Source organism: Pontibacter cellulosilyticus, assembly GCF_014306105.1.
Taxonomy (GTDB): Bacteria; Bacteroidota; Bacteroidia; order Cytophagales; family Hymenobacteraceae; genus Pontibacter; species Pontibacter cellulosilyticus.
In genome coordinates, this window is the sequence record NZ_JACRVF010000001.1 from 986,770 (window position 1) to 1,044,440 (window position 57,671).

53 protein-coding genes and 1 tRNA gene (2 of these 54 only partly in view) are annotated in these 57,671 nt (G+C 43.2%); 37 read left to right on the top strand and 17 right to left on the bottom strand.

Features of this window, described 5'->3' with window-relative positions:
* The 8 genes from H8S84_RS04320 to H8S84_RS04355 form a co-directional block, all read left to right on the top strand.
* On the top strand, positions 1-1,582 hold the 3' portion of the coding sequence (locus tag H8S84_RS04320; RefSeq protein WP_187066021.1) for a CTP synthase. The gene continues 32 nt to the left of window position 1, outside the view; 1,582 of the gene's 1,614 nt are visible here — the last part of the coding sequence; its start codon lies beyond the left edge, outside the window; it ends in the stop codon at positions 1,580-1,582.
* A 36-nt stretch (positions 1,583-1,618) separates the two neighbouring features.
* Complete coding sequence (gene yidC / locus H8S84_RS04325) at positions 1,619-3,451, top strand: membrane protein insertase YidC (RefSeq protein ID WP_187066022.1); 1,833 nt, start codon at positions 1,619-1,621, stop codon at positions 3,449-3,451.
* 78 nt (positions 3,452-3,529) lie between these two features.
* Positions 3,530-4,141 carry a hypothetical protein gene (locus H8S84_RS04330; protein ID WP_187066023.1) on the top strand — a complete coding sequence of 204 codons (612 nt, stop codon included), beginning with the start codon at positions 3,530-3,532 and terminating at the stop codon, positions 4,139-4,141.
* Between the two features lie 80 nt (positions 4,142-4,221).
* Positions 4,222-4,671, top strand: coding sequence for a DUF6438 domain-containing protein (locus tag H8S84_RS04335; protein ID WP_187066024.1), 450 nt, complete (start codon positions 4,222-4,224; stop codon positions 4,669-4,671).
* 82 nt (positions 4,672-4,753) lie between these two features.
* A complete protein-coding gene (locus tag H8S84_RS04340; RefSeq protein WP_187066025.1) occupies positions 4,754-7,231 on the top strand; it encodes an NDR1/HIN1-like protein in 2,478 nt (825 codons plus the stop codon).
* A 101-nt stretch (positions 7,232-7,332) separates the two neighbouring features.
* Positions 7,333-7,887 (top strand): GNAT family N-acetyltransferase, encoded by a 555-nt coding sequence (locus H8S84_RS04345; protein WP_187066026.1) that lies wholly within the window; start codon positions 7,333-7,335, stop codon positions 7,885-7,887.
* Positions 7,888-8,246: 359 nt separating this feature from the next.
* Positions 8,247-8,714 (top strand): YsnF/AvaK domain-containing protein, encoded by a 468-nt coding sequence (locus H8S84_RS04350; RefSeq protein ID WP_187066027.1) that lies wholly within the window; start codon positions 8,247-8,249, stop codon positions 8,712-8,714.
* Positions 8,715-8,762: 48 nt separating this feature from the next.
* On the top strand, positions 8,763-9,614 hold the full coding sequence (locus H8S84_RS04355; RefSeq protein ID WP_187066028.1) for a YsnF/AvaK domain-containing protein: 852 nt from the start codon (positions 8,763-8,765) through the stop codon (positions 9,612-9,614).
* Positions 9,615-9,694: 80 nt separating this feature from the next.
* Here the strand turns inward: H8S84_RS04355 and H8S84_RS04360 are convergent, their stop codons facing one another.
* Entirely contained in the window at positions 9,695-10,543 is an 849-nt protein-coding gene (locus H8S84_RS04360) for a hypothetical protein (RefSeq protein WP_230407039.1), read from the bottom strand.
* Between the two features lie 210 nt (positions 10,544-10,753).
* Here H8S84_RS04360 and H8S84_RS04365 point away from each other — a divergent pair, with 210 nt between their 5' ends.
* From H8S84_RS04365 to H8S84_RS04410, 10 genes are all read left to right on the top strand, one after another.
* Positions 10,754-12,406: a beta-N-acetylhexosaminidase gene (locus tag H8S84_RS04365; RefSeq protein ID WP_187066029.1), complete on the top strand. Its 1,653-nt coding sequence runs from the start codon at positions 10,754-10,756 to the stop codon at positions 12,404-12,406.
* A 506-nt stretch (positions 12,407-12,912) separates the two neighbouring features.
* Complete coding sequence (locus H8S84_RS04370) at positions 12,913-13,593, top strand: metal-dependent hydrolase (RefSeq protein WP_187066030.1); 681 nt, start codon at positions 12,913-12,915, stop codon at positions 13,591-13,593.
* 7 nt (positions 13,594-13,600) lie between these two features.
* Positions 13,601-14,383 (top strand): ParA family protein, encoded by a 783-nt coding sequence (locus H8S84_RS04375; protein ID WP_187066031.1) that lies wholly within the window; start codon positions 13,601-13,603, stop codon positions 14,381-14,383.
* Positions 14,384-14,397: 14 nt separating this feature from the next.
* On the top strand, positions 14,398-15,315 hold the full coding sequence (locus H8S84_RS04380) for a ParB/RepB/Spo0J family partition protein (protein WP_187066032.1): 918 nt from the start codon (positions 14,398-14,400) through the stop codon (positions 15,313-15,315).
* Positions 15,316-15,322: 7 nt separating this feature from the next.
* Positions 15,323-15,982 carry a DUF5683 domain-containing protein gene (locus H8S84_RS04385; RefSeq protein WP_222621569.1) on the top strand — a complete coding sequence of 220 codons (660 nt, stop codon included), beginning with the start codon at positions 15,323-15,325 and terminating at the stop codon, positions 15,980-15,982.
* Positions 15,979-16,695, top strand: a complete 717-nt coding sequence (gene dapB / locus H8S84_RS04390; RefSeq protein ID WP_187066033.1) for a 4-hydroxy-tetrahydrodipicolinate reductase — start codon at positions 15,979-15,981, stop codon at positions 16,693-16,695. Before H8S84_RS04385 ends, dapB begins: the two co-directional genes overlap by 4 nt.
* Positions 16,696-16,710: 15 nt before the next feature.
* The gene (gene lepB / locus H8S84_RS04395; RefSeq protein ID WP_187066034.1) at positions 16,711-17,811 is read left to right on the top strand and encodes a signal peptidase I; all 1,101 of its coding nucleotides are present in this window, start codon (positions 16,711-16,713) and stop codon (positions 17,809-17,811) included.
* Between the two features lie 224 nt (positions 17,812-18,035).
* Positions 18,036-18,437 (top strand): DUF1622 domain-containing protein, encoded by a 402-nt coding sequence (locus H8S84_RS04400; protein ID WP_187066035.1) that lies wholly within the window; start codon positions 18,036-18,038, stop codon positions 18,435-18,437.
* Between the two features lie 307 nt (positions 18,438-18,744).
* Positions 18,745-19,086 (top strand): hypothetical protein, encoded by a 342-nt coding sequence (locus H8S84_RS04405; RefSeq protein WP_187066036.1) that lies wholly within the window; start codon positions 18,745-18,747, stop codon positions 19,084-19,086.
* Between the two features lie 53 nt (positions 19,087-19,139).
* Positions 19,140-19,586: a GNAT family N-acetyltransferase gene (locus tag H8S84_RS04410; RefSeq protein ID WP_187066037.1), complete on the top strand. Its 447-nt coding sequence runs from the start codon at positions 19,140-19,142 to the stop codon at positions 19,584-19,586.
* Positions 19,587-19,649: 63 nt separating this feature from the next.
* On the opposite strand, the gene arsC is transcribed toward H8S84_RS04410, so the two are convergent.
* Positions 19,650-19,991 carry an arsenate reductase (glutaredoxin) gene (arsC, locus tag H8S84_RS04415; RefSeq protein WP_187066038.1) on the bottom strand — a complete coding sequence of 114 codons (342 nt, stop codon included), beginning with the start codon at positions 19,989-19,991 and terminating at the stop codon, positions 19,650-19,652.
* Between the two features lie 112 nt (positions 19,992-20,103).
* Here arsC and H8S84_RS04420 point away from each other — a divergent pair, with 112 nt between their 5' ends.
* On the top strand, positions 20,104-20,874 hold the full coding sequence (locus H8S84_RS04420; protein ID WP_187066039.1) for a LolA-like protein: 771 nt from the start codon (positions 20,104-20,106) through the stop codon (positions 20,872-20,874).
* A 214-nt stretch (positions 20,875-21,088) separates the two neighbouring features.
* Here the strand turns inward: H8S84_RS04420 and ung are convergent, their stop codons facing one another.
* On the bottom strand, positions 21,089-21,751 hold the full coding sequence (gene ung / locus H8S84_RS04425) for a uracil-DNA glycosylase (protein WP_187066040.1): 663 nt from the start codon (positions 21,749-21,751) through the stop codon (positions 21,089-21,091).
* 84 nt (positions 21,752-21,835) lie between these two features.
* On the opposite strand from ung, the gene apaG reads away from it, so the two are divergent.
* Positions 21,836-22,222 carry a Co2+/Mg2+ efflux protein ApaG gene (gene apaG, locus H8S84_RS04430; RefSeq protein ID WP_187066041.1) on the top strand — a complete coding sequence of 129 codons (387 nt, stop codon included), beginning with the start codon at positions 21,836-21,838 and terminating at the stop codon, positions 22,220-22,222.
* Positions 22,223-22,408: 186 nt separating this feature from the next.
* Positions 22,409-23,194, top strand: coding sequence for an O-methyltransferase (locus H8S84_RS04435; protein ID WP_187066042.1), 786 nt, complete (start codon positions 22,409-22,411; stop codon positions 23,192-23,194).
* Here H8S84_RS04435 and H8S84_RS04440 read toward each other — a convergent pair.
* From H8S84_RS04440 to H8S84_RS04450, 3 genes are all read right to left on the bottom strand, one after another.
* Entirely contained in the window at positions 23,191-23,967 is a 777-nt protein-coding gene (locus tag H8S84_RS04440) for a DUF695 domain-containing protein (RefSeq protein ID WP_187066043.1), read from the bottom strand. The two genes, H8S84_RS04435 and H8S84_RS04440, sit on opposite strands and share 4 nt — an antisense overlap.
* A gap of 15 nt (positions 23,968-23,982) precedes the next feature.
* On the bottom strand, positions 23,983-24,792 hold the full coding sequence (gene kdsA, locus H8S84_RS04445; protein WP_187066044.1) for a 3-deoxy-8-phosphooctulonate synthase: 810 nt from the start codon (positions 24,790-24,792) through the stop codon (positions 23,983-23,985).
* 143 nt (positions 24,793-24,935) lie between these two features.
* Positions 24,936-25,526: a methyltransferase gene (locus H8S84_RS04450; protein WP_187066045.1), complete on the bottom strand. Its 591-nt coding sequence runs from the start codon at positions 25,524-25,526 to the stop codon at positions 24,936-24,938.
* Positions 25,527-25,634: 108 nt separating this feature from the next.
* On the opposite strand from H8S84_RS04450, the gene H8S84_RS04455 reads away from it, so the two are divergent.
* Positions 25,635-26,576: a hypothetical protein gene (locus tag H8S84_RS04455; RefSeq protein WP_187066046.1), complete on the top strand. Its 942-nt coding sequence runs from the start codon at positions 25,635-25,637 to the stop codon at positions 26,574-26,576.
* A gap of 202 nt (positions 26,577-26,778) precedes the next feature.
* Here the strand turns inward: H8S84_RS04455 and cphA are convergent, their stop codons facing one another.
* The 10 genes from cphA to tsaD form a co-directional block, all read right to left on the bottom strand.
* Positions 26,779-29,406 carry a cyanophycin synthetase gene (gene cphA, locus H8S84_RS04460; protein WP_187066047.1) on the bottom strand — a complete coding sequence of 876 codons (2,628 nt, stop codon included), beginning with the start codon at positions 29,404-29,406 and terminating at the stop codon, positions 26,779-26,781.
* Between the two features lie 364 nt (positions 29,407-29,770).
* Positions 29,771-29,841, bottom strand: a tRNA-Cys gene (locus tag H8S84_RS04465).
* A gap of 73 nt (positions 29,842-29,914) precedes the next feature.
* On the bottom strand, positions 29,915-31,600 hold the full coding sequence (locus H8S84_RS04470) for a M61 family metallopeptidase (protein ID WP_187066048.1): 1,686 nt from the start codon (positions 31,598-31,600) through the stop codon (positions 29,915-29,917).
* A 255-nt stretch (positions 31,601-31,855) separates the two neighbouring features.
* Complete coding sequence (locus H8S84_RS04475) at positions 31,856-32,437, bottom strand: flavodoxin family protein (protein ID WP_187066049.1); 582 nt, start codon at positions 32,435-32,437, stop codon at positions 31,856-31,858.
* Positions 32,438-32,658: 221 nt separating this feature from the next.
* A complete protein-coding gene (rpsA, locus tag H8S84_RS04480) occupies positions 32,659-34,548 on the bottom strand; it encodes a 30S ribosomal protein S1 (RefSeq protein ID WP_187066050.1) in 1,890 nt (629 codons plus the stop codon).
* A gap of 716 nt (positions 34,549-35,264) precedes the next feature.
* Complete coding sequence (locus tag H8S84_RS04485; protein WP_187066051.1) at positions 35,265-35,777, bottom strand: HNH endonuclease; 513 nt, start codon at positions 35,775-35,777, stop codon at positions 35,265-35,267.
* 81 nt (positions 35,778-35,858) lie between these two features.
* Positions 35,859-36,635, bottom strand: coding sequence for a C40 family peptidase (locus tag H8S84_RS04490; RefSeq protein WP_317175424.1), 777 nt, complete (start codon positions 36,633-36,635; stop codon positions 35,859-35,861).
* 172 nt (positions 36,636-36,807) lie between these two features.
* Positions 36,808-37,275, bottom strand: coding sequence for an SsrA-binding protein SmpB (smpB, locus tag H8S84_RS04495; protein WP_187066052.1), 468 nt, complete (start codon positions 37,273-37,275; stop codon positions 36,808-36,810).
* The gene (locus H8S84_RS04500; RefSeq protein ID WP_187066053.1) at positions 37,275-37,694 is read right to left on the bottom strand and encodes a thioesterase family protein; all 420 of its coding nucleotides are present in this window, start codon (positions 37,692-37,694) and stop codon (positions 37,275-37,277) included. The genes smpB and H8S84_RS04500 overlap by 1 nt, the downstream gene beginning before the upstream one ends.
* 94 nt (positions 37,695-37,788) lie before the next feature.
* Positions 37,789-38,796 (bottom strand): tRNA (adenosine(37)-N6)-threonylcarbamoyltransferase complex transferase subunit TsaD, encoded by a 1,008-nt coding sequence (gene tsaD, locus H8S84_RS04505; protein ID WP_187066054.1) that lies wholly within the window; start codon positions 38,794-38,796, stop codon positions 37,789-37,791.
* A 3-nt stretch (positions 38,797-38,799) separates the two neighbouring features.
* On the opposite strand from tsaD, the gene H8S84_RS04510 reads away from it, so the two are divergent.
* The 9 genes from H8S84_RS04510 to H8S84_RS04550 all read left to right on the top strand — a co-directional run bounded on the left by H8S84_RS04510 (position 38,800) and on the right by H8S84_RS04550 (position 50,312).
* Positions 38,800-43,341: a translocation/assembly module TamB domain-containing protein gene (locus tag H8S84_RS04510; protein ID WP_449579226.1), complete on the top strand. Its 4,542-nt coding sequence runs from the start codon at positions 38,800-38,802 to the stop codon at positions 43,339-43,341.
* 104 nt (positions 43,342-43,445) lie between these two features.
* Positions 43,446-44,342, top strand: coding sequence for a cell division protein FtsX (locus H8S84_RS04515; RefSeq protein WP_187066056.1), 897 nt, complete (start codon positions 43,446-43,448; stop codon positions 44,340-44,342).
* A 2-nt stretch (positions 44,343-44,344) separates the two neighbouring features.
* A complete protein-coding gene (locus tag H8S84_RS04520) occupies positions 44,345-44,563 on the top strand; it encodes a DUF3098 domain-containing protein (protein ID WP_187066057.1) in 219 nt (72 codons plus the stop codon).
* Positions 44,564-45,400 carry an undecaprenyl-diphosphate phosphatase gene (locus H8S84_RS04525; protein WP_187066058.1) on the top strand — a complete coding sequence of 279 codons (837 nt, stop codon included), beginning with the start codon at positions 44,564-44,566 and terminating at the stop codon, positions 45,398-45,400.
* A gap of 1 nt (position 45,401) precedes the next feature.
* The gene (gene truB, locus H8S84_RS04530; RefSeq protein WP_187066059.1) at positions 45,402-46,097 is read left to right on the top strand and encodes a tRNA pseudouridine(55) synthase TruB; all 696 of its coding nucleotides are present in this window, start codon (positions 45,402-45,404) and stop codon (positions 46,095-46,097) included.
* Positions 46,081-47,010, top strand: a complete 930-nt coding sequence (locus tag H8S84_RS04535) for a bifunctional riboflavin kinase/FAD synthetase (protein ID WP_187066060.1) — start codon at positions 46,081-46,083, stop codon at positions 47,008-47,010. The genes truB and H8S84_RS04535 overlap by 17 nt, the downstream gene beginning before the upstream one ends.
* Positions 47,011-47,244: 234 nt before the next feature.
* Entirely contained in the window at positions 47,245-47,943 is a 699-nt protein-coding gene (locus H8S84_RS04540) for a CoA transferase subunit A (RefSeq protein WP_187066061.1), read from the top strand.
* A gap of 11 nt (positions 47,944-47,954) precedes the next feature.
* Positions 47,955-48,611, top strand: coding sequence for a CoA transferase subunit B (locus tag H8S84_RS04545; protein ID WP_187066062.1), 657 nt, complete (start codon positions 47,955-47,957; stop codon positions 48,609-48,611).
* Positions 48,612-48,761: 150 nt separating this feature from the next.
* On the top strand, positions 48,762-50,312 hold the full coding sequence (locus H8S84_RS04550) for a bifunctional GNAT family N-acetyltransferase/carbon-nitrogen hydrolase family protein (RefSeq protein WP_187066063.1): 1,551 nt from the start codon (positions 48,762-48,764) through the stop codon (positions 50,310-50,312).
* Between the two features lie 71 nt (positions 50,313-50,383).
* On the opposite strand, the gene H8S84_RS04555 is transcribed toward H8S84_RS04550, so the two are convergent.
* Positions 50,384-51,298, bottom strand: a complete 915-nt coding sequence (locus H8S84_RS04555) for a chain length determinant protein (RefSeq protein WP_187066064.1) — start codon at positions 51,296-51,298, stop codon at positions 50,384-50,386.
* Between the two features lie 359 nt (positions 51,299-51,657).
* Between H8S84_RS04555 and H8S84_RS04560 the strand changes: the two genes are divergently transcribed.
* The 6 genes in view from H8S84_RS04560 to H8S84_RS04585 are tightly spaced (at most 22 nt apart) and all read left to right on the top strand, a layout consistent with a single transcriptional unit that may run on beyond the window.
* Complete coding sequence (locus H8S84_RS04560; protein ID WP_187066065.1) at positions 51,658-52,947, top strand: flippase; 1,290 nt, start codon at positions 51,658-51,660, stop codon at positions 52,945-52,947.
* Between the two features lie 22 nt (positions 52,948-52,969).
* Positions 52,970-54,070, top strand: coding sequence for a UDP-galactopyranose mutase (glf, locus tag H8S84_RS04565; RefSeq protein WP_187066066.1), 1,101 nt, complete (start codon positions 52,970-52,972; stop codon positions 54,068-54,070).
* Between the two features lies 1 nt (position 54,071).
* The gene (locus tag H8S84_RS04570) at positions 54,072-55,049 is read left to right on the top strand and encodes a hypothetical protein (protein WP_187066067.1); all 978 of its coding nucleotides are present in this window, start codon (positions 54,072-54,074) and stop codon (positions 55,047-55,049) included.
* A gap of 4 nt (positions 55,050-55,053) precedes the next feature.
* Positions 55,054-55,899, top strand: coding sequence for a glycosyltransferase family 2 protein (locus tag H8S84_RS04575; protein ID WP_187066068.1), 846 nt, complete (start codon positions 55,054-55,056; stop codon positions 55,897-55,899).
* On the top strand, positions 55,886-56,869 hold the full coding sequence (locus tag H8S84_RS04580) for a glycosyltransferase family 2 protein (RefSeq protein ID WP_187066069.1): 984 nt from the start codon (positions 55,886-55,888) through the stop codon (positions 56,867-56,869). The genes H8S84_RS04575 and H8S84_RS04580 overlap by 14 nt, the downstream gene beginning before the upstream one ends.
* A protein-coding gene (locus tag H8S84_RS04585; protein ID WP_187066070.1) for an O-antigen ligase family protein crosses the window boundary here: on the top strand, positions 56,866-57,671 show its 5' portion. It continues 496 nt past the right edge of the window; the window shows 806 of its 1,302 coding nt (coding positions 1-806); it begins with the start codon at positions 56,866-56,868; the stop codon falls past the right edge of the window. Before H8S84_RS04580 ends, H8S84_RS04585 begins: the two co-directional genes overlap by 4 nt.

Consider the following 57,671-nt stretch of genomic DNA (forward strand, 5'->3'; position numbering starts at 1 on the left):
TGTAACGTCCTCCCTCGGAAAAGGTATCATTTCCGCATCTCTTGCTAAGTTGCTGCAGGCAAGAGGTTTCTCTGTAACCATCCAAAAATTCGACCCTTACATCAACATCGATCCAGGCACGCTTAACCCGTATGAGCACGGCGAATGCTACGTGACTGAAGACGGTGCTGAAACTGACCTAGACTTGGGACATTATGAGCGTTTCTTGAACGTGCCTACCTCCCAGGCAAACAATGTAACTACAGGCCGCATTTATTACAATGTGATCATGCAGGAGCGTGAGGGTGCTTATTTGGGTAAAACCGTACAGGTAGTGCCGCACATTACAGATGAAATTAAGCGCCGTATGCTGCTTTTGGGGCAGTCCGGAGAGTACGATATTGTGATAACGGAGATTGGTGGCTGTGTGGGTGACATAGAGTCATTGCCTTTTATTGAGGCGGTGCGCCAGTTGCGCTGGGAGCTGGGAGTGAACGAGACTTGCGTTATTCACTTAACGTTAGTGCCATACTTAAAGGCTGCCGGTGAGCTAAAAACCAAACCGACACAACACTCAGTGCGCGACCTTTCGGAAGCCGGTGTGCAACCAGATATCCTGGTTTGCCGCTCAGAGCACCATATTCCGTCTGATCTGCGCAAGAAAATCGCCTTGTTCTGTAACGTTAAGCAGAATTCTGTAATTGAGTCGCTGGATGCCGAGACGATTTACGATGTACCTTTGCTAATGCGCAAGGAAAAGCTGGATGAGCGTGTAATCAGTAAACTAAAGCTGCCGCACAAAGCAGATCCAAACCTGGACAGTTGGAAGGAATTTTTAGGCAGATTAAAAAATCCGCTTTCAGAGGTGAACATTGCCCTGGTAGGTAAATATGTAGAGCTTCCGGATGCTTATAAATCTATAGTAGAGGCTTTTATACATGCCGGTGCAGCCAATGAGTGTAAGGTTAACATTAAGTGGTTCCAGTCTGAGAATATTAACGATGAGAACGTAGCTGGTTTGTTGAAAGATATGGATGGTGTGCTGGTGGCCCCAGGCTTTGGCGAGCGCGGCTTTAAAGGTAAGCTGGAGGCTATCCGCTTTGTACGGGAGAACAACATACCCTTTATGGGCATCTGTTTGGGCATGCAATGCGCAGCCGTAGAGTTTGCCCGCAACGTGCTAGGTTTAGAAGGTGCCGCCTCTACTGAGATGGATCCGGAAACACCGCATCCGGTTATCGATATGATGGAGGATCAAAAACAAATTACCCAAAAGGGTGGAACTATGCGATTAGGTGCCTATACTTGTGAACTAAAAAAGGGTTCTAAGGCTTATTCTATTTACGGGAAGTCTAAGATTTCGGAGCGCCACAGACATCGTTATGAGTTCAACAACAAGTACTTACCTGCTTTTGAAGAGGCTGGTATGATGGCTACTGGCTTTAACCCTGACACAGGACTGGTAGAGGTAATCGAACTTCAGAACCACCCATGGTTTGTGGCAGCACAGTATCACCCGGAATTAAAGAGCACAGTGTTAAACCCTCACCCGCTTTTTGTTAAATTTGTAAAAGCGGCTAATAATTACGCTAAAACCAAATAGTACAACACACAACAACACAATTTTTAATTTTAGTAAATGGATAGAAATCAAGCGATTGGCTTTGGATTGATTGCCGTGTTGCTGCTGGCATACTCCTTCTTCTTTTCAGGAACGGATAAGCAGGCAGAAAAACAGGCAGTTCAGGAAAAAGCCAAGGTAGAGCAAGTGCAAACTGTAGCAGTTGCTGAAGATGACTCACTGGCTCAGGCTCGCAGAGCAACAGCTCTGGGTGCTTTTGGCGCTGCCGCAACCGGTGAGGCAAGCACAGTTACCCTGGAAAACCAGAACATGGTGGTTAATTTCTCTACGAAAGGTGGCCAGGTAAAAGAGGTTTTACTTAAGAACTATAAGACGTACAACGGTCAGCCGCTTTACTTATTTGATAAGGAAAGCAGTGAGACAGATGTTGCCTTCACAACAAAAGACGGCAAAACTGTAAAACTTTCTGACTTATACTTTGCTCCTTCTGAGGTACGTGATGTGACTGTTAATGACGTTCCGGGCAAAGCAATAGCTTTCAGAGCCGATATTGGCAATGGTCAATACATTGAGCAGGTATATACACTGCACGATGAGAGTTTTACGATGGCTTATGGTCTTGATTTCAAAGGGCTTGATAATGTACTGGGCGGCAACAATGTTACGTTTACCTGGAACGACAAAGTAAAACAGTTGGAGCGCGACCTGAAGCAGAACCGTGCTAAAACTACTATCAATTATGCTACTGTAGAGGATGGATATGATTATCTATCTATTTCTGAAGAGAAAGAAACACTAATTGTAGAAGAGCCGCTGAAGTGGATTTCGAACAAGCAGAACTTCTTTACAGCTGGTATCATTGCCGAGAATCAGTTTGCAGGTGCCAAGCTTACCTCAGAGGTAGACCAAGCTGATACAACTGTTGTAAAAGCTCTGTCTTCGGAGGTACTTATACCTACTAAAGATGTGGTTTCTGGTGGTGCAGATTTTATGTACTATTTCGGCCCGAACGATTACAAAATTCTGAAGCACCTTGGAGATGATTTCGATAAGAACCTTGATTTAGGCTGGGGAATCTTCTCTTACGTGAACAAGTGGATAATTATTCCTGCGTTTGACTTCCTGGAGAACTTCATCGGCAACTACGGTATCATTATTATCTTGCTGGTGCTTTACATTAAAACCATCCTGTTGCCGCTTACTTACAAGTCGTATACTTCGATGGCGAAGATGAAAGTGCTGAAGCCTGAGATTGATGCCATTAAGGAGCGTAACGACGGCGACATGCAGAAAACGCAGATGGAAACCATGAAGCTGTACCAGGAAATGGGCGTAAACCCGCTGAGCGGCTGTATCCCGATGCTGTTGCAGATCCCGATCCTGTTTGCGATGTTCAACTTCTTCCCGAACTCGATCGAGCTGCGCCAAGAGGCATTCTTGTGGGCAAACGACCTTTCTACCTACGATGTATTTGCAAGACTGCCGTTCGAGATTCCATTCTATGGTAGCCACGTAAGTATGTTCACGCTGTTAATGACGGCCTCTACCATACTTTATACCTGGTCTAACAACCAGATCAACTCGCAGATGCAGGGCCCGATGAAGTTCTACAGCTACTTAATGCCGGTGATCTTCATGTTTGTACTGAACTCCTTCCCTGCCGGTCTGTCGTTCTATTACTTTGTGTCTAACATGGTAACTTTCGGTCAGCAGGCGATCATCCGTAAGTTTGTGGATGAGGGCAAGGTAAGATCTAAACTGGAGGCTAACAAAGACAGAATTAAAGAGAAGAAGAAGTCTGGAGGCCCATCGTTTACAGAGCGTATGCAGGAAGCTATGCGCCAGGCAGCTGAGAAAGAGCAGCAAAAGCGTAACAAAGCAAAGAAATAAGCTTTAACATAGAAGTATAAAAAAGCCTTTCCTACACAGGAGAGGCTTTTTTTATAGCTATACTTGCCGCACTACCGTATGAGGAAGTATAAACAAACAACCATGAAACTGAGCAAAGTATACTTATTGGCTGTAGCCCTTGCCTTTGCAGCCTGCCAGCAGGACACTGAACGCAATGAAGAAGGCAGCCTTGCCGAAACCCACCCTAAACTTGAAAAGCAGCTGGATAACAAATCTGTGTCTGAGCCCATTACTGAGGGCAGAAACCCGGAACTGTACCAACGCTACCGCATTACGATGGAAGAATACCAAAGCAGCGGCAATTACGTTGTGGGCGACATATACCGTGGGCGCCTTGCCCCTCTTGATGCAAAGAGCCAGAGCGAAATCAGCACCCAAAGCAATGCATTGAACGAGGGCTTAAAACAAGGGGTAAATTTTGCCGGCAAGTATACGGTGGTAACAGTAAACTGCGGCACCAACTGCCGGATGCATTATGTGATAGACAGGGAAAACGGCAAAATCGCAGACAAACTGCAAAGCAGTCATGGTGCAAAGTATAGCCCCGATAGCCGCCTTTTCATTATCAATCCCCCCGACCCTAACATTAACTACCAGGATTGTGATAACTGCGCACCGGAGGCATATATATTTGAGAACGGCAACTTCAAGCAAGCTCCTAAAAACTGATGGCTAAAACAGCAAATCAGCACAATCTATTTAACATAAATAGACAACCGTGCACTTTTATACTTGTACTGCTACTAAGTATGGGATTAAGCAGTTGTGCCAGTAAAGGAGTTTGCCAGGCATCAGGTAAAAGCCAGCCTGCTTTACCGCTTCTCCAGTTCCAGAAAGCCCCCTGTTATGGTGCTTGCCCTGCTTACGAAGCCAACATCATGCAAGATGGAAGTATAACGTTGATTTCGTGGGGAAATATTGGCATCCCGGAAAATGACACCGTACAGCTTTGCCTGCCCAAACAGGAACTACAGCAGCTTAAAACTGACTTGGCCGCGTTAAATTATACTTCGCTAGTAGATGCCTACCTAACCCAATGGACCGACAGGCCCAGCACCTATCTTACTTTTTACGAAAACGGGAAAGTCGCTAAGCGAGTAAAGCACCAGGAAGGCGGACCGGCATCCCTTGTCACATTTCAGCAACAACTACACGAAAAATTGTTGAAGCTGGTGAAGCAAAAAACGGAGCAGCCATAACCACATGATCTGTGCATAGCGGAGCTTCTAAAACAGCTGCATCAAAAAATGCGTTTACGCTAATATATAAAGCACCATACTTGTGAAGAAAACTGGTTGGATAATTCTTGTTGTGTTACTGCTGGCACTTATAGGCGGCATTGTATATTTTGTAGTTAAGAAGAAATACTATCCTAAAGTCAAAGGCGTAGAGTACATTAATCTGGAAATGGCTAAAGACACTGCCTTTATAAAAACAGGTATTAACGTCCAGAACAGGATTCCGCTACCCATTGCTATCGACAGCATCCGTTATGTGTTCAAAGATCAAAATGATACAATTGGCCGCGGAAGGATGACAACAGATCATACCCTCCCTGCTTTAGGAGATAAGGTTGTGGATTTTAAGATGCAGCTGGACTTTGAAAAGTATAGAGAGCATATAAAAGAGCAGCAGGGTAAAGACAGTATCAAAATAGATGTGGCCATGGAAGCTTATTTCGACCTGCCTTTCATCAGCCCGCAAAGTATAGCCATGGACCGGCAAATCACTGTGCCCGTTGCCAAATCACCGGAAATGCAGGTAAGTGAACTCAAGGTGAGAAGCTTTAGCGTTGAGGAAGGTTACTCGCTGCTGCTCAGAATAAATGCCACAAACAAAAACCTGCCCGGGCTTAAAATTGATAACTTCCAGTACAACATCAGGCTTGGCGATACCCTCAGGATTGAAGGCCAGATAGACTCTACTTTTGCCGTTGACAAAGGCAGCAGATTGTTAGAGATTCCCCTGGAGTTATCTACCGCTGATGCTATTGCCCTCCTAAAGAAAAAGTTGTCAGGCGGCAAGAGTTGGGAGTATGATGCCGTTGTAGAAGCCCAGATCCAAAGTCAGCACCCATTGTTTGACTCTTTTAACTTAACCGTAGAAAAATCAGGTGTATTGGATGCAGGCGGAATGGGCGCAGGAAGTAAATTCCTCCCCTCTATCAGCAAAATCAAGCGCCTAGAAGTAGATTCTGATGAGGAAACTACCAGAATTCAAGCGGATATTATAGTGCACAACCCTTCCCCCTTCCCTTTCTACATCGATAGTGCAGCTTACTACATCAGGCACAAAGGCACAGTGATCGCGCGCGGAAAAAGAAACTATGAAAAGATCCTGCCCAAATCCGGGGATCAGTCTTTCCGACTGGATTTACTGGTGGATGAAAGTGCCTACCAAAACTTTATGAAGCAGGTGCAGGGGCAGGAAAAAGTGTCCTTGGAAGTAGAATTAAACCTTATTTACAACCTGCCAGATACAAAACAAACGCAGAAGCTAAGCCTAAAGCGGCAGGTGCAGGTGCCAGTGCCTGGCCAGGCAGGCATACAGGTGGCCGGTTTGGAGGTACGGGAACTCGACCCACAAAAAGGTGCCTATCTTGGCCTGCAACTAAAGATACAAAGCTCTAACCTCCCCGACTTGCAGATAAAGAACCTTGACTATCGCCTGCAGCTAAGCGATGATATACTACTACAAGGCCAGACGAAAGAGCCTATCAAAGTAAACGGCAAAGCGGCAGAAGTTGAGATACCGATCCGGCTTTCGGCTGAGGATGTAAACCAACTTGTAAAGAAAGCTATAAGCGGCAGTTCAGACTGGAAGTATGATTTACAGGCAACAGCCACGCTATCGAGCAGCAACAAAATGCTCGGATCAACTAAGGTAGACCTGGATTTCAATGGCACATTAGAACTGACAAAAGGATCAGGCGGCCAACTAATGCCTCAGATCACCAAAATTGATACGTTAGATATTACAATTGCATTTGACACTGCCTGGGTTAAGCTGAACGTTCACGTCAAGAATCCTTTGCCGGTGCCAATCCAGCTTAATAACATTGCTTTACAAATTACACATGAATCTGATACGTTTGCGATGAGCCAGGAAAAGGTAAGTACAACCCTGCCTCCGGAAGGTAGCCAGACTGGTTGGATTACGCTTGGCGTGAACTATAAAACCTGGCGAGACCACTTGCAGCACCACCAGCAGCAGGACAGTATGCTACTGGAAGAACTTATCACCCTAGGGTATCAGATCGATGACCTGGCTCCGCAGCAAGTTTCGTTTACAAACAAATTTATGATTCCGATGCCGAAGGTACCAGTTACTGAGCTGCAAAAAGTAAAACCGAAGGGTATCAGCTTGAAAAGCGGCATCGTCTTAAACGCGTTGGTACAGGTTCAAAATGCCAACACAGAAAGCCTTGATATCAGCGACATTACTTACAACATTTGCGCAGAAAACCTCTTGGATGCCTGTGGAAGTATAAACCGAACCTATCATATTCCGCTTGGGCAGAGCATAGTGGAGGTGCCGATGAGCCTTACAGTAGGTGAAGTGTTTAGGGCATTGTTTGCACAACTAACCGGAAAAAAGAAACAAAGGACTATTTATATTAATACATCTGCTATGATAGATACAGCCAACCCTAAGATTAAAAACACTTTTGTGAGATTTGAGAAGTGGGAAAGAACCGTTCTCTTCCAGAAAAAGAAGAAAATAAAGTCTAAAAAAGAAGTAGACCAGGTGGCGCAGTAGTTTATGTTGCTACAGCTTAATTACATATTACAGATTTTCTTTTCATAGCAAAACTATGCTTATACTTGCCTTTGCTAAATTCAGGTAAAGCAACTGCTCCCATGACACTATTCACACTTGCCGAAACCACTGATGATCTGCAGCAGATACTTGTGCTGCAGTCACTCAATTGCGAAGACAGCCTTACTCCTGACGAGGTAGCTGATCAGGGGTTTTTAACTGCCCGCCATACGCTTTCGTTGCTCGAGGAAATGGGCCAGAAGTATAAACACGTGGTAGCCAAAAAGGATGGGCAGGTAATTGGCTATGCGTTGGTGATGTTAAAAGAATTCTCTGATAAACTGCCTGTTCTTACCCCGCTCATAAATGTGGTGGAAGAACTGAGCTATGAGGCTGTACCCTTAAACACTGCCACCTACTTTATTATGGGTCAAATATGTGTGGCCAAAGAGCATCGTGGGCAAAAGGTTTTTGAGGGGTTATACCGTCACCTTCAGCAACAGATGCAGCCTCATTTCGATTATGTGGTAACCGGCGTTGCCCAACGCAACACGCGTTCTGTACGTGCCCATTATAATGTGGGCTTCAAATCCATCTTAAAGTTTGGCTACGATATTGGTGAGAAATGGAATATTATACTTTGGGATTGGAAATAGTCTCTTAAGCTATACTTTGCATAAGTCCCTGCTAATAATTTATTATTGTAGCTATTTAAAAACTTCCGGATTATTGAAGAGCATTTAGCATGGCACAATCTGTTATACTTCAGGTCCGAATCTTTAAATAACTGGGATATGACAATCTTTTAGCTGCAGAACCTTCAACTATTCACTAAAAATGCAGCGAGGTTCGCTGCCTGTGTACCCCGACACGCCAAATAACATCCCATATCTTTAATTATACCAATATTAAATTTAACACCATTTCTAACTAAGGTTTGGCTTAGGCCGTAAAAATTAAAAGATACCAGCAGAAACAATCTTGCTAAAGGTATATTCTTATATGTGAATTAATAATGGAAATAAATATCAGAAAAGATAAAGTACAACAATCTGAATTTGAACAAAAACTGCAACAAAGTATAGACGCAAAACCAACACAAACTGAAGCGGAAACTACGATCCCAGTAGTTGAAGAGAAAGTAAATATAGATGTTCAGACTGTTGAGACAGGAAAGGTACGTGTATCCAAGCAGGTGCACGAAGAAGACGTAACCGTTGATGTTCCCTTTGTATATGAGGATGTGGATGTGCAGCGGGTTGCGAAAAACCTTTCAGTAGAAAAACCTCCGGAAGTTCGCTATGAGGGAGATACAATGATTATTCCGGTCATAAAGGAAGAAGTTGTAATCCAGAAGCGGCTCGTACTGGTGGAAGAACTACACATAACCAAACGCAGAGTGGAAGAACATCATCCACAGCAGGTTATCCTCAAAAAGGAAGAAATTAAAATTGACAGAACAGAAAACAATAATACCCTTTAAGCATGAAAATCATGCTTCAGATGATTAATAACTAAACCCAATTATACTATGAAACAGACAGTAATAGGAATTTTCGATTATGGCGTAGATGCCCAAATGGCTGCACAGCAATTAGAAAAAAACGGTATTCCTAGTAAAAATATTGATATTGCAGTAAGAGGTGCCAAGGATAAGTCCAGCGCACCGAATCAAAATAACCCTAACCCATCTAATCCGAATATGGGTGGGCCAACAAATACAGTTACAACTGACAACCAAAGAGACAGTCAGTTCTTTAACTCGCTTTTCGATAACCGTGATGAGTCCAGCAAATACTATGAGGTGGCTAAGCACGGGTCTATTGTAACTGTACACACTGACTCTAAAGACCAGGCAAAGAAGGCCGCTGAATTACTTGATAAGTATGGTGCGATAGATGTGAACGAGCGTTCTGCACAATACCGCGGTATGTCTTCTTCAGATAAAGGCAAGTGGACTAACTCAAGCAAATCTATACCTGTTGTAGAAGAAAATATGCAGGTGGGTAAACGCGAGGTAGAGACCGGTGGCGTAAGGCTAAGAAGCCGTATTATAGAGCGCCCGGTAGAAGAAAAACTACGTTTGCGTGAAGAACATGTGCATGTAGAGCGTAGACCTGTTAATCGCCCTGCCAATGAGCAAGATCTTAAAGGCTTCAAAGAAGGCGAAATAACCATGACAGAGCACGCAGAAAAACCGATGGTTAATAAAGAAGCTCGTGTAGTAGAGGAAGTAAGATTAGGTAAAGATGTAGAGCAGCACGAAGAGACCATCAGAGGCACAGAGCGCAAAACTGATGTCGAAGTGGACAGACTCAATCCTAAGGCAGATAAAGACAGATTGGATCCTAGAAACGAAAAAAGAGATCCAAACAAGCGCTAGATAACTAAGTATAATGAAAAGGGGCAGCAAATAATGCTGCCCCTTTTTTGTTTTTAGGTAACACAGAAGGCGGTAACTTCTTACTTATACTCATAGCTGTCTACATGTGGCTGTACATGTGGGTAGGCTTCGAGCTTTGTATACCTGTTTACAGGATAACCTTTGTCGTTGAAAGAGTAGGAGAAAAATTCCTTACCATACCCCGGATTACGGTAGCCAGGGTTGTTCTCGAACAGCTTAACACCTGGCAGGTAGTACATTCCAGTGGCTATGAAAGACTCTGGATGCTTCTGATTATCGTAGTTACCAAATGTTATAACCGAAGGTCTACCCATGTCCTCTACCCTATTGCTTGTAGACCAGGTTGTCGTGATTTTTGAGAGATTACCCTTGGCATCATAGGCGTATGCTGTAATACCGAGCCGTCCCTCGTCAGAGCGTGCATAGCTTACTTGCGTCTCTTTTACCAGCAGGTCACCATCATACTCAAATTTAAAATGATAATTCACCAGATTCTCGCCATAGTATGATTTAGCCTCAACTACTTTATCGCCTTCGTAAGTATACAACATGTAATTGCTGCCTCCCTTGTAGTTCAGTCGTACGGGCTTGTTTCCTTCGTAAACAACAGTGTATCCTTGAATTGGAGAGTAAGTATAGCTTACCTCAGTTAAGCGCTGCTGTGCATCGTACGTATACACTCGTGCACCTATCCTTGTAATCAATGTACCTGTACCAGTTGCCGGTGGTGTTGTGTTTACAGGCGGCGGCGTAGTAGCCGGTGGCGGTGTTGTGGTAGTAGGTGGTGTCGTAGTGCCTGGACCTGTAGGTGTGGTCACCTTGTCCGGCAGGATATCTTCTTTTTCGCAGGAAGACAGGATAACAGACAAGCCCATTGCTGCTGTTAAGAATAAGTACTTGGTTTTCATTAGTTTTATTTATAAAAGATTAGGTTTTCAGCTCTGTCTCAGATGCAAACAATACTTATCTGCATCTTATTACTGGCTAGACCAGACAGTTTGATAAAGCGTTGCCTGCCCCTGATATTTTTTTTTCTTATCTACCTCAAAGCAGGTATAACATGCCTGGCTGCTTTAATTAGTAATGCTTAATTTTAGCGTCTTAACAGATCAGAAAATATGAGATCAAATTTCTTTCGAACCCTTATCATCTTATGCCTATCAATTATACTTGCCCCGGCTCAGGCACAGGATGCATCTGATATCGTTCCAAAGCCACAACAGGTGATACAGCTAAAGCAGAAGCCTGTGGAGGTAGACCATGAAACAGTTATCTACTATGATTCGCCTTACGCTGTACAGGCATCTTACCTGAAAGACCTGCTACAGGCGCAAACTGGATTAGCGTTGCGTGTACAACCCTTGCAAAAAGGGAAAAAGCAGAAAGATGCCATCATCCTGCAACACGCTCCGGAGGCTGCAAATAAAAAGGAAATGTATGTGCTGGAGTCAGGGAATGGTACAGTAAGTATAAAAGCACAGGATGTGAACGGTATCGTGTATGGTATACAAACTTTGCTGCAACTAGTACCCCTAGAAAATGAAAAAGATTTTAAGGTAGATGCGGTCAAAATTTTAGACTACCCTACGTTCGCTTACCGCGGGATGCATCTGGATGTTGTCCGTCACTTTTTCCCGCTGGAGTTTGTTAAGAAGTACATCGACTACTTGGCATTTCACAAGTTCAACAACTTTCACTGGCATCTTACCGATGATCAGGGCTGGCGCATCGAAATCAAAAGCTACCCGAAACTAAACTCTATTAGCTCCTGGCGCGACTCTACACTAATAGGCCATTTTAAATCCGAGCCTGCCCGCTACGACCCCACCCGCTATGGAGGCTACTATACTCAGGACGATGTAAAAGAAGTAATACAGTATGCAAAGGTGCGCGGGATCAACATTATACCCGAGATCGATATACCCGGCCATAGTCGTGCTACCATTGCTGCTTACCCCGAGTTTAGCACCCACCCCGATACCACCTGGAACGTAGCCTATACCTGGGGCATGTATAACCGCCAGAACAACGTGCTGGCCCCGCGCCCCGAAACATTCGAGTTCCTAAAAACGGTTTTCGGAGAAGTAGCAGACCTGTTCCCGTCGCCTTACATTCATATTGGCGGCGACGAAACCAGTAAGCTATGGTGGAAAGCCAGTCCACAGGCGCAAGAGTTTATTAAAAAGCACAACCTGAAGGATGAGAAAGGGCTACAGACATACTTTATTGAGCAGGTATCGGATTACCTTAAAGCAAAGAATAAGAAAGTAATTGGCTGGCACGAGATACTGGAAGGAGACTTAGATACTTCTGCTGTGGTAATGAACTGGGCCGACGACAAGAATGGTGCGGCAGCTGCTATGCGCAAACACCCTGTTATCATGACGCCGGGTAAACCCTTATACTTTGACCACTACCAGTCGCAGAACCCGAACGACAGCCTGGCGATACATGGCTACAATCCGTTAGATGCTGTTTACAACTACAACCCAATGCCTACCGCCCTGCGCGGCAAGCCAGAAGCCAGGTTTATACTTGGTGCGCAAGGCAACGTTTGGACAGAGTACATGGGATCGCCGGCAAAGGTAGAGTATATGGTGTTCCCGAGGATGACTGCCCTAAGCGAGGTTCTGTGGTCCAACCCACAAAACAAAAACTACCAGGACTTCCTTCGCCGCCTGGAAGAAACAGTTATTCCAAGGTACAAGCGCTGGGGAGCAACATACTTCAAAGACTACCGCGACTGGACTATTGATAAAGCCAGGCAATAAGCATAAACGAAGAGAGCCCGGAAGTATAAGTTTCCGGGCTCTCTTCGTTTAACGCAAACTAAACTACCTACTTCTAATAAAACAGTATACACAGCCACCTAATAAACATAGTATACTTAGTTATTAATCAGCGCTGTAAAACCATTTAAGTAAACACTAGCTATAACTAACCAGTTGTAACTAATCCACTTCTTTCAAACGGGTACCAGAAAACTTTTCCCCTTTCAGATAGCAAAATAAAAAATATTGCTGTGCTCCTGCATCTGCATTTCAGACCGCAAATCTTCGGTGCAGGCAGGCTTGGGATCTGTGTTGGATGCCGCTTAAATTTTTGCTGTATGTTATACTTTCAGCCATCTAAAAACAGTCCAAAAATGTTAGTAAATAGGTGGATAAAAAAAGGACAAGAACCGTGGAACACTTCAATCTTTATGGCTAAAAAAATGTATCTTTGTGCAAGTTTAAGGTATCTTGCGTTTATTGTTCAGCACTAAAAAAGACAGATTATGAGAATAACGTACTACGGACAATCTTGCTTCTTATTCGAAATCGGAGAAAACCGCGTGTTATTCGACCCGTTCATCTCCCATAACGAGTTGGCCTCAGGTATAAACGTAGACGATATCAAAGCTGACTATATTTTGCTGTCGCATGGCCACCAGGACCATGTACACGACGCAGAGCAGATAGCTAAAAACAATAACAGCACCATTGTGGCTGCTTTCGAGATCACCAGCTGGTATGGCGAAAAAGGCATTGAGAAGGTGCACCCGATGAACGTGGGAGGTAAAGTAACACTGCCGTTCGGTACAGTTAAAATGGTGAATGCCATACACTCCAGCACGTTGCCAGATGGTACACCTGGAGGTCCTGCAGCGGGATTTGTAGTAGAAACGCCGGATAAAACGTTCTACTACGCCGGCGACACCGCCCTTACCTACGACATGAAGCTTATACCAGAGCAGTTTGATGTGGATTTTGCCCTGATGCCGATTGGCGACAACTTTACCATGGACATACACGATGCCATGATCGCCGCTGATTTTGTGCAGGTAGATACGGTGATCGGTATGCATTACGACACCTTCCCTTACATCAAAATTGACCGTGAAGAGGTGCAGGAAGTAGCCAGAATGGCTGATAAAGAACTTATTTTGTTGGAGATAGGTCAGACAATTAACCTATAGTTTTAGAATGGGAAAAATTATCGCAGTTGCAAACCAAAAAGGTGGCGTGGGTAAAACCACAACGGCCATTAACCTTGCCGCCAGTTTAGCAGCTTTAGAGTATAAAACACTTTTAGTCGACGCAGACCCGCAGGCAAACGCCACATCGGGCCTTGGCTTCGACCCTGCCACCATCACCACCAGCATTTACGAGTGCATGGTAGAAGATGTAAAGGTAGAGGACATTATCCTACAATCGCCTAATATCGAGTATCTTGACCTGATCCCGTCGCACATCGATCTGGTGGGTGCCGAGGTAGAGATGATCGATATCCCGAACCGTGAGGAGAAAATGCGTGAGGCGCTGAAGCCTTTAAGAGACAAGTATGATTACATCATCATCGACTGCTCTCCTTCGCTTGGCCTTATTACGGTAAACTCGCTTACAGCAGCAGATTCTGTGGTGATACCGGTGCAGTGCGAGTACTTTGCACTTGAAGGTTTGGGCAAGCTCCTGAACACGATCAAGATAATACAGTCGCGCCTGAACACGGAACTGGCCATTGAAGGTATCCTGTTAACGATGTATGATGTGCGCCTGCGCCTGAGCAACCAGGTGGTGGAAGAAGTGAAAACACACTTCCAGCAGATGGTATTCGATACTATCATTCCTAGAAACGTGAAGTTGAGTGAGTCGCCAAGCTTTGGTATACCAGCCCTTTTGCACGATGCAGAAAGCAAAGGCGCCCTGAGTTACCTGAACCTGGCACGTGAGATTGCAGAGAAAAACAGCGTCGTGCTGGCGAAATAACACATTACGATTACATGTCCGACAACAAGAATTCAGCAGCAAAACGCAAAGGCGGCCTCGGCAGAGGCCTGGGCTCTCTCCTGGAGGGCAACAAATACACCGGAAAAACTGAGTCATCAACCACCGCTAACGAAGTTAATACTATCGCAGATATAGCCATTAGCCAGATCCAGACTAACCCTTACCAGCCGCGCACGCATTTTGATCAGGCGGCACTGGAAGAGTTGGCAGAGTCTATCAAAATACAAGGCATTATTCAGCCTATTACTGTTCGCCAACTGGACCAGAACACGTTCCAGCTAATTTCCGGTGAGCGCCGTTACCAAGCCGCAAAAATTGCTGGCTTAGAGGTAATACCAGCTTACATCCGCAAGGCCGACGATCAGCAGATGCTGGAAATGGCTCTAATCGAGAACATTCAGCGCGAGAACCTGAATGCCATCGAGATTGCCCTCTCCTATCAGCGCCTGTTAACCGAATGCAGCCTAAAGCAGGAAGAACTGGGTGACCGTGTAGGCAAAAAACGTACGACTGTAACCAACTACCTGCGCCTTCTTAAGCTTCCACCGGATATCCAGATCGCCCTGCGCGACAACATCATCAGCATGGGCCATGCGCGTGCGCTGATCAACATCGACACTATTGAGCAGCAGCTGGATGTGTTTAAAGAGGTAGTGGCCAAGGAACTTTCTGTTAGAAAAGTAGAGGAACTGGTGCGTAACCTGCAGAATGCCAAGAAGAAACCAGATAACCAGCAGAAGCTACAGTTTAACAAGTATGACGATGAACTGAAAACGGTGGAGTCGAAACTCACGTCGCAGTTCGGTACTAAAATTCAGGTAAAGGCAAACAACGAAGGTAAGGGCGAGATCAAAATCCCGTTTGTTTCGGTAGATGAGCTAAACCGTATTTTAGAAATACTTAACTACTAAAGCCCACATGAAGCTACGAATCAGTGTTACGGCTTTCCTGCTAAGTATACTTTCATACTTTTCCCCTGCTACTGTTTCTGCCCAGATAGTTACTGTCGGTCAGGACTCGGTGCCGGTGGTTATAGCATCACCTGACACTGCTCAAAAACGCTTCTTTCTAAGCACATGGGACAAACCTGCTAAGGCAGCCTTATTTTCTGCGGTTATACCCGGCGCCGGCCAGGTATACAATAAAGCCTACTGGAAAGTCCCAATTATTTATGCAACAGGGGCCGTGTTAGGATACTTCCTGATTGATAATAACAAAAATTACCAGGACTTCAGGCAGGCGCTTATTTTGCGAAACCGCGATTCAAGCGATGTTTATGTAAACAGCCGTATCTACGGCGTTTATAGTCCTCAAAATGGGGTACTCACGCAACGAGGCACAGAAAACCTGCGTTACAGCCGTGACTTTTACCGCCGTAATCGTGACCTGACCATAATGCTCTCGGTTTTAGCCTGGGGACTTAACGTAGCGGAAGCATATGTTCACGCACACCTGAAAGATTTTGATATAAGCGAAGATTTATCCCTTCAAGTACAACCAGGATTAATTCCTGCACAAGGCAATCCTTATAGTATGGCGCCGGGTGTAACGCTTGTTTTATACTCTAACTCGAAATGAAGATACTTTTGATTGGCTATGGCAAAATGGGCAAAACCATTGAGCAGATGGCCCAGGCTAAAGGCCACACCATTGTAGGCAAGATAGACCACCACAACACTGATGACTTGCAGAACTACAACGGAAGCAATACCGATGCTGCCATTGAATTTACGCACCCGGAAGCTGCTTTCGGCAATATTTCTTACTGCCTTAACAACGGCATTCCGGTAGTTTCCGGCTCCACTGGCTGGCTCGAAAAGTTTGAGGATGCAAAACAGCTTTGCGAACAGAACAAAGGTGCCTTCTTTTATGCATCTAATTACAGCGTGGGTGTAAACCTGTTCTTCCACTTTAACGAGTATATTGCCAGCAAAATGCAGGAGTATAAAGAATATGAAGTGGCTATACGTGAAATCCACCACCTGCAGAAAGTTGACAAGCCAAGCGGTACCGGCATTACAGCTGCCGAAGGTATACTTGCCAGCTACAAGAATTTGAATGGTTGGGTTGCTGATATTCCGGAAGAAAAAGGTAAATTAAACATTGCTTCGGAGCGTGAACCTGATGTAGTGGGCACACATATTGTTACCTACAGCTCAGAAGTAGACCAGATCGAACTCGGCCACATTGCCCACAGTCGCGCTGGATTTGCCGAAGGCGCTGTAATGGCCGCTGAGTGGATAGTAGGCCGCCAGGGCGTTTATGGTATGAAAGACATGCTTAACCTGTAACTTTAGCACTTACTGATGAATGTAAAATTCTGGGAGAAGAAACCTGTAACCAAAGAGCCTAAAAAGAAAAAAAGCTTTGCCCGTGAATGGGGTGATGCGATTCTTTTTGCCGTGATTGCGGCTAGCTTAATACGCTGGGCGACTTTTGAGGCGTATACCATCCCTACCCCTTCTATGGAGAAGTCGTTACTAGTAGGCGATTTCCTGTTTGTAAGCAAGTTGCATTATGGGCCGCGTACACCAATCACACCGCTGCAGGTGCCACTTACGCACCAAACCATCTGGGGTACCAACATCCCCTCCTATTCCGATGCAATTCAATTAGACTCATATCGTTTGCCTGGGTTCTCGGAGGTAAGCCGTGGCGATGTGGTGGTGTTTAACTACCCTCCCGAAGACGAGCACCCTGCCGACCTGCGCACAAACTACATAAAACGTGCTATCGGTATTGCCGGCGACACCATCTCGATCCGTGATATGCAGGTGTACATCAACGGCAAACCAATAGAGAACCCGGAGAACATGCAGTATAAGTACTTTCTATCTACGGATAGTTTCTTGAACGAGAAGTTCTTCCTGGACCGCGACATTACAGACGTTACCCGCTGGCAGGGCGGCTATATAATCGATACATCTCCGGAGAAAGCAAAAGAGCTTGCAACTCTTGGTTTTGTAAAAGAAACTATGCTTTTGAAAGATATACCTGGCAAAGGCGATCCGGAAGTATTCCCGCACGTGCCAAGCAAGTATGAATGGAATAAAGACAACTTCGGACCGCTGTATATCCCGAAAGAGGGCGCCACGGTAGCTATTAACGAGCAGACGCTGCCGCTATACGAACGTGTGATCCTGAAGTATGAGCATAACGAGAACGCTGAGGTAAGAGACGGCAAGCTCTTCATCGACGGCAAACAGGTGAGCCAGTATACTTTCAAGCAGAACTACTACTTTATGATGGGCGATAATCGCCACAATTCCCTCGATTCTCGCTATTGGGGATTTGTGCCTGAGGACCACGTGGTAGGCAAGGCCGTGATGATCTGGATGTCTACTGATCCAAATGGCAGCTTCCTGAGCAAAGTTCGCTGGGGCCGTATCTTTAATATCATAGACTAAGCTTATATTTCATAAAACAAAAGAGCCAGACTTAAACAGTCTGGCTCTTTTGTTTTTAAGCTGGTTCAACCAAAACTATAGTAAAGACGCTATAATAGAATTAAAATGTAGTTTGGTTTACTCAGAAAAGCAATTTTATAACATCTCCTTCTTTTAAACCGTTGTAGCAGGTAAGCATTTTTCTCTGTTTAAAGCGCTGGTAGATTATACTTATATATCGTTGAATGGAAAGCTTAAGACTTTATATTGAGTACATCGCACAGGTCATTGAGGCCATGGGAGTTGTGATTATAGCCTTAGGTGCTTTTTTTGCACTCATCCGCTTTTTCTTCCCAATCTTTCAATCACAAACAAAATCATACAAACAACTGCGTCAAGATTTGGGTAAAGCTATACTTCTGGGTCTTGAAATTTTGGTAGCCGCAGATATAATTGCTACTGTAGTAACAGAACCTACACTACAGAAAGTACTAACATTAGGCTTAATTGTTTTGATAAGAACATTTCTGAGCTTGTCGCTACAAGTAGAACTGGAAGGTAAGTTTCCGTGGCAAACTTATAAAGCTCCAGATAGGTCTGATCACCTTGAACTCGGACCAGAAGCTGACAAAAAATCAAATAGATAATTCATAGGATAGTTCAAACATGGCAGCGCCCGGGGTAAATAAATATATTTTAATTACTGGCTAAACACAGAATGTATGATACATTTAACCTATACCTATCTATTGTTTTAACATCAAAAAAATACAAAATATTTTAACCTAAATACTTGCTGCACATACTTTAAGGTTGTTATATTAGCTATAGATTTACTCTTGACGGTACAAAGTTTGCATTTTTCAGTCTCCTACTGGTAATATGCATAATTGGCCATTACAGTAAGTGTACATTCCTCAACTGGTGATAAAAAGAATTTTAGAGTAGAAAAAGATGAAAAGCTATCCGCTGACCATGCTGGCCCTTATTGCTTTTCTGAGCCTGACTTTTGTGTCAGGACTCTACATAGACAACTATCTGTACAGTAAAAGACTGGTAGAAAATAAAATAAACTCAGTTATTACAGATGTTGCACATTTCAATCGAGGAGGCTACCAGTATATGTATGATGAATCATACTTCTGGGCTTCTTCTTTTAACCTTAATACAGAGAAGGAGTTACTTTTTGTAGGCGACTCTATAGCTAAATCTCCAAATAGCCTTAGTCTTAAGGTATACCGAAAAAACAGAGGGCTAAAATATTCCCATGTGGCCACCTTTGAGGGTAGCAACTAGTATCAATTTATCTTAAATTGGCCTGAAATTACTTCAGCAATCAGATAAATAGTATGATCCGTCCTTACCTGCCCGAAGACAAAGCACAGCTTGTTGCTTTGTTACAACTTAATATTCCGCAATACTTTGCTGAAACAGAGGAAGCAGACTTTGTAGAGTACCTCGATAAGCATCTTGAAGACTACTTTGTTTTCGAAGACGAAAACAAAATATTGGGTGCTGGAGGGATTAATTACTTCTACGATACTAACCTTACCCGTATCTCCTGGGACATAGTTCATCCGGAGCATCAGGGGAAAGGCATAGGCCGAAAGCTGCTGACGCATAGAATCAACCACATAAAGGCTATTCCCAGTATCAAAACTATACAGGTAAGAACATCGCAGTTGGTCTACAGATTTTATGAAAAGATGGGGTTTGACCTGGAACTGGTCGATAAAGACTACTGGGCTAAGGGCTTTGACCTGTATCAGATGAAGATGCCATTAAACACGCTTTAGCCGCTCCAGAAACCAGCTAATGGAGCCGCCAAGGTGTTGTTAAGCTATACTTCTTAAAGTGGCTTAAAGTATATCCAGCACATTTTCAGGCGGCCGGCCAAGCACGGCTTTGTTATCTTTTACTACAATAGGCCGCTCAATCAGCACCGGATTCTCAGCCATTACCTGTATCAGTTCTTCGTCAGAAAGCTGCTCATTTTTATACTTGTCCTTATACAATTGCTCCCCTATTCGCAGCAGTTGCTCCGGCTTAAGGTTCAGCATTTGCAACAGTTCTTTTAGTTCGCTGGCAGTTGGCGGAGTTTTAAGGTACTCCACTACCTCAGGTTGCTGTCCGGAGTTCTGTATAATTTCCAATGTCTGGCGGCTTTTGCTGCAACGGGGGTTATGGTAGATCTTGATCATTATGCTATTTTTTGTTGTTCTAAATTAATAAATAAGCACCAGGCTTCGCAATAAAGTATAGCTCCTGTCCTGCACTTTTTTGTAACTTACCGCCTTAACCAATCAACATTCTATGAAAAACACCTTACTTAATTGGGCGGGTATACTTTGCCTTTGCTTTGCCAGCCTAAGCCTTTGGGCCTTTACGCCTGCTAACAAAAGCAAATCCATTATGAACGGCACTGAACTGGTACAGGCCATGCACAGCCGCTGGCATAAAAAGTGGTATCCTAACTTTGCCTTCGACCAGCGTGCCATCTATTACGAAGGCGATAAAATAACCAAAGAAGAAGTATGGCAAGAAGTATACAGCCAACCCGGCTACTTGGGCATCCGGTTTAATGGCTTTGAGAGCGGCAACGGCGTAATTTTCAGAGAAGACTCACTTTATACTTTCAAGAATAATCAGCTGCAGGGTAAATCATTCCAGATCCATCCGCTCCTGCTGCTATGCTTTGATGTATATTTTCTACAGCCAGAAATAACGAAGCAAAAACTGGAAAAGACCGGCTTCGATCTTTCGAAAATGACAGAAGCTAAGTGGCAGGGCCGTGATGCCTATGTGGTGGGCACTACAGATGCTTCTGACAATACGACACCGCAATTCTGGGTGGACAAGGAAAGACTGTACATTGTACGTGTTTTAACTAACCCTAAAGGTACACCACGCGATGTAGAGGTAAACAATTACCAGAAAATAGAAGGGAAATGGGTGGCAACAGAGATCATCTTTAAAACAGATGGCAAGACAACTATGCGCGAAGAGTACTTTAACATGCGCTTCCCGAAGGCGATGAACAAAGCCTGGTACGACCCGGCCCAGTTTGCCAGTACTAAATGGTAGTTTAAAGCTATACTTTGCTGGTGCCACAGCTTATTGCTGCACTCAAGCAAAGGCATAAACTGTCATCTCGAACACCTTGAGAAATCTATTTAAGATTAGTGTATTTGAATACTATGAAGATCTCTTTTGATGTTCGAGGTGACAACAAAAAAATTTAAATCCTTAATTGCTGAGATTGTATTCACCTGTTGGAGCAAAGAGAGGCTCTAAACTATTACCAGTCGATTGGTTCTTTACCGTTATCTACCAAGTAGTTATTTGCTTTACTAAAGTGCCTGTTTCCAAAAAAGCCCCTATCAGCAGCAAATGGTGATGGATGTGCCGATTTTAGTACCAGGTGTTTACGCTCGTCAATAAAAGCGCCTTTTTTCTGTGCATAGGCGCCCCAGAGCATAAACACAACGTTTTCTTTTTTCTCGTTTACCTTCTGCACCACGGCATCCGTAAACTCCTCCCACCCTTTCTTCTGATGCGATCCGGCGTTACCGGCCCTAACTGTTAAAGTAGCATTAAGGAGTAACACCCCCTGCTTCGCCCAACGCTCCAGGTTACCGGTGGCAGGTACGTCTTTTCCTAAGTCGCTTTTGATCTCTTTAAAGATGTTGATGAGGGATGGAGGCGTGCGTACAGTGTCGCTTACAGAAAAAGCCAGTCCGTTTGCCTGGTTCGGCCCATGGTATGGGTCCTGCCCCAGGATCACGACCTTTACCTCATCAAAAGGGCACATCTCAAAAGCCTTGAATATCTGATTACCTGCCGGGTAAACTTTTTGAGATGTGTATTCGTCTTTAACAAAAGAGACAAGATTTTTGAAATACGGTTTTTCAAATTCATCTTGCAGCACATTTTGCCAGCTTTCTTCTATCTTTACATTCATGAGCGTTAGGGGTAGTGGGTTTGGTAAAAAAATGAAACCATCACTTTCTTTAATGGTTTCTAAGTATACAAAAAACTCTGTAACATGGATACAAAAACAACTGAAGGTGTAAAAGTTACGGTTACCACCAATTACCTTCCAGACTATTCCAGTCCTGTGCAGCAGCATTATGTATTTGCCTACAAGATAAGTATAGAAAATAATTCTGAGTTTACAGTTAAGCTATTGCGCCGGCATTGGTACATCCACGATGCCACTGGTGTAGTACGCGAGGTAGAAGGCGAAGGCGTAGTAGGGCAGCAACCGGTACTAGAACCCGGTGAGTCGCATGAGTATGTGTCGGGGTGCAACCTGAAAACAGGTATGGGTAAAATGCGTGGTACCTATTTAATGGAGCGCATGGTAGATGGCAAACAGTTTGACGTGACCATTCCTGAATTTAACCTGATCGTGCCTTATAAGCTGAATTAATGTTTCGTTATACAATAGGTGATAGTTAAGTGGTTAAATTGCTTGTTTAACCGAGAATATGATCACTGTCATTTCTCGAGTTGCTCAGAGTGACAAAGTATAACGGCTACTCCTGCATCAAAAAGTATGAATCATCACCCCAATAAAAATCTAACAGTTTAAAATCAACCAGCAACATTTAGATTAGTGCTCCCCTACCACCTAGCTGCCAACTACCCAATTTACAGAGCAAAAGCCTTTAAGCTGCACGGCGTGCACTCCCCTTTCATTTTCGACCTGTATCACCATGTAATTCAGCATGACGGGCACTTTGCGGCTTACGACCTGGTAGAAAACCTGCGTGAAGACTTACTGCAAGACAATGCTAAACTGGAGGTAACTGATTTTGGTGCGGGTCCCAAAGCCGGCAACAAGCATACAAGGTTTGTAAAAGACATTGTCAGCGCTTCGGCAAAGCCGGCAAAGTACGGGCAGTTGCTTTTCAGGCTGGTCAACTACTTTCAGCCTAACACCATTTTCGATTTAGGCACCTCCTTAGGCATTACAACCAGCTATATTGCCTCTGCACGAAAAGAAGGCAAGGTTTATACTTTTGAGGGATGCCCTAACATTGCGCACGTGGCAACGCAGAACTTTAAGAAACTTGGGCTGGAAAATGTACAGCTGATAAACGGCAATCTGGATACCACCCTGCCAGCGCAGGTAGCGCAGGTACAGCAACTAGACTTTGCCTTTTTTGACGGCAATCACCGTTACGAGCCTACCATGCGCTACTTTAACCTTTGCCTTACCAAACACCACGAACGCAGTGTTTTTGTGGTTGATGACTTATACTGGTCTGCGGAGATGAAACGTGCCTGGCAGGAAATAAAGAAGCACCCGCAGGTGCTTCAAACTGTTGATCTTTTCTATGTAGGCCTGGTCTTCTTCCGGACTTCGCAGCCAAAGGAGAACTTTACATTATACTTTTAGTCGTTTTCCTGCACGATCTGCGTTTCCCAGCCATCAAACTCTCCGTCGTTTTTTATGGCCAGCTGCATAAGCATTTCGGTAACCAGGTAAATAGACTCCTCGTCAGCTTTGCTTTGGTTTGACAGCACCAGTCGATAAGGAAGCTCATGGTTTTCTTCTTCATCCTCTGCCTCTACCTCAAAATCAGAGTTTAGAACTTCATCCTTTGCAGCGGCCCTATCAGTGGCAGATCTGAAGTATAAAGTATAAGTGATCTTACGCGGCACATACGATTGGTCTCCCTGTTCCTCCAGCAGTTGCAATATCTTGTTGTTCTGGATGCGCAGCAGGCTTTCTTCGTCCGGGAAAAGGAACTCAAAGTATACTTCCCAGGTAGGATCTTCGGTTATCTGATGATCAAAAGTATATTCAGGGAAATGCGTGCGTAGTTCATCCACCATCTGCTCTACCAGCAGGGTGTCGCCGCTGTAAAAGTATAAGGCCCTGCGGCCGCTATTCAGGGTTTTACCAACAAACGTTGCCTCCAGTTTCTCCTCAAAGCTGTTAACGAGCATATCCTCGATCTCCTCCAGCTTTGCCCATTCCTCATTATCCGGAAAGCCATCATCATTCGTGGTAAGCAAACCAGCAACCACCTCGATCAGGTGAGGCTTATCGGGCAGCGGAGCAAGCGAGTACAGGCCCAGGTCCACGCTGATAAAGGCCGGAGTATCCTCCAGGTAGCAAAAGTAAACGTCCCAATCGGCTTGGTAGGCACTGTCCATACTTCTCATTTTTTATTTTACCGCCTAACGGATTGCCTGTCTGATTCTAATAAGCTTTGTAAGCAGGTCCTCCAGTTGGTCTAAAGGCAGCATATTGGCTCCGTCTGACTTGGCTATACTTGGCTGCGGATGCGTTTCTATAAACAAGCCGTCTGCTCCTACTGCTATAGCTGCTTTTGCAATGGTTTCGATCAAAGCCGGCTTACCGCCTGTAACCCCAGAGCTTTGGTTCGGCTGCTGCAGTGAGTGTGTCACATCCATCACCACAGGCACATTGTTAGACTGCATTTCCGGCAGATTACGGAAATCCACTACCAGGTCGGAGTAACCAAAGCTGTTACCTCTGTCTGTAAGTATAACCTTGTCGTTGCCGGACTGTCTTATTTTATCTACGGCAAAACGCATGGCCTCACCCGATAAAAACTGGCCTTTTTTAACATTAACTACTTTGCCTGTGTTAGCAGCCGCAACCAGTAAATCTGTTTGGCGACACAGGAAAGCCGGTATTTGCAGCACATCCACAAATTCAGCAGCCATGGCGGCCTCTTCTGTTTCGTGAATATCTGTTACAGTAGGCAAATCGAACTCCTGCCCTACTTTTTGTAGTATGCGCAGCGCCTTTTCATCTCCAATGCCTGTAAAAGAGTCTAGCCTCGAACGGTTTGCTTTGCGGTAAGATCCTTTAAAGATTAACGGCACCTGCAGCTTATCCGACAAGCTCACGAGCCTTTCAGCTATTTGAAGCGCCATTTCTTCGCCTTCAATGGCACATGGGCCGGCCATCAAAAAGAAGTTACCGCTGGTAGTATGTTTTAATTTAGGTATCTCAAACATAATAGTATACTTGGTTAAAGCCTCTTGGCTCTGCAAAGGTAGGTAGGTAATAATGAATTATGAATTAGTAATTAAGAATTATGAGTTTCAGCTCTGGTATAAGCTTATTTATTAAGTATAACTGATAAAGCTGCATCGGACTTCTAGTTTTTTAACTCTAGAATTATAAACAGCTCATTCCCTTGCCTTGGTGGAATAGAGTTATAGGCGGTTTCAAAGAGTATAAAATTGAAGTATAGCTCGAAGTATGTTCTATACTCTTCCCGGTTGCCCCCAAATGGCGGCCCCGGCTTTTGGAAAGTAGTATCGAAGAGCAGACCTACCAGCTTACCGCCAGGAGCCAGCAATGAGGCCATTTTCTCGGTATATGCAGCACGTAATGCCGGATCCAGAGCACAGAAAAAAGTTTGCTCTACAATAAGATCATACTTGCCTTCCAGTTCGAAAAAATCTTGGTGCAGCAGTTGCTCCTCCGGAAACTCTGGTACCCGTTGAGCAAAGTTTCGCAGAGGCGCTGGAGCAACATCAACTAAATACACATTTTCGAATCCGTTTCTGAACAGATACTCGGCCTCATATGCATTGCCACAGCCTGGAATAAGTATGCGTATAGCTTTGTTTTGCAGTTGATCAAAATAATTTTTGAGTGGCGGCGTTATGCTTCCGGTATCCCAGCCCGTGTTGTTCTGCGTATAGCGTTCTTGCCAATAGGCAGCGTTAAAATCTTGCTCCATGCTGATTTGTTTATAGCGCAAAAGTTTTATATTTGAATCTTACATCAGTCACTACCGCTCAAAATACAGATTTTTCTTAAGAAAATAATTTAACCTAAACCCTTACATATGTCAGTAAACACTCCTGAAAATAGAAGCAACCGCAAACTGTTGATCGGGGGCCTTCTTGTTGTCCTACTGAGTATCAATGGCATTCTCATTTACATGAACTATCAGAAAAAGGAGAAGACCGAAGAGCAGGAAGAGATCATCCGGGTAAAAAACAGTGAGTTGGAAAACCAGATTAAAGTATACGAGGCACTGAAGTCAGATTTTGAGCGCCAAAGCCAGGAGTTACAGGCAATGGGCCTGGAGAACGACTCGCTGGAAGCTAAAATTGCTGCCATCAACGCCGACCTTAACCAACTGCGCGGCTTCAGAAAAAGCAGCTATAGCCTGGCAGACCAGCGCCGCTTCCGCGACAGAGCGTCTGCCTTTGAAAAGCAATTGAAGGAAAAAGACGCTGAGATAGCTAGACTGAAGGAGGATAATGAAGTGCTTTATACGGAGAACACAGGCCTTAAAGTAACGCAAAATCGCCTTACAGACAGCCTTACTACTATGAAGACCACAAACAAAGACCTTTCAGAAAAAGTAAAGGTGGCTTCAAGGCTTGAGGCGCAGAACATCCAGGTAAATATTATAAACCAGCGCGGCAAAGAGAAAGAAGACGATGACAACGAGTACCGTGCTAAGCGTGTAGACAAAATTCGTGTTGCATTTAAGCTGGCTAAAAATGATGTAGCTCCCAAAGAACCTAAGACCGTATACATGCGTTTAATCGAGCCTGACGGCGCTGCATTGTACAACCTTTCTATGGGTGGCGGTTCTTTTGATGTCGACGGAGAAGGAATGTATTATACAGCCAAGCGTGATTTTGTTTTTGATAATACGCAGCAGCAGTTAAGCTTTTTGTATGATAAGAATGCTGAGTATAAAAAAGGCCAGCATACCATTGAATTATACTCTGATGGCTTTTTGATAGGGAAAACGAACTTCGTGCTTAAATAACAGCTTTAAACCTTAGTTCAGGAAAGCCTCTGCTCTTAGCAGGGGCTTTTTTTATGCTATCCAAGTACAGATCTGTTCTCCTAACGTTAGAAACGTTTATACTTATACCTCAGCTTAAAGCATAAAAAAAGCCCCACTCCTGAGGGTGAGGCTTTAGTCCATCGTTCACATGTAAAAAACAGCTCTAACGCGAACGTTAGAATTAATCAACAAGAATCTTTCGATCCTGAATAACTTTGAAGCTTTCAACCATTCTTACCGACTCGTGTACATCTTCCGTGAAAATGGCGATAAACGAACCTGGCTCTCCGTGCTCCAGCGCATAGGCAATGGCACGCATCTCTTCCGGTATCAGCTTTACATTTTTTCCAGGAGCAACATCTTCTATTCCTTGTAATATTGGTCCGGATATCTCTTCTGCCGTTTTACCCCGCAGGTCAGCATCCAGCCTTACTATGATCTCGTCGAACGCCTCGCCTGCTACACGACCTATCTCATAAAAATCTTCTGTGCGGCGATCTCCAACGCCAGCCACAATTCCAACTTTTTTGGTGGCATCCAGCGCATTCATAAAATCACCTATTGCCTTAAGCCCACCCGCATTGTGCGCATAGTCTACTAGCACCTCAAACTGCGGGAACTTGAATAGGTTCATACGGCCCGGCGTCTTGCTTGGTGATGGTATGAACGTACGAAGTGAGGTTTTAATATCTTGAACATCGAAATGTGATATATATCCTGCTAATGTTGCAGCCAAAATATTCTCGATGTTAAATCTGGCCTTTCCTCCAAAGGTTAACGGCACATCTGCCACACGGTCTATCCTGATCTTATAGCTGTTTTTAAAGATGGAGATATACCCGTTTTCAAATACAGCTGCCAACCCGCCCTTTGCAATGTGCTTCAGAATGCGTGGGTTGCTCTCATCCATACTAAAGAAGGCTACCTTACACTCCACCTCCTCAGCCATGGCATAAACCAGATCGTCGTCGGCATTTAGTATGGCATAGCCGTCTTTGCTTACGCTTTTCGGGATAACTGATTTTAGCTTTGCCAGTTCCTCCAGCGTGTCAATATCACCGATACCCAAATGGTCGGAGCTTACATTCGTTACAATACCGATATCGCACTGCTGAAAGCCTAAACCTGATCGCAGTAGTCCACCCCGGGCACACTCTAACACAGCAAAGTTTACGGTAGGGTCTTTTAGCACAAACTCTGCGCTGTAAGAGCCAGTAGTGTCGCCTTTTTCGAGTAGCTTATCCTGGATGTATATACCGTCTGTTGTAGTATAGCCAACCTGGTAGCCCTTCCCTTTTACCATATGGGCAATCAGGCGGGTGGTTGTGGTCTTACCGTTGGTACCTGTTACAGCAATAATTGGAATGCGTGCAGGTGTACCTCTCGGGAAGAGCATATCTACCACAGGCTCGGCCACATTCCGGGGCAGGCCATAGGTTGGGGAGATATGCATCCGGAAGCCAGGCGCAGCATTAACTTCCAGCACAGCACCACGGGCTTCGTTTAGCGGGATGGCAATGTCAGTCGTCATTACATCTATACCACATATATCCAGCCCGATCAGGCCAGCTATGCGTTCAGCCATCAGAATATTGTATGGATCAATTAAGTCTGTTACATCTGTGGCTGTACCACCTGTGCTAATGTTAGCAGTAGATTTAAGGTACAACTCCTCCCCAGCCGGCAGCACCGATTGTGTTGTCAGGTTGTGGCTTTTGAGAATGTTCTGGGTGTGCTTGTCTATTTTTATCTTAGTGAGCACCTTTTCGTGACCGATGCCGCGACGTGGGTCTTTGTTTTCCCGCTCAATTAGCTGTTTAATGGTGGAGGTGCCATCTCCTGTTACCATGGCAGGCGTTCGTTTTGCCGCTGCCACAAATTTGCCGTTTATCACCAGCAATCTAAAGTCGAAGCCACTGATGTATTGCTCCACAATTACTTCTTCTGAGAAAGCCTGCGCCTCTGCAAATCCCCGCTGGGCATCTTTTAGATTGGTAATGTTGATTGTAGCACCTTTACCGTGGTTGCCATCCAGTGGCTTTGTTACCAGCGGGAAACCCAGCCAATCTATAGCTCGCTTCAGCTCTTCCTGCGTCCTGATGGTGGTTCCTTTTGGCACCGGTATGCCAGCATCCTCCAACATGGCCTTCGTTGCATTTTTATCGCCGGCTATCTCCACGGCGAAACAGGCAGTTCGCCCCGTCATGGTTGCCTGTATGCGCTTCTGATTAACGCCATAACCTAACTGGATAAGCGAATGACGGTTGAGCCTGATGTATGGTATACCGCGGCTTACAGCCTCCGAAACGATTGAGTAAGTACTAGGGCCGAAATACTCATCTTCCCTGATGTCGTGCAGCCGGCTTATATCTTCGGCCAGTTTATACTTTTCGCCTTTTATGAGAGCCTCTGTAATGCGAACGGCGGCGTAGGCGGCATACTCCCCGGCCCGTTCTTCCTGGTAAGAAAAGATCACAAGCTGCTGCCCTTCTCCTTTGCCAGGATAGCAGCGGCCAAAACCTGACTCCATTCCGGCCAGGGTCTGTAGTTCAAGCGCTATGTGCTGCACCACATGTCCTATGGTGGTGCCTTCCTCCACAGTTTTAAAAAAGCCTCCTTCTACTCCTTCTGTAGCCCGGTGGCTAACCATACCCGGAAAAGTCTTCTTTAAGCGTTCGCAAAAATGAGGTAACTGGTTTGTTAAGGTCTGGCTAAGATCTTCTAAAGCCAGTTTCAGAACGATGATCTTGGGGTGCTTCACCGACCAATAGTTCGGCCCGCGCATCACGCGCAAATCTATAATTTTCATGTGTCAGTAAGTCTGCGTAAGCATTGCTGTTTTCTTCTTATGCGGTTTATACTTTGTTATAGGTACATTTCTTGTTTTCCTTAAGTATAAACCTGTATCAACTTGTACAATCTGTCAGGCACAAGAGCAGTATACTTCTTTATTTGAATTGATGCTGAATATGTGATTTTAGTTTAGCTGTAGGTGCTTGCATGATTTTTAGTACAGATGATTACGGTAAACGCGCTTAAAAGATTAGTGCTTTTTCAAAATATTTAGTGCAAAGACAGGCTTTTTTACAGAGTTGCAGTATGCTGCGGATGAACAGGAGAAACAGTTAGGGCAATAAAAACAAAAGCCCCTGTAATTGCTTACAGGGGCTTTGAGGTAACGAGCGGATTCGAACCGCTGTAGCAGCTTTTGCAGAGCTGAGCCTAGCCACTCGGCCACGTTACCGTGCGTTTGGGTTTGCAAATATACACAGAGATGTATGCTTGTCAAACATTACAGGCACTTTTTTCTATTTATACTACTGCTGAGGCCCGTTTCTCAGAATCTGAATGCCTGTTACATTTTCAGTTTCAGCTAATTGTAGTATCCGCGTCTGTTTAACTGGCCTGTATATTAATTTTGTTCTTTTGCCCTGCCTCTCCACTATAAATACTGCATCGTCGTTTACGTTGTCCCATTTAAAGCTAAAGCCTTTTAACACATCCCCTGCCAGCATACCAGCTTTCTCTGCACTAGAGCCTACAGCTACTGAGGCTACTACATCATTTAAGCCTAGTCCACCCAACTCTGTGCTGAATCCTAAATCAAAAACCGCTTGCGCTCCTGTCGCAGAAAGTAGCTGCGCATCATCAAAAACCTGCTTAAAAGGGAGAGGTGTTGTACCAAGTACATGATCAGCATAAAACTTACTCCAATCTTGTTGTGTGAGTTCCTGTAAGGAAGCTATAATATCACTATCCACAAAAGGCTTTTCCCTACTCTTTTTCATCATCATTTGCATCAGGTCATCCAGGCTTTTGTGGCCATCCGTCATCTGTTTTATTTTAAGATCAAAGAGCAGTGCAAGCAGGGCGCCTCTGTTGTAGGCCACATTTCTCACAGAAGAATTAGTCCAGTACTCCGTCTTCATCCGTTCTGGTGTAGCGGTAAGTGAGTATGGGTTCGACTCGTACTTGCGGATGGCTTGGTTCACCCAATCAATAAAGTCTTCATTAGAATACATGTGCTCCCTATACAGCGTAAGGTTTGCATAATACTCAGTGAAACCCTCAGAAAACCATTTGTAATATCCTTCAGGAGTTGCTGGATCAGATGCAATTGCATCCTGGCCATTCCAGAGATGGAAATTCTCGTGTGCTATTAGCCTAATAATATCATACTTGTTCGCCTCCAGTGGCTTACTCTTATCAGGATATACAGATATCGCGTTTCTCACAACAGTTCCTCCTGAGTTGTCTGCATTTCCTTCTGTAAGTGTAACCAGCAAAGGCTGTCGTTGGATATTAATCCCCATGTACCTGATCTGTGCTTCCAGCACTTTGCTTACTGCACGTATAAATGCAGTGTCTGGGAAAGCAAAGCTGCCATGCATAATGTAATGTATGGATATACCAATCAGCCTATTTTCGTAATGCCTTACGTCTCCCCCGATAAGCAACACATTTACAAAATCATTGAAAGAGGGAAAGGTTTTAGCTGAAACAAAGAATTTTGGATAAGCCTTAGCATATACAGTTAGCTTAACTTTCTGGCTTGACAGTACTTTATCATGAGGGACCAAGAGAAAATTTCCCCAGGCAAATACAAAATCCTCAAACAGTGTGGGATGAAAGTTTTCTCCTTCCTTCTCTCCCATAAATGTTTTTTTCGGGGATGTAACGGTATAAGTAAGCGTGAACTTCTGTTTGTTGTTGAATACCACCCACTCCTGCTCATTTAGCTGCTTCACTACCAGCTGCTTACTGTTTTTTATACTTGCTTCTAGCTGACTAATGTTCTTGTGGTAGTCTGGTTGGCCAGCCTCATTAATTGTCTTGAAGATGACGCTATCCTGCTCACTACCCGGAAAGGTTAAGCTTACACGTAATGTTTTTGGTAGAACTTTGATGGCAGCTTCGGTTACATTTTGCTGTGCCAACACCACCATGGGGTATGATAGAAACATAAGCATTAGAAGTGCTACTGTGATTCCTGCTTTTTTCATGTTTTGTAGATTAGCTCTGGCTTAGATATATGGTGATTAGTAAGATATCAATTGACGTACCAATTCTAAAATCGCTTAAATACAGCGTTTATACTTATATCGCACGTATAAAAATGCCCATAAATGGGCACCTTTCGTCCATTTATGGGCAGCAGCATGTGTACTGAAAAAGCAAAAACTTAATGCTATCGGGTTCTCTTTGCCTTATATCGGAATCCTCTTCTTGTGTACCAAGTATGGCTGGGCACTATGCTTTTACACATTCCTATACTTTACCAGTTGCTTTACCATTTTCTCGGCTTTTTCGGTATAGTCTTTCTTATACTTCTCCATCAATTCCTCTCTGGATGTGTCCTTACTTTTTGCCTGCTTCTCCCAGATCACTGATAAAGTGGCAAACGGAGGCAGAAGCAATCCTATTGCATTATAGAAATTACTCAGGTTAGCTATAATGTGCTGCGCACCATCTGAATCGCCGGTGATGATAATGCCTGCCACCTTGCCACTTAGCCTTGACCTCTTACCCTCCAAAATCTCATCATGCAGTGCATCCAGCCGTTCAATTACCCGCTGTATTTCCGACGATTGATTGTTCCACCAGATTGGGCTAGCAAATATGATGATGTCGGAATCTAAGAGTTGCTTCAGTATAGTTGGCCATTCATCTCCCTCTCCCATGTTGGTATAAGTCCCGGGCCAGATGCTGTGCTCTACCAGTTTAACAATCTCTGTCTCTATGCCTTGTTTTACCATAAAGCCTTTCAGAAACTCTGATAGAACCTCTGTGTTAGATAGTCCTTCCTTTTTTAACGTGCCTAAAAGTATAACTGCTTTCATTGCTCTTGCTATCCTTGGTTAAGTATAATCTATTAAACAGCACCGTTGATTTAAGGTTATAGAATAAGGCATTTAAGCATCAATTTGTATAGCAGGAAGAGAAATGTTTATACTTGTTTGACTTCTGTTATTATAATAATCATTTTATCAGGTGTAGCCATACCAAAACAAAAAAGGCCCCGGATTGCTCCGGGGCCTTTTGCTATGTAACAAGCTTAAAACTAAGCGTTGTTCTCTTCTTCAGAAGAAGCTTCGCCTTCGTTAGAATCTTTTGCTTTTTTAGCAGCAGCTTCTTCTAACTTCTTAACGCCTGCTTCTTTCTCGTTAGAAAGCATTTGCTCTTTCAGAGCAGAAAGTGCATCAAGGTCGCCAAGCGTAGACTTGTTTTCTACTTCTTTTGGAGCCTTAGGAGCTTTCTCTTTCTTCTCGCCAGCAGCAGATGGCTTCTTCGTAGCTTTCGCGATACGAGCAGCATCAGCACTCTCTGTGTGCGTAGCAGTGTGAGAAAGGATGATCTTACGATCTTCTTTAGAGAACTCAGTTACTTTGAAGTCAAGGCTCTCGCCTGCTTCTACCTGAGAGCCATCTTCTTTCGTTAAACCTTTAGGGAAAGTGAAACCTTCGATACCGTAAGGCAACTCTAGTGTAGCACCACGCTCAGATTTCTCCAGAACAGTTGCTTTGTGCGTAGAGCCGATGTTGAATACAGACTCGAAAGTATCCCATGGGTTCTCCTCAAGCTGCTTGTGACCTAACGCAAGTCTTCTGTTAGGAACGTCAAGCTCCAGAACAACTACGTCAAGGTTTTCGCCAACTTTTACGAACTCAGATGGGTGCTTGATCTTCTTAGTCCAAGAAAGGTCAGAAACGTGCACAAGGCCATCTACACCTTCTTCAAGCTCTAAGAACAGACCGAAGTTAGTCAGGTTACGAACAACGCCAGTGTGCTTAGTGCCTACAGCGTATTTCGTTAACACGTCTTCTTTCGTCCATGGATCTTCAGTAAGCTGCTTGATACCAAGAGACATTTTACGCTCTTCGCGGTCAAGTGTCAATACAACTGCCTCAACCTCGTCGCCTTGCTTAATGAAGTCTTGTGGGTTGCGCAGGTGCTGTGACCATGACATTTCAGAAACGTGGATAAGGCCTTCAACGCCTGGCATCAGCTCAAGGAATGCGCCGTAATCAGCCACGTTAACAATTTTACCTTTAACTCTAGAGCCAACCTCGATGTCAGCTGGAAGAGCATCCCACGGATGTGGAGTAAGCTGCTTCATACCAAGAGAGATACGCTTCTTGTCTTCGTCGAAGTCAAGAACAACGATCTGTACTTTCTGGTCAAGCTGCAATACTTCCTCTGGGTGGTTGATACGACCCCAAGAAATATCTGTAATGTGAAGCAAGCCGTCTACGCCACCAAGGTCGATGAACACACCGAAGTTTGTCATGTTCTTGATAACACCTTCCAGAACCTGACCTTTTTCCAGGTTGTTCAGGATAGCTGCGCGCTGCTGCTCCAGGTCTTTCTCGATAAGTACTTTGTGAGAAACAACTACGTTGTCGAAAGCAGCGTTGATTTTCACAACTTTCACTTCCATTTTCTTACCTACGAACACGTCGAAGTCACGGATCGGCTTAACGTCGATCTGAGAACCTGGTAAGAAGGCCTCAACACCATGGATATCCATGATAAGACCACCTTTAGTTCTTCTCTTAACAACGCCTTCAAGAATGTTGTCATTCTCAAGGGCATCGTAGATGCTAGCCCAGGCAGATACGATTTTCGCTTTCTTGCGAGACAAGATAAGCTGACCGTTTGGATCTTCCTGGTCTTCGATAAATACTTCAACTTCGTCACCAACTTTCAGTTCAGGTAGATCTCTGAATTCTGAAACCGGAACCAAGCCGTCAGATTTGAAACCGATGTTCAGGATCACGTCACGATCAGTGATACCAACAACTGTTCCTTTAACAACCTCCTGCTCCTGTACAGTAGTCAGGGTGTCGTCATACATTTTTTCCATTTCGGCTTTCTCAGCTTTGCTGTAACCAGCACCGAAACCTTGAGACTCAAACTTGTCCCAATCGAAATTTTCTGGAGAATTACTCATATTGTTTTATTGCTCTGGAGTAGCCACCAGCGTAGAGCAATCAGCTGATTTGGTTTAGGTTATACTTTCCCCGTGTTGAATCAGGGCCATTCACTTGAATGAGCGGCAAAAGTAACAAAATCTCATATAAAAAACTAATCTAAACCAGAATTGCAAGTATGATTTATAGTAAGTGGAAGATAAATTAAGTATAGGCCCTGAGAAAGTTTACCAAGCTTTCATTTCAGGAATGTAAAATGGTCTCCATAATAAGTATCTAACCACCCCTGGCCCCAATACCATCAATTTAAAGAAAAAGCTGTCATTTCGACCTCTGGGAGAAATCTATCTAGACTTAATGCAGATGGAATTCTATTAAGATCTCTCCTATCGTCGAGAGGACAACAAAGCTTAAGTTGACGGCATTGGGTTTAGGGGTGGTTGGACCAGAATAAGAAGGATGCACAAGCTCCCTCTAATATTTATTAGGAGAGGGCTGAGTTGAGGGATTACGGCAGGGGTAGTTAGGTCAGTGAAAATGTCTGGAATACTCACGATACACCTGATCAAACCTATACAGAAAGTAAGCCTTTCCTAGGATGAGCGGGATGAAAGAGAGATCGAATCCTAAAACAGACAGTTATACTTTATACTTACACCTGTACCTAAAACACCCAAACACTTAAGACTGGTTTTGTGTACTTTATATATAATAAGCTAAATATTTTAGTATTGCATTAGTTCAATTCTTTAGCCTTCCCCAAGTATACTCCCCAGTCCTGATTATGGGTATTCAAGTGCATTTGCAGGAAATAATGGAGTGATGGTTTGATTGGTTTACGGCTAAGTTTGAGGCCAGCTTCTTCCGGGGTTCGATCACCTTTTCTGGTGTTGCAACGCATGCAGGCTGTGACTAAATTCAGCCAGTTGGTCTCCCCTCCCCTGGAGCGCGGCAACAGGTGATCAAGCGTCAGGTTTTTAGGAGAACCACAGTACTGGCAGCTATAGTTATCGCGGCGCATAACATTATGCCTGCTTAAGGCTATGCCATAGTATGGCACCCGCACATAGCGTTGCAACCTGATTACTGAAGGAATGGGATAGGCTTTGTTGATAGTGCGCAGAAAAGCATCTTCTGATTTAGACACCATCTCTGCTTTATCGAGGTATACGAGCAAAAACGCCTTGTGCACAGAGCAAACCGCTATGGCACTAAAATCTTGGTTAAGGATGAGAACTTTATCTTTCATGGCCGCCTCCGTGACTTATAAAAAGCTTTTACGGAAAAACAGGCCAGGAAAGGCAAAGTTTACAGGAAAAGTAGCAGCAGCTTAGAAAGTTATGCGTTTGATAATGCGCAGGTTATGCGAATAACGCTTTCTGTCTGCGTTGTAGATACCATTGTGATCAAGAGTATCGATGCGAACCTCGCCATGCGCGTGGATGATGGTTTGCCCTTCCAGCACAATACCAACGTGTATAATGCGGCCCTCGTCGTTAGAGAAATAAGCTAAGTCTCCCGGCTGTGCCTGCGTTACAAAGTGCACCTCCTCGCCATGGGACACCTGCTGATAAGCATCGCGCGGCAGTTGATACCCGCAAACACCAAACACCTGCTGCGTAAAGCCTGAGCAGTCTATTCCGAAAATAGACTTACCGCCCCACAAGTATGGCGCCTTTATAAAGTTATGTGCCACTTTAACTAGTTGCGCATTTGTAGCTGCTGCTGAAGGATTTGAAGCCCTGCTACTGTACATCATTTTATCAGCCTCTACCCGAATATTCATCCCATCAAAGAAGGGCAAATAGCTGCCAATGCCGATCGGGATTCGAGTGTCGTTATGGGTTACGACCTGCACCAGGTCCATTGCCCTTGGATGCTGAACTGCCCTCCACTCCTGGTAGTAAGCAACTGAAACCGGATTATGCTGTTTGTGGTCTATCCAGCCTTGGTATCCGTCTGTAGCTAGTTGTACGCGCATCCAGTTACCATCTTTGGCCACTACCTCATAGCACTCGCCAAAAAGCATCTGCGTTACAATCTCAGCCTTATCAGAAGTTTCGGCACGCATTGGCACCACACTAAGTAAGCAAATTCCGTATTCCACGATTTTTTAAGTTTTGAATGATTGATTGAGTGAATGAGTGAATATGAAAGAAGGAATGAGTTATTTAAAATTAAGCAAGTTGTGAAAGCAAAATATGAAAATGGAATTTCACCTACATTAATCTGCTACTTAGAAAATTCACTCATCCACTCAATCACCCATTCAAAATTAATTAATATCCTGCCCTGTCCATTTCGCGTTTTACATCCTTCTCTTTGATGTCCTGGCGCTTGTCGTACAGCTTTTTACCACGCGCCAGTGCAATCTCTACTTTAGCAAAGCCTCTATCGTTAATAAACACCCGTGTAGGAATAATGGTAACCCCCTGCTCCTCTGCCCCAGACTCTAATTTGCGCAGTTCGCGCTTGTTAAGGAGCAGCTTGCGAGCACGCATGGGCTCGTGGTTGTAGTGGGTGCCTTCTGTGTAGGTTGAGATGTGCAGGTTATGCAGCCAAAGCTCTCCGTTTGTGAACACAGCATAGCCATCCTGCATGTTTACCTTGCCTTCCCGTATAGATTTGATCTCGGTGCCCTTTAACATGATGCCGGCGGTATACTTGTCCAGGAACTGGTATTCAAAGGACGCTTTTCGGTTTACGATGTTAACTTGCTTCTGAATTCTATCTTTATCTTTTGCCATTATACTTTCTTCGGAGCCAGAATTCTGGCCAGTTTGTCTTTCTTCAAAATCTTCTGCCCGGTCTGCCCTTCAGCCACCAACCTATCCCCAACAGTAGCCTTATAATTACAGATTACTTCATACCCATCGTACTTATTCAGGGTGGCTACAATGGTTATACTTTCACCCTCAAAAGCTGGTGATTTATGATTGATTGTCAGACTTGTACCCACACCCTCTTCATCTTCTTCTTTCATATCCAAAACAAACAATCTGCCAGCCCATTCGGCAGCCTGTGCCAGCGAAAACGTAGAACATACCGCATGCACCAACCCATCCTCGAAACAGGCAAAGTCGGCAGCAGTTACATGTTTTATATACGTCCTGGTATCTCCCGGTTTAATATTGCGCGCTACTGATTTACGATTGCTATCTTTCATACTTTCAGAACAAAGAAGGAAAATATTCCCTAAATGCGGTATCAAGCCAATTGCTTTTTACCAGTAATTAAAATAATCGGCAGCTAACCAGCAACTAAAATTTAAGCCTTGGCTCAGGGCTTACATACTGGTCTGTGAAGTCACCTTTAAGATACTGAAAGTGCGCTGCCATCGCAATCATGCCAGCGTTGTCGGTACAATACTGGAAAGCTGGGATATACACGTTCCAGTTATACTTCTGAGCATATTCCTGCATTGTATGGCGCAGGCCAGAGTTAGCCGACACCCCTCCTGCTATAGCAATTTCTTTTATACCCAGATCTTTTGCCGCCAACTTCAATTTCTTCATCAGGGTCTTGATGAGTGTTTTCTGAACGCTGGCACAAATGTCATTGATATTCTCCTCCACGAAATTAGGGTTCTCCTTTACCCGATCGCGCAGGAAGTATAAAACGGAAGTTTTGATACCGCTGAACGAGAAATTATACTCCGGCATATTGCCTACAGGAAACTCAAAGGCATCCGGGTTACCCATAGCGGCTTTTTTATCCAGCATTGGTCCACCAGGGTACGGTAGTCCTAGCATTTTGGCTGTTTTATCAAAAGCCTCACCCACTGCATCGTCAGTAGTTTGGCCGATTATTTGCATATCTAAATAGTCCTTTACCAAAACAATTTGCGTGTGTCCGCCGCTTACAGTTAAGCACAGAAACGGCAATTGAGGTTTAGGTTCGTCGATAAAGTGGGCCAGAATGTGTGCCTGCATGTGGTTTACCTCTATAAGTGGTATACCTAGTCCTAAGGCAAACGACTTGGCAAAAGAGCAGCCAACAAGTAATGCACCTAAAAGACCGGGGCCGCGTGTAAAAGCAACTGCATTTAACTCACTTTTATTTACATTTGCTACACGTAAAGCCTGGTGTACAACAGGTATGATGTTCTGCTGGTGCGCTCTGGAAGCTAATTCAGGTACTACACCACCATACTGCTCGTGCACGGCCTGCGTTGTTACTATATTAGACAATACTTTACCGCCTCTAATAACAGCGGCAGAAGTATCGTCGCAGGAAGATTCGATAGCTAAAATTGTAGGTTCAGTCATCTTTTGGAAAAAAATCAGTCCATAAATTACTTCAAAGTTATAGGAAAAGCTGTTCTAAAAATAGTTTTAGGGCTAATCCTGTTCCTTTTGTTGGCATTCGCGACTGTTTTTGTGGCCATCCGATTCCCGGGGGTGCAAACCAGAATCGTACAGCGGGTGGCCGAGTACTTCTCTGATCGCCTGAACCACGAGGTAACCATTGGCGGCGTGGATATATCCTTTTTCAGCAATGTGGTGTTGGAGGATGTAACGGTAAAGGACTATCGGGGCAATGAGCTTTTCCATATTGGCAAGGCAGATGCTGAAATTGAGACCTGGTCTGTATTTAACCCGAACACGCTGGCCATAGGCACCCTAACCCTGGAGGAGCCACGGGCAAGCCTGGTGGTGTACGAAAAGACAGATTCTCTTAACATAAGCAGATTTATTTCTGCCCTCGGCGATCTGTTCGTAAAGAAAGATACAACCAAACCTTCCCAGCCTTTCTACTTTACCCTGGATGAACTGGTACTGAAGAACGGACGATTTATTTACGACGACTTCCGGAAGGCCCCTGCCGCTGAAGGCATGGACTATGCCCACATGACCTTTGCCAATATTAACGGCCGCTTCTCCGACCTGCAGTTAGAAGACACACTGAAAGCTACTGTTACCAACCTCTCTACGGTAGAAACACGTTCCAATACTAAGCTCCACAACCTGGACACCCGCATGACCTATGCCCCTACTTTTTGGGAATGGGACCAATTGGACCTGCAGGTAAACGACAGCAACCTGAAAGACTATGTGCGCTTCGACTACGAGGAGTTTGGGAACTTTACTGAATACAACGACAGTGTGACCATGACAGTGCGTTTGCAAGACTCTAAAGTATACTTTAAGGATATTGTAGTTTTCGCACCGCAGATAAAAGAGTACAGCGACGAAACCATACTTGTAAACTCAGTAGACTTTAAAGGAAAGGTAAAGAATTTCACAGCTACAGACGTGGACCTGGAGTATGGCAATGACACCCGCATTATCGGAAGTGTAAGCGCAGACGGCTTACCCAACTTTAAGGAGACGTTCGCCAACATGCGCCTGAAGTCATCTACCATAAATGCGCGCGATATAAAGCAGTTTCTTCCGCAGGATGCCTACGAAATAGCTGCCCGGCTCGGAACAGTGAGATTAGACGGCCGCTTTTTGGGATTCTATAACGACTTTGTATCGAATGGCAACTTCTCTACCGCACTTGGCAGCCTACAGTCTGATATAAACCTTAAAATAGACGACAACACCCGCCAATCTTCTTACAGTGGTTTCCTTAAAACCAATAGCTTTAACCTGGGCAGACTGCTTGCTATTGAGGATAAAATCAGGACTATTTCTATGAGCGGACGCTTGGAGGGCTCAGGGTTTACCTTAAATGATGCCAACATTACTATGGACGCCACCATTGACCAGGTGCAGGTGCTGGATTATAATTACCGGAACATTAAAGCGGATGGCACACTAAGCGGACAGACCTTTGTGGGTAAAGTTTCTGTTAACGATCCGAACCTGGTGTTTTCTGCCAATGGCGAAGTGGACCTGGAAAAAGAAGAACAGGCCTTTAACTTGTTAGCCAACCTGCAGCGCGTAGATCTACAGGCGCTGGGGCTGTCTGATGTTCCCTTCTCCATTAGAGCCAATGCCGACCTGAACTTCAGTGGTTTGAAGCTGGATGCTTTTGTGGGTAATGCACGCCTCGACAGTGCTTTTATCAGTTACAAAGGCAAGGAGCTTGCCCTGGATACCATTTCCATAGACTCAGAGATAGTAAACGGTACACGCAGCCTCAACCTGAACTCCGATCTGCTGGCACTTAAAGTAAACGGCGACTTCGACTATACTACCCTGATAGAGGACCTGAAAACGCTGGTGCACGAGTATGAACTAAACTTTGAAAGCAATGATGCTGCGACCCGAGCATACTATGCCCGAAAGTTAAGGCAGCCAAGCGAGGATTATGCTTTGAATTATAACATTAAACTTAAAGACCCTCAGCCCCTCTTAAACCTGTTTGTACCTGACCTTACAATATCCTCGGCTACAAACATAGAAGGGTCTTTTAGGCACGAGAACACGGTTATACTTACACTTTATTCTTCTGTTGATACACTCCTTTATAAGGACTATGAATTATATGGTAACGCCATAGAGCTTAACACATCCAAAATTCAGTACAACCCGGATGTTTTGGCAGCAGCCCTGTTTACCTCCCAGCGACAGGTATTGCCCGCAGCCGGAGAAACCAAGGACTTTTACCTGGAAGGTATCTGGAGTGAGCGTAACATAGACTTTTCTACCAGCATCAGGCAACCGGAACAGAATAACAGGGCCACCATTACCGGCGACCTTAATTTTCTACAGGACCAGATCCAGATTGTATTTGACAGGTCGAACATTACACTGCAGCAGAACGCCTGGGCCTTTAACCCCGGCAACACCTTATATATAAGTGAGGGTGGCAAAAAACTGGTGTTCGAAAACTTCTCTATCTCCAACAAAGATCAGATTATACGGGCAGAGGGCGAAATATCAGAGTCGCCTGACAGCAGACTGGTGGTAAATGTAGATGAGTTTGATCTGCGTAACCTGAACCCGCTGCTTACCATGCCTATTGCCGGCAGGCTTACCGGGCAGGTGGTAACCCAGGATGTTTATCAGGACATGAAGTTTGACGGCAGTATGCGTGTAGACTCTTTCTACCTTGATGAAGTATACATCGGTAACGTGCTGGGCAAGACAAACTGGAACAACAGGCTGCAGCAGGCAATAGTTGACCTAGGAATTGAACGCAATAATAAAAAAGTGCTGACGGTAACTGGCAACTATAACCCAAAAGCCGAAGATGATCAACTAGACCTACTGGCTGTACTCGACCAGGCAAATCTGAAGCTGGTAGAGCCAGTGCTGAAAGGTATCATGTCGGACTTGGAAGGTGAGATGGAAGGCCGTGTGCGGGTGCTAGGCAGGCTGGATTATCCTGTACTGAAAGGTTCTGTAATGGTAACAAAAGGTCAGTTTACATTTGATTACCTGAACACAACTTATACTTTCTCAGACAGAATTTACCTGGATGCTAACAGCATCAGCTTCCGTAATGCGCAATTGCGCGATATTTTCGGAAATCGAGCCACAGTATCAGGAGGTATAGCGCATGATGGTTTCCAGGACATGGTACTGGACATAGAGGCACGCTACCGTAACTTTATGATCCTTAATACCACCGAAGCTCAGAACGAACTCTTCTATGGTACAGCCTTTGCCAGCGGCTCAGCCAGCGTGTTAGGACCTACCGACAACCTGCAGGTAAAAGTAGATGCTACCAGCAACGAGAACACCCGCATAGTGCTCCCTCTCGACTACCAGACGGATGTTGCCCGTAAAGATTTCATTCGTTTTGTTGAAAAAGCAGGTGCAGACACAACAGGCATGGGTGTAAACGTGGAAGATCGTCGTGTGGACCTATCTGGCATCAATTTGGACTTTAACCTGGATGTAACCGACGATGCCTACTTCGAGATTATCATCGACAGGACAACAGGCGACGTAATTCGTGGCACAGGCAACGGGGATATCAGGATGACGATTGATACCCGCGGCGAGTTTAACATGTACGGTACTTTTGAGATCACCAACGGTGCCTATAACCTGAACCTGTTAGAGGGGCTGGTTAGCCGTGAATTTAAGATCGTGCCCGGAGGAACCATAACCTGGAACGGTGACCCTACGGCAGGTATTATGAACATTACCGCTGAGTACACGCAAATGGTATCGCTGGAGCCTCTAAACCAGGCATATTCTGGCCGTCGTGAACCAGTTACTGTTGAAATTGAACTGACAGGTCCGCTGCTAACCCCTCAAGTAAACCTAGATTTGAGAGCTGAGCTAAGCGACGAATTCCTTTTAAGTGGCATTAACAACGACGAGGCTGAGCTTAACCGGCAGGTGTTCAGCTTACTGGTGTTGCAGCGATTAACGCCACCCGGGTCTCTTGCGCTGGACAGTGGCGTGGGTGCAAGCGCGGTAGGCGGTAGCCTTGGTAGTTTGCTTTCTGGTCAGCTCAACAGCTTCTTTAATAGCCTGGACAGCAACCTGGAGATTGACATTGGTTTGTCTGGAGTAACACAGGAGTCGCTTTCTACCCTGCAGTTGCGCCTTAGCTATACTTTCTTCCAGGGCAGGTTGCGGGTTACGAACCAGACAGGATTTGGTAACAACAACGATGCTAACGGAGCCAACGCTTCGAACAACTACATCGGCGACTGGTTCCTGGAGTACTATATCACGCAATCAGGAGAGCTGCGACTAAGGCTCGAGTACAGCACTACCCCGCGCACCTACTTCGATAACCGGACTTCGGTGTCGTCGAGGCAAAGGCTTAGCTTGCTGCACACAAAGCGTTTTGATACGCTTGAAGAGCTTTTCGGCAGCAACAGACGAGAGCGTAAGCTACGGGAGCGCGAGCAGCAAAGAGAACGCCTCATACTCGACTCCGACCCACGATTAAACCTATAAGTATAAAAGGTCCGGCTTAATTAAGTCGGGCCTTTTTGCTTTACCATGCTCGTGGCCGCTACAATTCTAAATAATATTTCTATTTTTGTGAGGAAGCACGTAGTATGGCAAAAAACATCAAACACATTAAGAAAAAGAAACTAGGAAGTTATCCGCACCTGATGGTGGTGTTCAGCATCTCGCTTGCTCTTTTCGTAATCGGGTTATTCGGGCTGCTGTTGATTCACGCCGGGAAATTATCAGAAAAGGTAAAGGAAAGTATAGAAATGCAGGTGTACCTGGATCGCAACCTGACCGAAGTTCAACTTAACCGCCTTCAAAAGACTTTCGCAGCCAAAGAGTACGTAGCCTACAAAAACGATACAGCACAGGTTCGCTTTATCTCAAAAGAAGAAGGTGCAAAGGCTTTTTTAGATGAGACCGGCGAAGACTTTATGGAGTTTCTGGGTGACAACCCACTTCGAGATGCTTACGTGCTTAGAATTGATGCCAACCACTCCAGCTCACCGGAGCTTAAAAGTATAAAACTAGACCTGCAGGATGTAGGCGGTGTGTATGAGGTGCAATATGTGGAAAGCCTCATCGAATCCATCAACTCCAACATCGAAAAAATAAGCATGATTCTGCTCGGTTTTGCGGCTATACTTATACTTGTGGTAATCATACTTATAAACAATACCGTTAAACTGGCTCTTTTCTCGCAGCGGTTCCTGATCAGGAGCATGCAGCTAGTGGGTGCCACCTCGTTCTTTATACAGCGCCCGTTTCTTAACCGTGCCGCATTACAAGGTATGATCAGTGGTGTTGTGGCCTCTATCCTGTTGTTTGCGCTTATGCAGTATGCTTACCACGAGGTAGAAGAGCTTAAACTGCTGCGCAACGACGAGCAGACATACATTTTGATGGGTGCCTTGGTTGTTATTGGCATCGTTATCGGTTTTATGAGCTCATACAGAGCTGTGCGAAAATATCTCGGCTTATCTTTAGATGAACTATACTAAACATGGAAGAAAATAAAGACAGACTTGCCTTTGGTAAGAAAAACTACACCTTTATGCTGATCGGCATCGTGGTATTGGCAGTGGGTTTCGTTATCATGACACTGGACGATGAGGCTTATGGTCTAGGCTTTATGGGTATCACGTTGGGTCCGATAGTAGTAATGGCAGGCTTTATTATTGAGCTTTACGCTATCATGGTAAAAGATAAAACACACGAATAAATGAGTATTTGGCAGGCTATTATTTTAGCCATTGTTGAAGGGCTTACCGAGTTCTTACCTATTTCTTCTACAGGTCACATGATTATCGCCTCCAGCCTGATGGGCATTAACGAGCTGCCGATAACAAAGATCTTTACGGTCAACATTCAGTTTGGAGCCATACTTTCGGTAGTAGTATTGTATTGGCGCCGTTTCATACAAAGCTGGGACTTTTACTTTAAGCTATTGATAGCTTTCATTCCGGCTGCCGTACTGGGCTTTGCCTTTAACAAGGCGATAGATGCCATGCTGGAGAGTGTAGCCATTACGGCTGTCATGTTGCTGATAGGCGGGGTTATACTCTTATTTGTTGACAAGTGGTTTCAAAATGCCGCCAAGGACAGAATAAGCTATAAGAATGCCTTCGTCATTGGCTTGGCACAGTGCCTTGCCATGATTCCGGGTGTTTCCAGGTCGGCTGCCTCTATTATCGGAGGTTTGGCGCAAGGTATAAACCGAAAAGCAGCTGCAGAATTTTCATTCTTTCTGGCAGTGCCTACCATGCTGGCCGCCTCTACTTACAAACTTATCACCGATTTGCTTGGCCTTGAGCTTTCAGACGTTATCAAGTTTGACCTCGTTAAAATACAGAACAGCTTTGAGGTGATCACTTCTGATGACTTGCAGTTGCTTTTAGTCGGAAACTTTGTAGCTTTTGTAGTGGCCATGCTGGCAATAAGCTTTTTTATCAGCTTCTTAACAAAGTATGGCTTTAAGCTTTTTGGCTACTACAGAATTGCTTTAGGGATTTTAATACTTGCCTTGCTTGCCATGGGCGTAGACTTACAAGTAATATAAAATGGAATATAATTTTGCCGAAGGCGAAATACTGCTCATAAACAAACCACTCGACTGGACTTCCTTCGATGTGGTAAAGAAAGTCCGGAACACAATCCGGGTAAAGAAAGTAGGCCATGCCGGTACTTTAGATCCACTGGCTTCGGGTTTGCTTATACTTTGCACCGGCAAGTATACCAAGCGCATCGACGAGATTCAGGCACAAGAGAAAGAGTATACCGGCACAATTCGCCTCGGCGAAATAACACCATCATACGACAGGGAAACAGAAGTAACCGAAACCTGCGACATCAGCCACCTGACAGCGGAAGAAGTTACGGCAGCAGCCCAGAGCTTTGTTGGCACTATAGAGCAGGTCCCTCCTATTTACTCTGCCGTAATGGTAGACGGCAAACGTGCTTATGACCTGGCCCGCAAAGGCAAATCAGCTGAGTTAAAGCCACGCACCATCACCATAAAGGCATTTGACATCACTAGAATAGAAGGCCCGGAGATCCATTTCAGGGTAATCTGTACAAAAGGCACTTACATTCGCAGCCTGGCGCATGATCTGGGGCAAAAGCTTGGTTGTGGCGCACACCTTTCGTCATTAGTGCGTACCCGAATCGGTGAGTATAAACTAGAGGATGCCCTTACCATTGAGGATATCCAGGAAATAAGAAGAAAGCAGCTAGAAGCGGATGGAAGTAATTCGTGATATAGCGTCATTTCCTCATCTGAGCTTTCCCGTTGTTACCAGCGGTACGTTTGACGGTGTGCACATCGGCCATCAGAAAATACTGAAACGTGTAATTGAGCGCGCAAAAGAGAAAGACGGGCAGAGTGTGGTTATTACCTATTGGCCTCACCCTCGCCTTGTGCTCTTCCCGGAAGACAATAAGCTCAAACTTCTTTCTACCATTGAGGAAAGAATTGAGCAATTGCGTAGCTTTGGTGTAGATTATTTGCTGATCATTCCCTTTACAAAAGAGTTCTCGCGCACCAGTTCCCGCACCTTTATTACTGATATTCTGGTAAAAGCCCTGAATACAAAGCTTTTGGTTATTGGCTACGACCACCGGTTTGGCAAAAATCGTGAAGGCAGCTTTGAAAACCTGAAAGCCCGTTCGCAGCAGTATGGTTTCGAGGTAGAGGAAATTCCGCGCCAGGATGTGGACGATGTGGCTGTAAGCTCAACCAAAATCAGGAAGGCACTGGAGAACGGCGATATAGAAACTGCCAATTTATACCTGGGCCGCAAGTATAGCCTTAGTTCTGTAGTTACAGAGGGTGATAAAATCGGCAGAACGATCGGTTTCCCTACGGCCAATTTAGAATTGCCAGATGCACCCAAGCTAATTCCTGCCAATGGTGTGTATGCGGTATATGCATATCTGGATGGTAAAAAGCTCCCTGCCATGATGAACATAGGATTGCGACCAACAGTATCGGGCAAAAATCTGACACTGGAGGCTCATATCCTTGATTTCAATGAGAACATTTATGGCAAGCGTATAACCGTTGAGTTTATAGAACACTTGCGAAACGAGCGCATGTTCAGTGGACTTGATGAGTTGAAGGGGCAATTGGCAAAGGACGAAGCAGAAACTAGAAGAGCCTTAAAAGTATAAACCTTTTAGTATAGATTCCGTGCCAAGACCTATCTGATCTTTATACTTGTCAGGAATTAATTTCACCTGATTTAAAACTTATTTCACCCGTAAACGAAAAGCCATACTTTGTATATGGCTTTTTTTCTATTTAACTTACCTCAGTACATAATTAAATGTAAGAACAGTGCTTTAACTACAGTTAAGAAACATTAAACAGCAGCTGTAGTTAAAGTATGAGCACATTAACTAACTATGATCAATAAAACTGTTAAAAACGCACAGGAGGCGCTGCAGGGCGTACAGGATGGCATGACACTCATGCTTGGCGGCTTCGGCCTTTGCGGAATTCCTGAAAATGCGATTCAGGAACTGCTGCGCCTAAATGTAAAAGACCTGACCTGTATCTCTAACAACGCAGGTGTGGATGATTTCGGAATCGGGCTACTGCTGCAAAAACGCCAGGTAAAGAAAATGATCTCCAGCTATGTTGGGGAGAATGCGGAGTTTGAACGCCAGTTATTATCTGGTGAACTGGAAGTGGAATTAATTCCGCAAGGAACACTGGCTGAGCGCATTCGTGCCGGAGGAGCCGGTATACCAGCATTTTTTACTCCTGCCGGCTATGGCACCGAAGTAGGCGAAGGTAAAGAGAGTCGCGAGTTTAATGGCAAAATGTATTTGATGGAAGAGTGGCTAAAGGCTGATTTCGCTTTTGTGAAAGCCTGGAAAGGAGATACGGCAGGCAACCTGATTTATAAAGGCACGGCTCGTAACTTTAACCCGATGATGGCGACTGCCGGTAAAATAACAGTTGCTGAAGTGGAAGAACTTGTGCCTGCCGGCGAACTCGATCCCAACATGATTCATACCCCGGGCATCTTTGTTCAGCGTATTTTCCAGGGCGAGAAGTATGAGAAGCGTATTGAGCAACGCACTGTTAAAACTGCTTAACCAGAAAAGAAATGGCTTTAGATAAACATGGAATAGCGAAAAGAATCGCAAAAGAAGTAAAAAACGGTATGTACGTTAACCTAGGCATAGGTATACCAACACTTGTTGCCAATTACCTGCCTGAAGGCGTTGAGGTGGTACTGCAGTCAGAGAATGGTTTGCTAGGTATGGGCCCCTTCCCTACCGAAGACGAGGTAGACGCTGACCTGATCAATGCAGGCAAACAAACCATCACTACGCTTCCGGGCTCCTCAATCTTTAGTTCGGCTGATAGCTTTGCCATGATCCGAGGCGAGCACGTTGATCTTACTATACTTGGCGCCATGGAAGTATCTGAAAACGGCGACATTGCTAACTGGAAGATACCAGGCAAAATGGTAAAAGGCATGGGCGGCGCTATGGACTTGGTGGCATCGGCTAAAAACATTATTGTGGCTATGCAGCACACAGCACGCGACGGTTCTTCTAAACTTCTACTGGAGTGCACCTTGCCTATAACCGGTGTAGAGTGTGTTAAAAAGATAGTGACAGACCTGGCTGTATTGGAAGTGGTTGATGGTGGGTTTAAGTTACTGGAAAGAGCACCGGGTGTTACTGTAGACGACATTAAGGCAGCTACTGCCGGCAACTTGATTGTAGAAGGCGAAATACCTGAAATACAAGTATAAAGTATAAACAGGAGCAAAAAAGCGCGGTTTAATGACTGCGCTTTTTCATTTTCCGGCATTGTACATACTTGTGCTTTCTTTACATTATATCAAAACTATACTTACTACACGTATATTAGTAGCAAGATTAAATTGCGACGATAAACACAGATGAGCGAAAGAAACGAGACCAGCTTTGAGCACAGGCTAATAATGCGACAGCTTGAGCTGAAAGATTACAAAGAAGTTAAGAATATAATGGACATGGTGTACTCAAATATTGATGGCGCCTGGACCAGAAAAGAGTTTTCAAACCTACTTAAGAAATTCCCGGAAGGCCAGATTTGTATTGAGGATAACGGAGAGGTAGTGGCTGCTGCACTCAGCCTCGTTATAGACTACAACGAATACGGCGACAAACACACCTACGACCAGATAATTGACAAAGGGTCATTTAAAACGCACGATCCTGAAGGAGACACCCTTTACGGTATCGACGTTTTTGTGCATCCCGAATACCGTAACCTACGCCTTGGCCGCCGTTTGTATGATGCCCGAAAAGAAATTTGTGAGAAACTAAATCTTCGGGGCATCATTGCCGGAGGCCGTATACCAGGGTACAAAAACTACGCTGACAAGCTAACGCCTGCAAAATACATTGAGATGGTGCGCAACAAGGAGCTTTCAGACCCTGTACTGTCATTCCAACTCAGCAACGACTTCCATGTTCGCAGAATACTAAAAGGTTACCTGCCAGACGATAGAGACTCCAGAGCCTATGCTACTTTGCTTGAGTGGGTAAACGTATACTACGAGGAGAAAGAAAAACTTATAGGTGGCAAAAAAACCGTTGTGCGGATAGGTATTGTGCAGTGGCAGATGCGTGCCGTTAAATCGCTGGACGATATGATGCAGCAGATCGAGTTCTTTGTGGACACCGTGAGCTCTTATAAGTCAGACATGGTGGTGTTCCCAGAGTTCTTTAATGCTCCGCTAATGGCGCTTACAAATGAAGAATCTCCATCCGAAGCCATCCGAAGTATGGCTGAGTATACGGAGGAAATTCGGGAGCGTATGGTGCAGCTGGCCCTGTCCTATAACATCAACATCATTGCCGGTAGCATGCCGGAATACTACGATAACAAGCTATACAACGTAAGTTACCTCTGCCGCCGCGATGGTACCTATGATGCCCAGTATAAGCTGCACGTAACGCCAGACGAGTCGCACTACTGGGGTATGCGCGGTGGCCATAAGCTAAAGATATTTGACACAGACATAGGCAAAATCGGCATCCTGATTTGTTATGATGTGGAATTCCCGGAGCTTGCACGTATGTTGTCTGATATGGACATGAAAATCCTATTTGTGCCCTACTGGACCGACACAAAGAATGCCTACCTGCGTGTAAGACGCTGCGCCCAGGCACGTGCCATTGAGAACGAGTGCTATGTAGCCATTACAGGTAGTGTAGGTAATCTGCCAAAAGTAGAGAACATGGACATCCAATACTCTCAATCAGCCGTCTTCTCCCCTTCCGACTTCGCTTTCCCGCATGATGCCGTGGTAGCTGAGGCTACTCCGAATACGGAGATGACACTTATTGCTGATTTGGACCTGGACTTACTGAAGGATTTGAATACTGCTGGTAGTGTAAGGAATCTTAGAGATAGAAGAAAGGATTTATACAGCCTAAGTTGGGTTATGCGGAAGGAGGAATAGATTAGTTTAGCATCAAAAAAGCCGCTGCAGATAACTGCAGCGGCTTTTTTGATATAATTAGAAGTCAAAAGTTAAGAATGCAAGTACCTTTTGCTTCTTTTTTCTTGAAGGAATGCGTAGATCAAACCCAGTAGAAAGAAGGCAGCGCTACTAATAACTAAAAACTTAAGTAAGCTTGGCCCTGTTGGTCTAAGCCTCGGAGAAAAACCAGTAACTACCTGAATATTATCTAGTTGATTTAATTCAGCTTCTAATTCAGCTTGCTCTTTAAACATACCCACACTTTCACGATACAGAGTAGTCGGATCTAATGCCTCACCATATACAAAACCATTAACAGGACCTCTTGGAGTAGCAACTGTTGTTTTGAGACTATCTATAGACTTTATTTCATCCTTTAACTTCAAAATAATACTTTCAACCTGTCTTTGCTTAATTCGTTTTTGCTTCGAAAAATATCTGTTGTTCTCTAGATAATTGGATAATGCAGGCTCCATAGAATTAAATAATGCATTATCGTATAACTTTAATTCTATTCTGAAAGGGGATCCTGTTAAGATACTATCTTCTTCAATCCTATTTTCATCTAGGTTAGAAAATGTCATATCTTTTATTTGCATAGCAGACTCTTGGGTAATATCCAATTTTTGTGAAATTGCCTCGAAGTTATCATCTTCAATCATTTCTACGAGTTTGCTTAACTGATCATCAACAAACTCATTGCGGATATCTGCCAACACTAATGTCATAGTTGATGTATAATATGGCTTAGTAGCTTTGAAAAGTATAAATCCAAGAGCTAATCCAACTATAACAAATACAGAAATAAGCTTGATCCGTCTAAGAGATAAATTAATAGTATAAACTATCCCCTTTTTTATCCGGTTTATACCATTCCCAATTTTATCGAAAATTACACGCAGATCAATTTCGTCAGATCGATAATCATTCCTAGTAATTGGCATTTTATTTACTTCATTAGGCATAATAGGTGCATTTTATGCAAATGTACATCTATTCTTGAACCGTCACAACCGAGGATGTTATTAAAATATTTACTTTGAATAAAGTTTAGCAGATATTGAGAATTTAGAAGTTTGGTAGATCAGACTTTAGAAAGGACTAAGAATAGCTAAAAGTTAAAATCCAGAACAGTAGTTAACATTAAAGAATTAAACTATAAATTTGCACGAATTAACTGTGCTTTGTTCATGCAAGCTTCTATAGTTAAAGAGCATATATAATCTAATCAGGTTATTAAATAGTGTGGTTTAACCATAAAAACTGATATATCTATTAGCTGGTAATGATCAAATTATAAAACAAACTTTTAAAAATTAATTCATTGATTCACAGTATTTCTAGTAGGATAAAGCTGATTACTTCTAATGTAGATGATGTCTTATTATTAAAGAATTTCATTTACATGGGGATTTTACAAGGTACTAATTATCTACTTCCCTTAATCACAGTACCTTATATTGCTAGAATCATTTCTCCAGATCATTTTGGCTTAGTTTCCTATTCGCAAGCCCTGATCACCTATAGCACTATATTAATTCATTATGGCTTTGATTACACCTCAACAAGAGAAATAGCAACGAAAAAGAATAACACACAATACATTTCGACTGTATTTAGTAATACCATTTATACTAAATTTCTAATATTTCTTATTTGTATTGTTGTATTTATACCATTAGTATTATTTGTTCCAAAGTTTTCAGAAAATTCTGAAATCTATCTGGTGACTTTCCTCATAAACATTGGTGCAGTTTTAGTACCCAATTGGCTCTTTCAAGGGATGGAAAAGCTAAAGTACTTGGCTTATTTTAACCTTTTTATAAAAGCAATTTTTACACTGTTAATATTTGTACTTGTCAAGAATGACGGTGATTACTTACTTATTCCTCTTAGTTCTGCTATTGGTCAAATAGTTGTCGGGATCATTTGCTTTTGGTGGTCAATTAAATACTTTAACTTGAATCCTCTATTACCTAAGATAATAGATGTTATTAAACTAGTAAAAGAGGGATTCCCAATTTTTGCATCTTCTATTGCTGTAAATATCTATACAACAACAAACTTGATAGTTCTAGGCTTTCTGGCTACTGATCAAGTTGTCGGCATTTACTCTGCTTCTAGTAAGCTTATACTTGTTTTTGTTTCAGGAATAATGATGCCTGTCGGACTTGCTTTGTTCCCTTATATTGGCAAAAAACTACACGAATCAAGGGAAAGTGGTATGGTTGCACTTAGAGCTGCTATTATTATAGTTGGAAGTGTTACTTTTGTTCTTTCAATTCTTATCTACACCTTTTCTGATCTGATAGTACATCTTGTATATGGTCAGGAATATATTGCTGCATCCAATAGCCTGAAAGTCTTATCATTTTTACCATTCATTATTGGCCTTAATAATATATTAGGTACCCAAGGAGTTTTGAACCTTAAGATGGATAAGGAATTTCTAGCTGTTACAAGTATCGGTGCAGTATGTTCGATTTTATTGAATTATACTTTAATTCCACTTTTCGCTGAAATAGGAACTGCAACTGCTTGGGTTGTTACTGAAGTGATAATTACGATCACTTTCTATATCATACTATATAAAAAAGGACTTAGGCTTATCTAGTAAATATAAATATTAAAATTAAATGTACGATTTTGTAATTGTAGGAGCTGGCTTGTTTGGGGCTGTTTTTGCCCGAGAAATGACTGATGCTGGATATAAATGCTTATTAATTGACCAAAGGGATCATATTGGAGGTAATGTTTATACTGAAAAAGTAGAGGGTATTGATGTACATAAGTATGGAGCTCATATATTTCATACAAATGATAAACGGATTTGGGAATATGTAAACAAGTTTGCAGAGTTTAACCATTACATTAATAAGCCCAAAGTACGCTACAAGGACAGAATATATTCTTTCCCGATAAACCTAATGACGCTTTATCAAATATATGGCGTTACTACACCAAAAGAGGCCGAAGAAAAACTTAATGAAATAAGATTGCCTATTGATGAGCCCGCTAACCTTGAAGAATGGATTTTGTCTCAGGTTGGACCGGAGCTTTACGAGCTATTTATAAAAGGCTATACATTTAAGCAATGGCAAAAACACCCTAAAGACCTCCCTTCATTTATTATAAAGCGACTACCAATCAGGTTAAATTTTGAGGAAAATTACTTTGAGGATAGCTATCAGGGGATTCCGAAAAATGGGTATACAGCGATGGTTGAAAACATGCTGGAGGGCATTGAAGTCAGACTAAACGAAAACTACTTTGACAACAAAAGTTATTACGATAATTTAGGCAAACAATTGGTTTATACTGGAAAGATAGACGAATTCTTTAACTATGAGTTTGGTGAATTAGAGTATAGGTCTCTAAGATTTGAAAGCAAAGTGTTAGACGGTAATTATCAAGGCAATGCAGTGTTTAATTATACCGATATTGAAGTGCCTTACACACGTGTTTTAGAGCACAAACACTTTAATTTTGGTAATCAGAAGAAGACAGTAGTAACTTGGGAATATCCTGATTCATACACAAAAGGTAAAGTACCTTACTATCCTATAAATGATGCAAAAAATAGCAACATTTATAAATTATATGAAGCAAAAACTAAAGACCTTCCAAATATAATTTTTGGAGGGCGTCTGGCTGAATACAAATATTATGACATGCACCAGATTGTAGGCTCTGCATTATCTAAAGCTAAGTCCATCAAACTTAAACTCGCTGAATAATATGTCAGTTTCTCTTAAGAAAGATTCCATTATATATGTTGCCTGCCCTGCTGATTTTGTAACAGGTGGTCCTGAAGCAATGCATCAGTTGATTCATAAGCTTAGATCAATGGGTTATAATGCTTTTATGTATTATTTCCCTGCAGACCATAAAAGTCCAGTACCTGAGCGATTCAAAGAATACAATATCAGTTTTAAAAGGGAAATAATTGATGACGAGAATAATATATTAATTTGCCCTGAGATAACAACTAAACTATTTGGGTCTTACAAACATATCAGAAAGGCTATTTGGTGGCTAAGCATTGATAATTACTTTGTGGTACTCAACGATGAGAGTAAACTCTCTAAAATAAAAAGTTTAGTAACTGGTAATTATTTTTTCAAATTCGACGACGATAACGCAAATGAAATATTCCATTTTGCCCAATCAGAATATGCCTTCCAGTTTTTGAAAGCTAAGGGTTTAAAAAAAATATATCCGCTTTCTGATTACCTGAACAAGTCTTACCTGAATAATACAGCCACTAAAGAAAAATTAAATCAGGTACTATATAACCCCAAGAAAGGGATTGAAAAAACTAAAATATTAATCAACTCTTACCCTGAAATTAGCTGGGTTCCGCTAGAAAAAATGACCTTGGACCAGGTAAAAGATACTCTGAGCAAAAGCAAAGTTTACATTGACTTCGGGAACCACCCTGGTAAAGACAGATTACCCCGAGAAGCAGCCATGAATAACTGTTGTGTGATTACTGGGAGAGAAGGATCAGCGAACTATACAAAGGACTTACCAATTCCTGAAGAATTTAAATTTGAGAATGTAGCATCAAACAAAGAAACTATAAGGGACTTGATACTAGACTGCTTTAATGATTTTGAAGAAATTTCTAAGTCCTTTGCTAATTACCGTCAACAAATAATAAACGAAGAACAGACATTCGAAGAGGAGATTCAAAACCTATTTATAGTTGAGTAATTGTATGTCTTTTTCAATAGCAGGTGTTGTTGTACTTTATAATCCAGATTCTGAAGTTCTCAATAATCTGCGCAGCTACTGCAATAGTATTTCTAAGTTATATATTGTAGATAACTCAGAGTGCCCATCTGAAGAATTAATAGTTAACCTCAAATTAATTAATGCAGAATATATTCCGTTTAATCAAAATCAGGGTATTGCGAAGGCATTAAATATCGGTGCGAGTAGAGCTATAGAAGATGGTTTCGATTGGCTGCTCACTATGGATCAGGACAGTGAGGCTACTAAGGGAATGGTGCAGGAGTTAATAAATTCAACAGGAAATTTTGATAGAAACTCCATTGGCATAGTCTCTCCACAGCACATTTTAGATTCAAAGCCTGTTCACAAGTCATTTGATGTAGAAGAGGTTACAGTTGTAATGACTTCTGGAAACTTGCTAAACTTAAAAGCTTACCAGAAAGTAGGTCCATTTAGAGATGATTTTTTTATCGATTATGTTGACCATGAATACTGTTTACGCTTAAAGTACTACGGATATAAGATACTTGTTAACCATAAAGCTATATTGAACCATCAATTAGGCCAGAATAAGGCTTATAATGCTTTAGGTAAAACTGTAACAACCACGCATCACAATTGCACTAGAAGGTATTATATTACACGTAATAGATTACAAGTGTTAAAAGAATATAAGGAGTTGTTCCCAGAATATTATAAAACAGAGCTACGGAATAATATAAAAGAATTAATTAAAGTGTTTTTTTTTGAAAACAATAAATTCGGAAAATTAAAGAGTATTATCAGAGGGTATAAAGATTATAGAAAAGGGAAATTTGGAAAATTATAGTTCAAATAACATTGCTACTCCCAAAGTATGTATTATTCTGGTTAATTATCTAGGCTGGCAGGATACGATAGAATGTATGCAAAGCTTACTTAATTTGACATATACTAATTGGCAGGCAATAATAGTAGACAACAACTCACCTAATAATTCCTATAATCAACTAAAAGACTGGGCTAATACCAGTCTGTCCTCTGAATCATCTTCATTTTTAACAGAAGATGAATTACAGTTAAAGGAGGAATCTTACGAGTCAAAGTTCCTTTTCATTAAAGCAAATAAGAATCAAGGTTTTGCCGCTGGTAATAACATTGCTTTAAAATACTTGCTCCAATTAAGAGAATTTGAATATATATGGCTACTCAATAATGATACAACAGTAGCTCCAGACAGCTTATCAGCATATATTTCATCTGCCTCTAAAAAATCAAACGTTGGTATATGGGGTGCTAAACTTTTATACTATCACAAGCCAGATATTATACAGGCTATTGGTGGAAGCTTTAACAAGAAGTTGTTTACAACAAAGCATATTGGCGAAAACTTATCAGACGCAAAAGTTTCTGAGTTTCAGTTCGAAGAGATAGATTATGTTGTTGGCGCATCGATGCTAGTATCAAAGAAGTTCGTTGAGCATGTAGGTTTAATGGATGAAAATTACTTTTTATATTTTGAAGAGTTAGATTGGGCCACAAGGGCTTCTAAACATGGCTATAAATTGAGTTATGTTGACTCATGCCGGATTTATCACAAAGAAGGACAGTCAATCGGGTCAAACTCAAATGGGAACGAAAAAAGCGATTTAGCAGATTACCATGGCATAAAAAGTAAAATTTATTTTATCCGAAAACATTATCCAGAATACAAGTTAAGGCTATATATACTAGTCCTTACCTCAGTAATTCTACGCTTAGCAAGACTCAAATTTAAAAGGGCGGCAGTGATCTTTAAACTCTTGTATCAAACAGTATGATGCAGACAAAGCATTTAAGGATATCCACATCAATGTTTTTACTAAAATCTTTGATAATAATACTTTTATCAAACGGTTTTATTACTAACTTTTTATCGTTCTCTGGCATTAATTCAGGTACATTAATAATTGATTTAATTGTCATTATTATAACACTTCATTTTATAATAAGCTTAGCAAATTTGATAAGATTAACTCCTCAGTTTAACATTACATATGCTACTTTATTTTTATTATGGTTATTCTTAATATTTGCTACATTAACTAAAACGCTCTTTTTCGACCATAACCCTATATCTGAACGTTTATTAGGAATCAGAAATAATATTATATACAGCATACCTCTATTTTACATTCCTGTCGTATTCAGGGATGATAAAAAGATAGAAGAAATACTTTCATTTTTTATAAAAGTATCACTCGTTCTAATTGTATTCTCATACTTCCAGTTCGCTTTTAGTGCTATATTGCCAGAATCGTTATTAGCACTTAAAGGTGATTCTCCATTTGGTTTTTATGGGAGTACAATTGTTAGGCCTACAGCACTTTTAGGAAATACGATTATTTACTCCAGCTTTACAGTAATTGTGTTTAGCTTGGTATTGGCAAAATACCTCTATAGCCCGGAAAGAAAGTATCTGATAATGCTAGTTATGATTGCAATAGCTAACGCATTAACACTAACGAGGGCTGCTCTAGTTGGTCTTATAATTGTGTTGATTGTTGCTTTAATTTTAAGATACGCTCGATTCACCTATACTTTTATTAAAAAGGTAGTTGGCTTTGCTTTACTAAGTCTGTT

Bases quoted from the DNA above. Each gene is read 5' to 3' on its own strand.
- H8S84_RS04335 (WP_187066024.1), top strand. From the start codon at position 4,222: ATGGGATTAAGCAGTTGTGCCAGTAAAGGAGTTTGCCAGGCATCAGGT.
- H8S84_RS04575 (WP_187066068.1), top strand. From the start codon at position 55,054: ATGTCTTTTTCAATAGCAGGTGTTGTTGTACTTTATAATCCAGATTCT.
- kdsA (WP_187066044.1), bottom strand. From the start codon at position 24,792: ATGTTTGAGATACCTAAATTAAAACATACTACCAGCGGTAACTTCTTT.
- glf (WP_187066066.1), top strand. From the start codon at position 52,970: ATGTACGATTTTGTAATTGTAGGAGCTGGCTTGTTTGGGGCTGTTTTT.
- H8S84_RS04540 (WP_187066061.1), top strand. From the start codon at position 47,245: ATGATCAATAAAACTGTTAAAAACGCACAGGAGGCGCTGCAGGGCGTA.
- H8S84_RS04475 (WP_187066049.1), bottom strand. From the start codon at position 32,437: ATGAAAGCAGTTATACTTTTAGGCACGTTAAAAAAGGAAGGACTATCT.
- H8S84_RS04400 (WP_187066035.1), top strand. From the start codon at position 18,036: ATGGAAAGCTTAAGACTTTATATTGAGTACATCGCACAGGTCATTGAG.
- rpsA (WP_187066050.1), bottom strand. From the start codon at position 34,548: ATGAGTAATTCTCCAGAAAATTTCGATTGGGACAAGTTTGAGTCTCAA.
- H8S84_RS04485 (WP_187066051.1), bottom strand. From the start codon at position 35,777: ATGAAAGATAAAGTTCTCATCCTTAACCAAGATTTTAGTGCCATAGCG.
- H8S84_RS04520 (WP_187066057.1), top strand. From the start codon at position 44,345: ATGGAAGAAAATAAAGACAGACTTGCCTTTGGTAAGAAAAACTACACC.
- H8S84_RS04450 (WP_187066045.1), bottom strand. From the start codon at position 25,526: ATGGAGCAAGATTTTAACGCTGCCTATTGGCAAGAACGCTATACGCAG.
- H8S84_RS04550 (WP_187066063.1), top strand. From the start codon at position 48,762: ATGAGCGAAAGAAACGAGACCAGCTTTGAGCACAGGCTAATAATGCGA.
- smpB (WP_187066052.1), bottom strand. From the start codon at position 37,275: ATGGCAAAAGATAAAGATAGAATTCAGAAGCAAGTTAACATCGTAAAC.
- H8S84_RS04375 (WP_187066031.1), top strand. From the start codon at position 13,601: ATGGGAAAAATTATCGCAGTTGCAAACCAAAAAGGTGGCGTGGGTAAA.
- H8S84_RS04515 (WP_187066056.1), top strand. From the start codon at position 43,446: ATGGCAAAAAACATCAAACACATTAAGAAAAAGAAACTAGGAAGTTAT.
- H8S84_RS04500 (WP_187066053.1), bottom strand. From the start codon at position 37,694: ATGAAAGATAGCAATCGTAAATCAGTAGCGCGCAATATTAAACCGGGA.
- H8S84_RS04410 (WP_187066037.1), top strand. From the start codon at position 19,140: ATGATCCGTCCTTACCTGCCCGAAGACAAAGCACAGCTTGTTGCTTTG.
- dapB (WP_187066033.1), top strand. From the start codon at position 15,979: ATGAAGATACTTTTGATTGGCTATGGCAAAATGGGCAAAACCATTGAG.
- H8S84_RS04330 (WP_187066023.1), top strand. From the start codon at position 3,530: ATGAGGAAGTATAAACAAACAACCATGAAACTGAGCAAAGTATACTTA.
- H8S84_RS04385 (WP_222621569.1), top strand. From the start codon at position 15,323: ATGAAGCTACGAATCAGTGTTACGGCTTTCCTGCTAAGTATACTTTCA.
- cphA (WP_187066047.1), bottom strand. From the start codon at position 29,406: ATGAAAATTATAGATTTGCGCGTGATGCGCGGGCCGAACTATTGGTCG.
- tsaD (WP_187066054.1), bottom strand. From the start codon at position 38,796: ATGACTGAACCTACAATTTTAGCTATCGAATCTTCCTGCGACGATACT.
- H8S84_RS04355 (WP_187066028.1), top strand. From the start codon at position 8,763: ATGAAACAGACAGTAATAGGAATTTTCGATTATGGCGTAGATGCCCAA.
- H8S84_RS04440 (WP_187066043.1), bottom strand. From the start codon at position 23,967: ATGAGAAGTATGGACAGTGCCTACCAAGCCGATTGGGACGTTTACTTT.
- H8S84_RS04535 (WP_187066060.1), top strand. From the start codon at position 46,081: ATGGAAGTAATTCGTGATATAGCGTCATTTCCTCATCTGAGCTTTCCC.
- H8S84_RS04365 (WP_187066029.1), top strand. From the start codon at position 10,754: ATGAGATCAAATTTCTTTCGAACCCTTATCATCTTATGCCTATCAATT.
- H8S84_RS04380 (WP_187066032.1), top strand. From the start codon at position 14,398: ATGTCCGACAACAAGAATTCAGCAGCAAAACGCAAAGGCGGCCTCGGC.
- H8S84_RS04370 (WP_187066030.1), top strand. From the start codon at position 12,913: ATGAGAATAACGTACTACGGACAATCTTGCTTCTTATTCGAAATCGGA.
- H8S84_RS04545 (WP_187066062.1), top strand. From the start codon at position 47,955: ATGGCTTTAGATAAACATGGAATAGCGAAAAGAATCGCAAAAGAAGTA.
- H8S84_RS04350 (WP_187066027.1), top strand. From the start codon at position 8,247: ATGGAAATAAATATCAGAAAAGATAAAGTACAACAATCTGAATTTGAA.
- ung (WP_187066040.1), bottom strand. From the start codon at position 21,751: ATGAATGTAAAGATAGAAGAAAGCTGGCAAAATGTGCTGCAAGATGAA.
- lepB (WP_187066034.1), top strand. From the start codon at position 16,711: ATGAATGTAAAATTCTGGGAGAAGAAACCTGTAACCAAAGAGCCTAAA.
- H8S84_RS04360 (WP_230407039.1), bottom strand. From the start codon at position 10,543: ATGAAAACCAAGTACTTATTCTTAACAGCAGCAATGGGCTTGTCTGTT.
- H8S84_RS04345 (WP_187066026.1), top strand. From the start codon at position 7,333: ATGACACTATTCACACTTGCCGAAACCACTGATGATCTGCAGCAGATA.
- apaG (WP_187066041.1), top strand. From the start codon at position 21,836: ATGGATACAAAAACAACTGAAGGTGTAAAAGTTACGGTTACCACCAAT.
- truB (WP_187066059.1), top strand. From the start codon at position 45,402: ATGGAATATAATTTTGCCGAAGGCGAAATACTGCTCATAAACAAACCA.
- H8S84_RS04455 (WP_187066046.1), top strand. From the start codon at position 25,635: ATGTCAGTAAACACTCCTGAAAATAGAAGCAACCGCAAACTGTTGATC.
- arsC (WP_187066038.1), bottom strand. From the start codon at position 19,991: ATGATCAAGATCTACCATAACCCCCGTTGCAGCAAAAGCCGCCAGACA.
- H8S84_RS04555 (WP_187066064.1), bottom strand. From the start codon at position 51,298: ATGCCTAATGAAGTAAATAAAATGCCAATTACTAGGAATGATTATCGA.
- H8S84_RS04405 (WP_187066036.1), top strand. From the start codon at position 18,745: ATGAAAAGCTATCCGCTGACCATGCTGGCCCTTATTGCTTTTCTGAGC.
- H8S84_RS04525 (WP_187066058.1), top strand. From the start codon at position 44,564: ATGAGTATTTGGCAGGCTATTATTTTAGCCATTGTTGAAGGGCTTACC.
- H8S84_RS04420 (WP_187066039.1), top strand. From the start codon at position 20,104: ATGAAAAACACCTTACTTAATTGGGCGGGTATACTTTGCCTTTGCTTT.
- yidC (WP_187066022.1), top strand. From the start codon at position 1,619: ATGGATAGAAATCAAGCGATTGGCTTTGGATTGATTGCCGTGTTGCTG.
- H8S84_RS04470 (WP_187066048.1), bottom strand. From the start codon at position 31,600: ATGAAAAAAGCAGGAATCACAGTAGCACTTCTAATGCTTATGTTTCTA.
- H8S84_RS04570 (WP_187066067.1), top strand. From the start codon at position 54,072: ATGTCAGTTTCTCTTAAGAAAGATTCCATTATATATGTTGCCTGCCCT.